64 protein-coding genes (2 of these 64 only partly in view) are annotated in these 54010 nt (G+C 56.4%); 31 read left to right on the plus strand and 33 right to left on the minus strand.

Annotated elements, in window-relative coordinates:
* On the minus strand, positions 1-460 hold the 5' end (the start) of the coding sequence (locus VHE34_RS05040) for a phosphocholine-specific phospholipase C (RefSeq protein WP_325585287.1). 1880 nt of this gene lie to the left of the window's left edge; only the first 460 of its 2340 coding nucleotides appear in the window; the start codon lies at positions 458-460; its stop codon lies off the left edge, out of view.
* A 297-nt stretch (positions 461-757) separates the two neighbouring features.
* Positions 758-1042 (minus strand): metalloregulator ArsR/SmtB family transcription factor, encoded by a 285-nt coding sequence (locus tag VHE34_RS05045; RefSeq protein ID WP_325585289.1) that lies wholly within the window; start codon positions 1040-1042, stop codon positions 758-760.
* Between the two features lie 51 nt (positions 1043-1093).
* On the opposite strand from VHE34_RS05045, the gene VHE34_RS05050 reads away from it, so the two are divergent.
* The 4 genes from VHE34_RS05050 to VHE34_RS05065 all read left to right on the plus strand — a co-directional run bounded on the left by VHE34_RS05050 (position 1094) and on the right by VHE34_RS05065 (position 4474).
* Entirely contained in the window at positions 1094-1858 is a 765-nt protein-coding gene (locus VHE34_RS05050) for a phosphosulfolactate synthase (RefSeq protein WP_325585291.1), read from the plus strand.
* A 78-nt stretch (positions 1859-1936) separates the two neighbouring features.
* The gene (locus tag VHE34_RS05055; protein WP_325585293.1) at positions 1937-3388 is read left to right on the plus strand and encodes a HAMP domain-containing sensor histidine kinase; all 1452 of its coding nucleotides are present in this window, start codon (positions 1937-1939) and stop codon (positions 3386-3388) included.
* Positions 3351-3803: a 23S rRNA (pseudouridine(1915)-N(3))-methyltransferase RlmH gene (locus tag VHE34_RS05060; protein WP_325585295.1), complete on the plus strand. Its 453-nt coding sequence runs from the start codon at positions 3351-3353 to the stop codon at positions 3801-3803. Before VHE34_RS05055 ends, VHE34_RS05060 begins: the two co-directional genes overlap by 38 nt.
* A gap of 53 nt (positions 3804-3856) precedes the next feature.
* Positions 3857-4474: a rhomboid family intramembrane serine protease gene (locus VHE34_RS05065; RefSeq protein WP_325585297.1), complete on the plus strand. Its 618-nt coding sequence runs from the start codon at positions 3857-3859 to the stop codon at positions 4472-4474.
* Here VHE34_RS05065 and tilS read toward each other — a convergent pair.
* Both tilS and VHE34_RS05075 read right to left on the minus strand, forming a co-directional pair.
* Positions 4446-5789 (minus strand): tRNA lysidine(34) synthetase TilS, encoded by a 1344-nt coding sequence (gene tilS / locus VHE34_RS05070; protein WP_325585299.1) that lies wholly within the window; start codon positions 5787-5789, stop codon positions 4446-4448. The two genes, VHE34_RS05065 and tilS, sit on opposite strands and share 29 nt — an antisense overlap.
* Before the next feature lie 10 nt (positions 5790-5799).
* The gene (locus tag VHE34_RS05075; protein WP_325585301.1) at positions 5800-6108 is read right to left on the minus strand and encodes a tetratricopeptide repeat protein; all 309 of its coding nucleotides are present in this window, start codon (positions 6106-6108) and stop codon (positions 5800-5802) included.
* 33 nt (positions 6109-6141) lie between these two features.
* On the opposite strand from VHE34_RS05075, the gene VHE34_RS05080 reads away from it, so the two are divergent.
* The 6 genes from VHE34_RS05080 to VHE34_RS05105 all read left to right on the plus strand — a co-directional run bounded on the left by VHE34_RS05080 (position 6142) and on the right by VHE34_RS05105 (position 11403).
* Complete coding sequence (locus VHE34_RS05080; protein WP_325585303.1) at positions 6142-6885, plus strand: electron transfer flavoprotein subunit beta/FixA family protein; 744 nt, start codon at positions 6142-6144, stop codon at positions 6883-6885.
* Between the two features lie 19 nt (positions 6886-6904).
* Complete coding sequence (locus VHE34_RS05085; RefSeq protein WP_325585305.1) at positions 6905-7867, plus strand: electron transfer flavoprotein subunit alpha/FixB family protein; 963 nt, start codon at positions 6905-6907, stop codon at positions 7865-7867.
* A 34-nt stretch (positions 7868-7901) separates the two neighbouring features.
* Positions 7902-8504 carry a bifunctional nuclease family protein gene (locus VHE34_RS05090; RefSeq protein WP_325585308.1) on the plus strand — a complete coding sequence of 201 codons (603 nt, stop codon included), beginning with the start codon at positions 7902-7904 and terminating at the stop codon, positions 8502-8504.
* The gene (gene ispE / locus VHE34_RS05095) at positions 8504-9304 is read left to right on the plus strand and encodes a 4-(cytidine 5'-diphospho)-2-C-methyl-D-erythritol kinase (RefSeq protein ID WP_325585310.1); all 801 of its coding nucleotides are present in this window, start codon (positions 8504-8506) and stop codon (positions 9302-9304) included. The genes VHE34_RS05090 and ispE overlap by 1 nt, the downstream gene beginning before the upstream one ends.
* Positions 9305-9403: 99 nt before the next feature.
* Positions 9404-10645, plus strand: a complete 1242-nt coding sequence (gene rocD / locus VHE34_RS05100) for an ornithine--oxo-acid transaminase (protein ID WP_325585312.1) — start codon at positions 9404-9406, stop codon at positions 10643-10645.
* 35 nt (positions 10646-10680) lie between these two features.
* Entirely contained in the window at positions 10681-11403 is a 723-nt protein-coding gene (locus VHE34_RS05105; protein ID WP_325585314.1) for a VIT1/CCC1 transporter family protein, read from the plus strand.
* Here the strand turns inward: VHE34_RS05105 and VHE34_RS05110 are convergent.
* Positions 11390-11791 carry a hypothetical protein gene (locus VHE34_RS05110; protein ID WP_325585316.1) on the minus strand — a complete coding sequence of 134 codons (402 nt, stop codon included), beginning with the start codon at positions 11789-11791 and terminating at the stop codon, positions 11390-11392. The genes VHE34_RS05105 and VHE34_RS05110 overlap by 14 nt on opposite strands.
* Positions 11792-11836: 45 nt before the next feature.
* On the opposite strand from VHE34_RS05110, the gene VHE34_RS05115 reads away from it, so the two are divergent.
* On the plus strand, positions 11837-13447 hold the full coding sequence (locus VHE34_RS05115; protein ID WP_325585318.1) for an amidohydrolase: 1611 nt from the start codon (positions 11837-11839) through the stop codon (positions 13445-13447).
* A gap of 50 nt (positions 13448-13497) precedes the next feature.
* Here VHE34_RS05115 and VHE34_RS05120 read toward each other — a convergent pair whose 3' ends face one another.
* Genes VHE34_RS05120 through VHE34_RS05140 form a run of 5 tightly spaced genes read right to left on the minus strand, consistent with a single transcriptional unit; the run spans position 13498 to position 17229 of the window.
* Entirely contained in the window at positions 13498-14076 is a 579-nt protein-coding gene (locus VHE34_RS05120) for a cob(I)yrinic acid a,c-diamide adenosyltransferase (RefSeq protein ID WP_325585320.1), read from the minus strand.
* Positions 14073-14711 carry a 5,6-dimethylbenzimidazole synthase gene (bluB, locus tag VHE34_RS05125; protein ID WP_325585322.1) on the minus strand — a complete coding sequence of 213 codons (639 nt, stop codon included), beginning with the start codon at positions 14709-14711 and terminating at the stop codon, positions 14073-14075. Before bluB ends, VHE34_RS05120 begins: the two co-directional genes overlap by 4 nt.
* 45 nt (positions 14712-14756) lie before the next feature.
* The gene (locus VHE34_RS05130) at positions 14757-15077 is read right to left on the minus strand and encodes a hypothetical protein (RefSeq protein ID WP_325585324.1); all 321 of its coding nucleotides are present in this window, start codon (positions 15075-15077) and stop codon (positions 14757-14759) included.
* A complete protein-coding gene (locus VHE34_RS05135; protein ID WP_325585326.1) occupies positions 15074-16612 on the minus strand; it encodes a cobyric acid synthase in 1539 nt (512 codons plus the stop codon). The genes VHE34_RS05130 and VHE34_RS05135 overlap by 4 nt, the downstream gene beginning before the upstream one ends.
* Positions 16613-16620: 8 nt before the next feature.
* Complete coding sequence (locus VHE34_RS05140) at positions 16621-17229, minus strand: hypothetical protein (protein ID WP_325585328.1); 609 nt, start codon at positions 17227-17229, stop codon at positions 16621-16623.
* Positions 17230-17261: 32 nt separating this feature from the next.
* On the opposite strand from VHE34_RS05140, the gene VHE34_RS05145 reads away from it, so the two are divergent.
* Positions 17262-18593, plus strand: a complete 1332-nt coding sequence (locus tag VHE34_RS05145) for a cobyrinate a,c-diamide synthase (RefSeq protein WP_325585330.1) — start codon at positions 17262-17264, stop codon at positions 18591-18593.
* A gap of 3 nt (positions 18594-18596) precedes the next feature.
* Here the strand turns inward: VHE34_RS05145 and VHE34_RS05150 are convergent, their stop codons facing one another.
* Entirely contained in the window at positions 18597-19202 is a 606-nt protein-coding gene (locus VHE34_RS05150; RefSeq protein WP_325585332.1) for an FMN-dependent NADH-azoreductase, read from the minus strand.
* Between the two features lie 134 nt (positions 19203-19336).
* Between VHE34_RS05150 and VHE34_RS05155 the strand changes: the two genes are divergently transcribed.
* Positions 19337-19735: a helix-turn-helix domain-containing protein gene (locus VHE34_RS05155; protein ID WP_325585334.1), complete on the plus strand. Its 399-nt coding sequence runs from the start codon at positions 19337-19339 to the stop codon at positions 19733-19735.
* 44 nt (positions 19736-19779) lie between these two features.
* On the opposite strand, the gene VHE34_RS05160 is transcribed toward VHE34_RS05155, so the two are convergent.
* Together VHE34_RS05160 and msrB are read right to left on the minus strand one after the other, a co-directional pair.
* Positions 19780-21138, minus strand: a complete 1359-nt coding sequence (locus VHE34_RS05160) for a D-arabinono-1,4-lactone oxidase (protein WP_325585338.1) — start codon at positions 21136-21138, stop codon at positions 19780-19782.
* Positions 21139-21169: 31 nt separating this feature from the next.
* Positions 21170-21634 carry a peptide-methionine (R)-S-oxide reductase MsrB gene (gene msrB / locus VHE34_RS05165; RefSeq protein WP_325585340.1) on the minus strand — a complete coding sequence of 155 codons (465 nt, stop codon included), beginning with the start codon at positions 21632-21634 and terminating at the stop codon, positions 21170-21172.
* Positions 21635-21731: 97 nt separating this feature from the next.
* Between msrB and VHE34_RS05170 the strand changes: the two genes are divergently transcribed.
* Together VHE34_RS05170 and VHE34_RS05175 are read left to right on the plus strand one after the other, a co-directional pair.
* Positions 21732-22415 carry an alpha-ketoglutarate-dependent dioxygenase AlkB family protein gene (locus VHE34_RS05170; protein ID WP_325585342.1) on the plus strand — a complete coding sequence of 228 codons (684 nt, stop codon included), beginning with the start codon at positions 21732-21734 and terminating at the stop codon, positions 22413-22415.
* Positions 22364-22855, plus strand: a complete 492-nt coding sequence (locus tag VHE34_RS05175) for a hypothetical protein (RefSeq protein WP_325585344.1) — start codon at positions 22364-22366, stop codon at positions 22853-22855. Before VHE34_RS05170 ends, VHE34_RS05175 begins: the two co-directional genes overlap by 52 nt.
* On the opposite strand, the gene VHE34_RS05180 is transcribed toward VHE34_RS05175, so the two are convergent.
* Genes VHE34_RS05180 through VHE34_RS05190 form a run of 3 tightly spaced genes read right to left on the minus strand, consistent with a single transcriptional unit; the run spans position 22779 to position 23872 of the window.
* Positions 22779-23135, minus strand: coding sequence for a hypothetical protein (locus VHE34_RS05180; protein ID WP_325585346.1), 357 nt, complete (start codon positions 23133-23135; stop codon positions 22779-22781). The two genes, VHE34_RS05175 and VHE34_RS05180, sit on opposite strands and share 77 nt — an antisense overlap.
* Entirely contained in the window at positions 23125-23478 is a 354-nt protein-coding gene (locus VHE34_RS05185; RefSeq protein ID WP_325585348.1) for a hypothetical protein, read from the minus strand. Before VHE34_RS05185 ends, VHE34_RS05180 begins: the two co-directional genes overlap by 11 nt.
* Positions 23479-23512: 34 nt before the next feature.
* The gene (locus VHE34_RS05190; RefSeq protein WP_325585350.1) at positions 23513-23872 is read right to left on the minus strand and encodes a hypothetical protein; all 360 of its coding nucleotides are present in this window, start codon (positions 23870-23872) and stop codon (positions 23513-23515) included.
* 155 nt (positions 23873-24027) lie between these two features.
* Between VHE34_RS05190 and VHE34_RS05195 the strand changes: the two genes are divergently transcribed.
* Entirely contained in the window at positions 24028-25011 is a 984-nt protein-coding gene (locus VHE34_RS05195) for a hypothetical protein (RefSeq protein ID WP_325585352.1), read from the plus strand.
* A 100-nt stretch (positions 25012-25111) separates the two neighbouring features.
* Here the strand turns inward: VHE34_RS05195 and VHE34_RS05200 are convergent, their stop codons facing one another.
* Complete coding sequence (locus VHE34_RS05200) at positions 25112-25714, minus strand: sugar O-acetyltransferase (RefSeq protein WP_325585354.1); 603 nt, start codon at positions 25712-25714, stop codon at positions 25112-25114.
* A gap of 134 nt (positions 25715-25848) precedes the next feature.
* Between VHE34_RS05200 and VHE34_RS05205 the strand changes: the two genes are divergently transcribed.
* The 3 genes from VHE34_RS05205 (at position 25849) to VHE34_RS05215 (ending at position 27594) form a co-directional block, all read left to right on the plus strand.
* Positions 25849-26745, plus strand: coding sequence for a helix-turn-helix transcriptional regulator (locus VHE34_RS05205; RefSeq protein ID WP_325585356.1), 897 nt, complete (start codon positions 25849-25851; stop codon positions 26743-26745).
* A 14-nt stretch (positions 26746-26759) separates the two neighbouring features.
* Positions 26760-27014 (plus strand): cupin domain-containing protein, encoded by a 255-nt coding sequence (locus VHE34_RS05210; RefSeq protein WP_325585358.1) that lies wholly within the window; start codon positions 26760-26762, stop codon positions 27012-27014.
* A gap of 154 nt (positions 27015-27168) precedes the next feature.
* A complete protein-coding gene (locus VHE34_RS05215) occupies positions 27169-27594 on the plus strand; it encodes an antibiotic biosynthesis monooxygenase family protein (RefSeq protein ID WP_325585360.1) in 426 nt (141 codons plus the stop codon).
* Here VHE34_RS05215 and VHE34_RS05220 read toward each other — a convergent pair.
* The 4 genes from VHE34_RS05220 to VHE34_RS05235 all read right to left on the minus strand — a co-directional run bounded on the left by VHE34_RS05220 (position 27579) and on the right by VHE34_RS05235 (position 31016).
* The gene (locus VHE34_RS05220) at positions 27579-28478 is read right to left on the minus strand and encodes a sugar phosphate isomerase/epimerase (protein WP_325585362.1); all 900 of its coding nucleotides are present in this window, start codon (positions 28476-28478) and stop codon (positions 27579-27581) included. The two genes, VHE34_RS05215 and VHE34_RS05220, sit on opposite strands and share 16 nt — an antisense overlap.
* A 27-nt stretch (positions 28479-28505) precedes the next feature.
* Positions 28506-28694: a hypothetical protein gene (locus tag VHE34_RS05225; protein ID WP_325585364.1), complete on the minus strand. Its 189-nt coding sequence runs from the start codon at positions 28692-28694 to the stop codon at positions 28506-28508.
* Positions 28695-29360: 666 nt separating this feature from the next.
* Positions 29361-30227 carry a ferritin-like domain-containing protein gene (locus tag VHE34_RS05230; protein ID WP_325585366.1) on the minus strand — a complete coding sequence of 289 codons (867 nt, stop codon included), beginning with the start codon at positions 30225-30227 and terminating at the stop codon, positions 29361-29363.
* A gap of 51 nt (positions 30228-30278) precedes the next feature.
* Complete coding sequence (locus VHE34_RS05235; RefSeq protein WP_325585368.1) at positions 30279-31016, minus strand: KGG domain-containing protein; 738 nt, start codon at positions 31014-31016, stop codon at positions 30279-30281.
* 121 nt (positions 31017-31137) lie between these two features.
* Here VHE34_RS05235 and VHE34_RS05240 point away from each other — a divergent pair, with 121 nt between their 5' ends.
* The gene (locus tag VHE34_RS05240) at positions 31138-32148 is read left to right on the plus strand and encodes an SDR family oxidoreductase (protein ID WP_325585370.1); all 1011 of its coding nucleotides are present in this window, start codon (positions 31138-31140) and stop codon (positions 32146-32148) included.
* A gap of 71 nt (positions 32149-32219) precedes the next feature.
* Here VHE34_RS05240 and VHE34_RS05245 read toward each other — a convergent pair whose 3' ends face one another.
* Both VHE34_RS05245 and VHE34_RS05250 read right to left on the minus strand, forming a co-directional pair.
* Positions 32220-33311, minus strand: coding sequence for an enolase C-terminal domain-like protein (locus tag VHE34_RS05245; protein WP_325585372.1), 1092 nt, complete (start codon positions 33309-33311; stop codon positions 32220-32222).
* On the minus strand, positions 33308-35095 hold the full coding sequence (locus tag VHE34_RS05250; RefSeq protein WP_325585374.1) for a thiamine pyrophosphate-requiring protein: 1788 nt from the start codon (positions 35093-35095) through the stop codon (positions 33308-33310). Before VHE34_RS05250 ends, VHE34_RS05245 begins: the two co-directional genes overlap by 4 nt.
* A gap of 74 nt (positions 35096-35169) precedes the next feature.
* Between VHE34_RS05250 and VHE34_RS05255 the strand changes: the two genes are divergently transcribed.
* Complete coding sequence (locus tag VHE34_RS05255) at positions 35170-36048, plus strand: alpha/beta hydrolase (RefSeq protein ID WP_325585377.1); 879 nt, start codon at positions 35170-35172, stop codon at positions 36046-36048.
* A gap of 48 nt (positions 36049-36096) precedes the next feature.
* Here VHE34_RS05255 and VHE34_RS05260 read toward each other — a convergent pair whose 3' ends face one another.
* Positions 36097-36633: a ferritin-like domain-containing protein gene (locus VHE34_RS05260; protein WP_325585379.1), complete on the minus strand. Its 537-nt coding sequence runs from the start codon at positions 36631-36633 to the stop codon at positions 36097-36099.
* 193 nt (positions 36634-36826) lie between these two features.
* Between VHE34_RS05260 and VHE34_RS05265 the strand changes: the two genes are divergently transcribed.
* Positions 36827-37858, plus strand: coding sequence for a manganese catalase family protein (locus tag VHE34_RS05265; RefSeq protein WP_325585381.1), 1032 nt, complete (start codon positions 36827-36829; stop codon positions 37856-37858).
* A gap of 18 nt (positions 37859-37876) precedes the next feature.
* On the opposite strand, the gene VHE34_RS05270 is transcribed toward VHE34_RS05265, so the two are convergent.
* The gene (locus VHE34_RS05270; protein WP_325585383.1) at positions 37877-38062 is read right to left on the minus strand and encodes a DUF72 domain-containing protein; all 186 of its coding nucleotides are present in this window, start codon (positions 38060-38062) and stop codon (positions 37877-37879) included.
* 49 nt (positions 38063-38111) lie between these two features.
* Between VHE34_RS05270 and VHE34_RS05275 the strand changes: the two genes are divergently transcribed.
* Complete coding sequence (locus tag VHE34_RS05275; RefSeq protein ID WP_325585384.1) at positions 38112-39455, plus strand: alpha-L-fucosidase; 1344 nt, start codon at positions 38112-38114, stop codon at positions 39453-39455.
* A gap of 16 nt (positions 39456-39471) precedes the next feature.
* Here VHE34_RS05275 and VHE34_RS05280 read toward each other — a convergent pair whose 3' ends face one another.
* From VHE34_RS05280 to VHE34_RS05300, 5 genes are read right to left on the minus strand one after another with little or no spacing between them, the layout of a single operon-like run.
* On the minus strand, positions 39472-40350 hold the full coding sequence (locus tag VHE34_RS05280) for a glycoside hydrolase family 16 protein (RefSeq protein ID WP_325585386.1): 879 nt from the start codon (positions 40348-40350) through the stop codon (positions 39472-39474).
* An 8-nt stretch (positions 40351-40358) separates the two neighbouring features.
* Positions 40359-41417, minus strand: coding sequence for an acyltransferase family protein (locus tag VHE34_RS05285; protein WP_325585388.1), 1059 nt, complete (start codon positions 41415-41417; stop codon positions 40359-40361).
* A gap of 6 nt (positions 41418-41423) precedes the next feature.
* Positions 41424-41939: an ankyrin repeat domain-containing protein gene (locus VHE34_RS05290; protein ID WP_325585390.1), complete on the minus strand. Its 516-nt coding sequence runs from the start codon at positions 41937-41939 to the stop codon at positions 41424-41426.
* Between the two features lie 22 nt (positions 41940-41961).
* Complete coding sequence (locus VHE34_RS05295; RefSeq protein WP_325585392.1) at positions 41962-42168, minus strand: helix-turn-helix transcriptional regulator; 207 nt, start codon at positions 42166-42168, stop codon at positions 41962-41964.
* Positions 42169-42171: 3 nt separating this feature from the next.
* Positions 42172-42720, minus strand: a complete 549-nt coding sequence (locus tag VHE34_RS05300) for a DUF2975 domain-containing protein (protein WP_325585394.1) — start codon at positions 42718-42720, stop codon at positions 42172-42174.
* Between the two features lie 149 nt (positions 42721-42869).
* On the opposite strand from VHE34_RS05300, the gene VHE34_RS05305 reads away from it, so the two are divergent.
* The 3 genes from VHE34_RS05305 to VHE34_RS05315 are packed head-to-tail and all read left to right on the plus strand — an operon-like array spanning position 42870 to position 44074.
* Positions 42870-43199, plus strand: a complete 330-nt coding sequence (locus VHE34_RS05305) for a metalloregulator ArsR/SmtB family transcription factor (protein ID WP_325585396.1) — start codon at positions 42870-42872, stop codon at positions 43197-43199.
* 1 nt (position 43200) lies between these two features.
* Positions 43201-43650 carry an SRPBCC family protein gene (locus VHE34_RS05310; protein WP_325585398.1) on the plus strand — a complete coding sequence of 150 codons (450 nt, stop codon included), beginning with the start codon at positions 43201-43203 and terminating at the stop codon, positions 43648-43650.
* Positions 43640-44074 carry an LIC_13387 family protein gene (locus tag VHE34_RS05315; RefSeq protein ID WP_325585400.1) on the plus strand — a complete coding sequence of 145 codons (435 nt, stop codon included), beginning with the start codon at positions 43640-43642 and terminating at the stop codon, positions 44072-44074. The genes VHE34_RS05310 and VHE34_RS05315 overlap by 11 nt, the downstream gene beginning before the upstream one ends.
* On the opposite strand, the gene VHE34_RS05320 is transcribed toward VHE34_RS05315, so the two are convergent.
* The gene (locus VHE34_RS05320) at positions 44043-44888 is read right to left on the minus strand and encodes a class I SAM-dependent methyltransferase (RefSeq protein WP_325585402.1); all 846 of its coding nucleotides are present in this window, start codon (positions 44886-44888) and stop codon (positions 44043-44045) included. The two genes, VHE34_RS05315 and VHE34_RS05320, sit on opposite strands and share 32 nt — an antisense overlap.
* An 85-nt stretch (positions 44889-44973) precedes the next feature.
* Between VHE34_RS05320 and VHE34_RS05325 the strand changes: the two genes are divergently transcribed.
* Positions 44974-45306, plus strand: a complete 333-nt coding sequence (locus VHE34_RS05325; RefSeq protein WP_325585404.1) for a PadR family transcriptional regulator — start codon at positions 44974-44976, stop codon at positions 45304-45306.
* The gene (locus VHE34_RS05330) at positions 45306-47975 is read left to right on the plus strand and encodes an ABC transporter permease (protein ID WP_325585406.1); all 2670 of its coding nucleotides are present in this window, start codon (positions 45306-45308) and stop codon (positions 47973-47975) included. Before VHE34_RS05325 ends, VHE34_RS05330 begins: the two co-directional genes overlap by 1 nt.
* Positions 47976-47981: 6 nt before the next feature.
* On the opposite strand, the gene VHE34_RS05335 is transcribed toward VHE34_RS05330, so the two are convergent.
* Complete coding sequence (locus VHE34_RS05335; RefSeq protein WP_325585408.1) at positions 47982-49097, minus strand: DUF2911 domain-containing protein; 1116 nt, start codon at positions 49095-49097, stop codon at positions 47982-47984.
* 324 nt (positions 49098-49421) lie between these two features.
* Here VHE34_RS05335 and VHE34_RS05340 point away from each other — a divergent pair, with 324 nt between their 5' ends.
* Together VHE34_RS05340 and VHE34_RS05345 are read left to right on the plus strand one after the other, a co-directional pair.
* Positions 49422-50687: a Gfo/Idh/MocA family oxidoreductase gene (locus tag VHE34_RS05340; RefSeq protein WP_325585410.1), complete on the plus strand. Its 1266-nt coding sequence runs from the start codon at positions 49422-49424 to the stop codon at positions 50685-50687.
* On the plus strand, positions 50687-52642 hold the full coding sequence (locus tag VHE34_RS05345; protein WP_325585412.1) for a DUF1080 domain-containing protein: 1956 nt from the start codon (positions 50687-50689) through the stop codon (positions 52640-52642). The genes VHE34_RS05340 and VHE34_RS05345 overlap by 1 nt, the downstream gene beginning before the upstream one ends.
* Position 52643: 1 nt before the next feature.
* On the opposite strand, the gene VHE34_RS05350 is transcribed toward VHE34_RS05345, so the two are convergent.
* Positions 52644-52901, minus strand: coding sequence for an RNA-binding protein (locus VHE34_RS05350; protein WP_325585414.1), 258 nt, complete (start codon positions 52899-52901; stop codon positions 52644-52646).
* Between the two features lie 240 nt (positions 52902-53141).
* Between VHE34_RS05350 and VHE34_RS05355 the strand changes: the two genes are divergently transcribed.
* A protein-coding gene (locus VHE34_RS05355) for a phospholipase D-like domain-containing protein (protein WP_325585416.1) crosses the window boundary here: on the plus strand, positions 53142-54010 show its 5' portion. It continues 1084 nt past the right edge of the window; only the first 869 of its 1953 coding nucleotides appear in the window; the start codon lies at positions 53142-53144; its stop codon lies beyond the right edge, outside the window.

Consider the following 54010-nt stretch of genomic DNA (forward strand, 5'->3'; position numbering starts at 1 on the left):
ACCCCATCGTCAGAGGCATGTTCGAATATTCGGGGGTGCTGTTCTTTTTCCAATCCAACCACTTGTCGTACTTGCCGTCATTCCGGGCTCCTACCTGGTTGGCCCAGCTATGCGGCAGCGAATGCATCCAGGTGGCTTTCGTATTACGGATATCGAGCCGGAAAGGGGCAAAGGTCTGCCCGCCGGCATTCGTCTGCAACCAGACCGGATTCCCATTGGGCAGATCGATCGCCCGGGGATCGTTATAACCACGCACCCCGCGAAGCGTGCCGAGTGCGTGGTCGAACGATCGGTTCTCCTGCATCAAAATAACGATATGCTCGGCATCGTGCCAGCTGCTGCCACTTTTAGGCGCAATAGCCAGCGCCCGCTGGATCGACTCGGGTAACAGCTGCGATGCCCCAAGGGCGCCCGTCAAAAGGGCTGTTCTTTTGAGGAAATCTCTTCTCGTTTCAGGCATGCCGCGAATCTAGCGATATTGCCCGACGCTCAGATTATCAAACCATTAAAAAAATAGATAGGAGGCCGCACACAAGGCCGTAAACGCCAGAACGGTATACAACAAATTACGACCTAGGCTCTTGCCCCTTTCTTCCAGCAGGGGAGAAGAAAAGGTCTCTTTACAATTAAGGCAAAACTGGTTCATCTTCAATAATTTAAATGCGTCAATTAATCAATTCCTAAGCCGCCGGAGGCGGCTGTCCAAAGGACCATCTTTACATTCAAAGATACAAAACATTTAAATATTTCAATGCATTTATTTTTTCAGACCCTCCAAAAAACCGATAAAATCGTCGATCACCGCATTATTCATGGTGTACTTGATATTCCGGCCTTCTTTCTCGGGCAGGATGATCGAGGTCTCCGTAAGCTGTTTGAGATGATGACAGATCGAGGGTTGTGCAAGATTGATATTATCGTACAGATCGACACAATACAGCCAGTCGTGTTTCTTCTGAATCTCACTGAGTATCTTCAGTCTCGTTGGATCGGAAAGGGCCTTGGAGATCTTTTCCGCCTGTTTCGCGTCCATCTGCGGCATAAGTCAATCGATTTACTCCTAAGATACGCATTTCTGCCCTAAATTGCAGGCATGAATTTCCATTTGACGAAGATACCCGAACGCACCTCCAAACCCCGTACCCACGGCATCACCATGGTCAATGACAAAGGATTGAGCGTCGCGGAAGCCCGCAATCTCGTTTCAGGGGCCGGTCCCCACGTGGACTGGGTAAAGCTGGCCTTCGGCACCCCCCTGGTCACCGCCGGCCTTCACGAAAAGATCCGCATCTTCCAGGACGCCGGCATCCCCGTCTACTTCGGCGGCCTCCTCTTCGAAGCCTTCGTTATCCGCAACCAGTTCAATGACTTCATCTCCCTCCTGAAGGAATACAACATTACCACCATCGAAGTCTCCGACGGCTCCATCGAGATCCCCCATCCCGAAAAATGCGGCTATATCGAAAAACTGGCCAAATATGGCACCGTCCTCAGCGAAGTGGGCTCCAAGGACAAGGACCGGGAACATATCACCCCACCCTATCAGTGGATAAAGCTCATGAAGGCCGAGCTCGAGGCCGGCGCCTCCTATATCGTCGCCGAAGCCCGCGAAACGGGTAATGTCGGCCTCTACCGCGACTCCGGCGAGGTCCGCGAAGGCCTGGTGCAGGAGATCCTGACAAAGGTCCCCGCCGAACAGATCCTTTGGGAAGCCCCCCGTAAGGACCAGCAACTGTACTTCCTCACTCTCGTCGGCGCCAACGCCAACCTGGGCAATATCCACCCTGCCGAGGTCATCGCGCTGGAAGCCATGCGCATCGGCCTCCGCGGCGACACCTTCGATCTTTACTTAAAGTAATCGGGGTACCCCCTTGCCATTCTCAGGATAATGTTCTATTTTAGAAGGCGCGCACCGACTCTACTAGATTCAACCTGAATGAAAATCCTACGGCAAAAACCACTGTTCTTCCACGGCCGGGTCAAACCCTCCAGCCTAACCGCTGAATGGCAACCCAAACGGCCGGTCACCACGGATATAGCCGTACCCTCTCTCGAACGTATAAAGGCGCTGGGTTCCACCGGGAATATGGACGACTACGAAAAGCGAAAGCTCGGCATCTTCAACCAGCTCAATTTCTTCCAGCTCATCACCGGTATCATCATCCCCATCGCCGGCGCCATCAGCAACCGCCGCTTCCCCCTCATCGCCTGGATCGTCGCCTCGCTGCCCGCCCTGATCAGCATCACCGTCCTCGTGCTCAACGCAAGACGCCGCTATGACCTGGCGCAGATCGCCTACTTTGTCTGCTACCCCATCGCCACCAGCATCGTCTACATCTGGGGGATCAATATGGGCGTGGAGCTCTCCTTCATCCTCTATGGCATCCTCGGCGTGTTCTTTATCCACGACATCAGCCAGATGCTCTTCGCGCTCTGCCTCTCCATGGTCAGTTATTTTGTGCTGGCCGTGGTGTGTAAGAATTATACTTACCAATTGGCTACCGCCAATATCTTCTTCTATGTGTTCAACCAGCTGCTCGCCATCGGCTTCATCTTCTACGGTCTCTTCCTCATCAAAAAAGAGAATGCCGGTTATCAACACAGCATCCTCCAGCAAAAGGAAGAGCTCGCCGCCAATGGCCGCCTGCTCCAGCAACAGACCGACGAGCTGACCCTCATCAACGCATTCAAGAACCGTCTCTTCTCCATCATCGCCCACGACCTCAAATCCCCCGTCTACGCCCTGCGGAATCTCTTCCGCAACATGCAGCAGTACGATCTGCCCGCCGAAGAGATAAAGGGGATGGTGCCCGAGGTCGTCAACGAGCTGACCTATACGACAAGCCTGATGGAAAATCTGCTCCACTGGGCCCGAAGCCAGATGCAGGCCGACACCGTCAAGCCGCAGCGGATCGCCGTCTCCGAACTCATCTCGGAAGTAGTGCGGCTCCTGCGCCTCCAGGCGGACGCCAAACAAATCAGCGTTACCTATAAAGAAGACGCCTCCATCGCGGCCTTCGCCGACAGGGACATGATCAACCTCATCCTGCGCAACCTGCTCTCCAACGCCATCAAATACACGCCTGAAAAAGGTTGTATCGAGGTCGGCGCCCGCCGCGACGCCGCCGGTACCGCCATCTTCGTAAAGGACACCGGCATGGGCATCCCGCCCGACGCGCTGGAAAAGATACAGCAAAGCAATTTCTATACGACAAAAGGCACCGCAGGCGAAGCCGGCACCGGTCTGGGCCTCATGCTTTGCAAAGAGTTCGTCGCCCGCAACGGCGGCGCCCTCTCCATCGACAGCTTTCCCGGCAAAGGCAGTACCTTTACGTTCACACTACCATCTGATGAAAATTCTACTCTGGTCGGTCGGAAAGAACAATGACCCCTATGTAAAGCCAGGCATCGACGACTTCACCCGGCGAATTACCCGCTATTTCCCCTGCGAGTGGGAGCTCATCGCGCCCCCCAAAAACGCCACGAAAAAGAACGAAGGCGAAGGTATTCTTCAAAAGCTTACCAAAGACGACTACCTCGTCGCCCTCGATGAACGGGGGAAGCAGATGACTTCCGAAGGACTCGCGCAATTCCTCCAGGCCCGCGCCAACACCGGCGGAAAGAATCTCGTCTTCCTCATCGGCGGCGTATATGGCCTCGACGAATCGGTTCTCGCCCGCGCGGACTACCGGTGGTCCCTCTCGCAGCTCACCCTTCCCCATCAACTGGTGCGGCTCGTTCTCACCGAACAGCTATATCGCGCCTGCACCATCCTGCGAAATGAAAAATATCACCATGCGTGAGGGAATTTCACTATCTTTAAGCCGCTAAAAATCGCACCCCAAAAAGCAACCAGATGACAAGCTACACGGTGATCATCGTCGTCATTACCTCTCTCATCTCCTTTATAGCATTTAACAATATCAAATTAATGGATACGCTGATCTTCTGGCCCCCGGCCGTAAGCATGCGTCATCAGTATTGGCGGTTCATCACCTGCGGCCTCATCCACGCAGATTTCATGCACCTCCTGTTCAACATGTTCACCCTCTACTTCTTCGGTCGCGGACTGGAGAACCTGTACATGGGTGAACTGGGGCTACAGCATTATTACTTCCTGATCCTATATTTTCTTGCCCTCATTTTCTCCAACATCCCCACCTACCTCAAAAGAAAAGATGATTACAACTACCGTTCCCTGGGCGCATCCGGCGCAGTATCCGCTGTCATGTTCGCGGTGATCCTGATCAGGCCATGGGAAAAACTCTATCTCTACGCCAGCATCCCCATGCCTTCTCTGCTTTTCGCCGTGCTGTTCATTGGATATTCGGTATACATGTCAAAACGGGGCGGGGACAATGTCAACCACGATGCACATCTCTGGGGAGCCGTCTTCGGCATCGTCTTTACGGTGGCCGTCGACCATGACTCCCTTGGTAATTTCATCAACGCGCTGCGTCATCCACAGTTCTGATCCACTCGATCTTCAACACGGCCCTGGTGCCCGGTCCGACCTTCCAGCGATCGTCGATCCGGCGGCCCACCACCCAGATCAGCTTCTTGTCCATCTCGAGTACCCATACCCGCTCCTTTTCGGCCATCGACACCTTCGTGTCGATCAGGAACCGCGCCACCTTCTTCTTCTTTCGCAACCCCAACGGATAGAAATAATCCCCCGCCTTCCACCGTCGCAGCAGTAAAGGGTAACCGATCTTTCCCGCATCCAGCAACGCCACGTTCGGCCCCTGGTCGAGAGTCTGTAGCGCTTCCACGCTCAGTCGCAGCTCGCCTTCGGCAAAAACCACAGCCGCCTGCCCTTCCTCGATCAAAATATGGGCGGGTTCTTCCTGAGCCAACGGCGCAACGATCAACCAGTTTCGATTCTTCAAAACCCGGTGCGTCTTGGACCCCACATATCGCCCCGTGGAACTATCCATCAACGCAACGATCTCTCCCGCCTGCTTCGGTGAGAACCCGAAGGGTTCGAACAGCTCATACACCAACGTCAGCAAGGGCGTCTCCTTACGCAGTTTCTCAACCGGTATATGCACCTCGTTCCCCCGGTATTCCAACAACCTCTTCAGCCGCTCATCGATCGCCCGCCGGTACACCTGTTCGATATCCCTGAACCGCTCCAGGTTATCCGCCAGGTTATCCGCGGCCGCCGGGTAAACCTGCTCCACCAGCGGGATCAGCCGGCGCCGGAAAAAATTCCGCGTATATTTATCAGATTCATTCGAACTGTCCTCCACCCACTGCAAGCCGGCCGCGACAGCAAACGTCCGCAATTCCTCCTTATGAGCAAACAACAACGGTCGAACGATATTCCCCTGCTTCGGCAGCATCCCCCGCATCCCCGCGATCCCCGTCCCCTTGAAAAAATGCATCAGCATCGTTTCGATATTGTCATCGAGATGATGCGCCGTTACGATCCAGCGCGCCGCCCCCTCACGGATCATCGACTCAAACCACCCATACCGCAGTTCCCTCGCCGCCGCCTGGATCGAAACCTTGTGCGCCTCCGCATACACCGTCGTATCGAATCTTTCCACGCACACCTCCCCGTATCGCTCCCCAAGGCCTTGAACAAACTCCTCATCCCGCTCACTCTCGCTGCCCCGCAGCTGAAAATTGCAATGAACGATGACCAGACCGAACCCCGAGCGGTGACACAACTCCGCAAGCACCACCGAGTCCAGCCCGCCACTGACGGCCAACAATAACCTCTCCCCGGAAGCAAACAACTTCTCCCGTGCAATAAATTGGTTGAATTTCTCCAGCAATTCCATTCCGGCAAATCTAGCTCAATTCATCATAAGCCCCTTGCAATTCATTATAAGCCCGCTTCTCGCCCGCCGCCTTCGCCGCCTCCATGCCCTTCCGGTACCATTCCAGCGCCAGCTCCTCTTCTCCCAAACTCTCCAACAGCTTCCCCAGATGGTAATAGCTGCCCACTGCCGCAGGGTCCTGCGCCAGCAGCTCCTCCCAGATCCGCCTCGCCATCGTGACATCCCCGAGCTTTACATACTCCAGCGCCAACGCATGCCGGACGAACGAGTCGGTCGGGTCTTTTTCAAGGAATTCCTTCAATTTTTCGATCCGGTTCATTATCTTTGTTTTAGTTGCATAAACAACTTACCAATGAAGATATTAGTCTGCATCAGTAAAACGCCGGACACCACGGCAAAGATTGCTTTCTCGAACAATAATACGACCTTTTCCGGGGACGGGGTCCAATGGATCATCAACCCCTACGACGAATGGTACTCGCTTGTACGGGCGATCGAGCTGAAAGAGAAAGACCCCTCCACTGGCATTCATCTGATAACGGTCGGTACAGCCGACGTCGAGCCCATCATCCGAAAGGCCCTCGCCATCGGCGGGGACGAAGCCATCCGGGTCAATCTCGACAGCGCCGATCCCTACACCGTCGCGGCGCAGATAGCCGAAGTCGCCAAACAGGGCGGTTATGATCTCGTCCTCACCGGCAAAGAGACCATCGACTACAATGGCTCGGCCATCGGCGGCATGGTTGCCGAACTCCTGGACCTTCCCTATATTTCCCTCGCGACGAAATTCGAGTTGAACGGAACCACGGCCACCGTCGCCCGCGAGATCGAAGGCGGCGAAGAGGTCGACGAAGCGGCCTTGCCCCTCGTCGTTAGCTGCCAGAAAGGCGTAGCCGAACAACGCATCCCCAATATGAAAGGCATCATGGGCGCCCGCACAAAACCCCTCAAGGTGGTCGAGCCCATCGCGACGCAGCCGCTGACGAGCATCGTCTCCTTCGAGCTGCCCCCCGCAAAAGCCGGCGTCAAGCTGGTCTCACCCGATCAACCCGAAGAACTCATCCGCCTCCTCCACGAAGAAGCCCGTGTATTTTAAACACACTAACAAAATTGCCATGTCTGTATACATCTTTATAGATCACTCCGAAGGTCACGTAAAAAAAGCGGCTCTCGAAGCCCTATGCTACGGCGCAGCCATAGCGTCCCAGCTCAATACTACAGCAGAAGGAATTCTCCTGGGAACCATTTCCACCGACCCGGCCGATCTGGGCAAGTATGGAATAAAGAAAGTCCACCATGCCGCACAGGAAAGCCTAAACGCCCTCGACGCCCAGGTAGACGCAAAGATCATCGCCGACTTTATGAGCGCCGCCGGCAACAGCGTCCTCATCTTCTCGCATAACACCACCGGGAAGGCCATCGCCCCCCGCATAGCCGCCCGCTGCAAAGCCGGGCTGGTCACCGGCGCAATCGCCCTGCCCGATACCAGCAACGGCTTCGTCGTTAAGAAGACCGTCTTCTCGGGGAAAGCCTTCGCCAACGTATCATTGAACACCCCCATAAAACTTATCGCGCTCAACCCGAATGCCTTCGCCGTAAAGGAAGGGGAGGGCAAGGCCGAAATAGTGCCCCTCACCGTTTCAGCCCCTGCGCCAAAAGTCAAAGTGGTCTCCGCCACCGCAGCTACCGGGCATGTTCCCCTCACCGAGGCCGAACTGGTCGTCAGCGGCGGCCGGGGCCTCAAAGGCCCCGAAAACTGGGGCATGGTCGAAGAACTGGCCTCACTGCTGGGCGCCGCCACCGCCTGCAGCCGTCCTGTCGCAGACGCCCACTGGCGCCCGCACAATGAACACGTCGGCCAAACCGGCATAGCTATTGCACCCAATCTCTATATTGCCATCGGTATCTCCGGCGCCATCCAGCACCTGGCCGGAGTGAACCGGAGCAAGGTCATCGTTGTTATCAACAAAGACCCCGAAGCCCCCTTCTTCAAGGCCGCCGACTACGGCATCGTAGGCGACGCATTCGAAGTGGTGCCAAAAATGATTTCTGCTGTGAAGAAACTGAAGGGAAAATAACGCAAAAAAATCCCTACTTTCGCGTATTATTCTTATGAAGAAGATCGAATTGGAAATAGTGGCGCTTTCGCATAGCATCACTCAAACACACTCCTATGCAGTCGTGCTCGGGGAGGTCAATGGTCTACGCCGTCTTCCCATCGTTATTGGGGGGTTTGAGGCCCAGGCGATTGCCGTAGCGCTGGAAAAAATGCATCCCAGCCGCCCCCTTACCCACGACCTCATGAAGAATTTCATGAGCGCCTTCACGATCGATCTGCAGGAGATCATCATCTGCGACCTGCAAGAAGGCATCTTCTACTCCAAGCTGGTCTGCGTCAGCGAACACGATACCGTCGAGATCGACTCCCGCACCAGCGACGCCCTCGCCCTCGCCGTCCGCTTCGGCTGCCCCATCTTCACTTATGAACATATCCTCGACAGCGCCGGCATCCTCATGGAGGACAGCAGCAACAAAAAGAAGAAGTCGAGCCCCACGGCAACGGTCTCCACAACGGATAGCGGCACACGCGAAGACCTGAAGGTGCTGTCCATGGACGATCTAACCTCCCTGTTGAACGAAGTGCTGGAACAGGAAGATTATATTCGCGCCATCGCCATCCGCGATGAGATCAACAGCCGGCGAAAAACCCGCTGATGGTTTCTTTCCCCAACTGCAAGATCAACCTCGGCCTACGCATCCTTCGTAAGCGATCCGATGGCTACCATCATCTATCCACCGTATTCTACCCTCTCCCGCTAAAGGATGTCCTGGAAACCCTGCATGCACCCTACCCCGGTTTTACGGCTTACGGTATCCCCATCCCAGGCAAGGACAATATTTGCGAAAAGGCCGTTGACTTGTTAAAAGCCGACTTCCCTGCCCTGCCCGACATCCAGATCCATCTTTATAAGAATATCCCGATCGGCGCCGGCCTCGGCGGCGGCTCCGCCGACGGCGCCTTCACCCTCCTGGCCCTCAACCGCCAATTCCACCTCGGCCTCGATAACCCACGCCTCCTGGACTACGCCGCAAAGCTCGGGAGCGATTGCCCCTTCTTTATCCTCAATACGCCTTGTCTCGGCACTGGACGCGGGGAGAAGTTGGAGCCCATTACCCTCGATCTGTCCGCTTACCGTTTCGTCCTCGTCAACCCCGGCATCCATATCAGCACCGCCCAGGCCTTCTCGCTCTGTACGCCCCGCGAAGAGGGATCATCCCTCCGGGACATCGTCCAGGCCCCGGTCTCCACCTGGGCCGGGCATCTTCACAACGACTTCGAAGAACCCGTCTTCCAGCTCCATCCCCAACTGCGCAGTATAAAGGACACCCTATACGCCCAGGGCGCCGTCTACGCCTCCCTCACGGGCAGCGGCTCCTCCATCTACGGCATCTTCGAAAAGACCCATACCCCCAATAGCTTGCCCCTTTCCTGGAATTATCGTATCTTGCCCTAATGTCGTTCCTTAGCAAAAATCTAGACTTTCTCGACCACCCTCAGTTAGCAACGGCAACTAACTGATTATCATCTATTCACTTTCTTTATCTCAACTTTTATGCAAGCGACGACCACCCTCTCGGCCCGGTCCCTCCATTACCTGGAACTGGAAGAAAAATATGGCGCCCACAATTACCACCCCATCCCCGTCGTCCTCGACCGCGGCGCAGGAGTCCATGTATGGGATATAGATGGCCGCCGCTATTATGACTGTCTCAGCGGCTATTCCGCCGTCAACCAGGGCCACTGTCATCCCCGGATCGTCGCCGCCCTGCAGGAGCAGGCGGCCCGCCTGACACTCACCTCCCGCGCTTTCCACAGCGACCTCCTCGGGGAGTATGCCCGGTATATCACGGAGTATTTTGGTTATGACAAGGTCCTGCCCATGAACACGGGCGTGGAAGCGGTGGAGACCGCACTGAAGCTCTGCCGCCGCTGGGCCTACCAGGTAAAAGGAGTTTCCGCGGATAAGGCTCTGATCGTCGTCTGTTCGGGCAATTTCCATGGTCGCACCACCACGGCCATTTCCTTCAGTACCGACCCCGATTCCAACCGCGACTTCGGTCCTTATACACCCGGCTTCCTCGTGATCCCGTATAACGACTCGGCCGCCCTCGCCAGGGCCCTGGCCGATCCAAACGTAGCCGGCTTCCTCGTCGAACCCATCCAGGGCGAGGCAGGGGTCATCGTTCCCGATGAAGGATATCTCCACATTGCCAAACGCCTCTGCGAAGCCGCAAACGTCCTGTTCATCGGCGACGAGATCCAAACCGGCCTCGGTCGCACCGGCCGGCTGCTCGCCTGCGACCATGAGTCGGTCCGGCCCGATATCCTCATCCTCGGCAAAGCGCTGAGCGGCGGCATGCTCCCCGTGTCCGCTGTGCTGGCGGACGATCCGATCATGCTTACCATCCGTCCCGGCGAGCACGGCTCCACCTACGGCGGCAACCCGCTGGCCTGCAAGGTGGCCATGGCGGCGCTCGACGTGCTGAAGCAAGAGCGGCTGGCGGAGAACGCAGCCGTCCTCGGCGAGCTGTTCCGCAAGGAGGTCCGCAACCTCCATTCGCCCTACATCGCCCTCGTCCGGGGCAAAGGCCTGCTCAATGCGATCGTCATCGCCCATCCGCGCCCCGACGCCGCCTGGGAACTCTGTCTCGCTCTCAAGGAGAATGGACTGCTCGCCAAGCCGACGCATGGCGACAAGATCCGTCTCGCCCCGCCGCTCGTCATCACCCGGGAGCAGCTGCTGGAATGCGTGGAGATCGTAAGGACCAGCCTCGCCGTGCTGGAAAAACATTGATCCGGCGCTCCGCGCGAAATCCCTAATTTTACCGCATGCACCAGATCGACACGTCCATCCCCCACGGCCATACCGAGCAGCATATGCGCAGCAGCGAAATACTCACGGACATCGTCATCGGCATGTCCGATGGCCTCACCGTTCCCTTCGCACTGGCTGCCGGTCTCAGCGGCGCCGTCAGCGAGGCCCATATCAATCTCATATGGATCGCCGGCCTCGCCGAGATCGCAGCCGGCTCCATCGCCATGGGCCTGGGCGGATATCTCGCCGGTAAGACGGAGATCGATCACTATAATTCCGAGCTGAAAAGAGAATACGACGAGGTGGAAAGGGTCCCCGATAGAGAAAAAGAAGAAGTCCGCGAATTCTTCTCCGGCCTGGGCCTCAGCCGCGAAGTACAGGATCAGGCGGTCGATGAAATGACGAGGGACAAGGAGAAATGGGTGGACTTCATGATGAAATACGAGCTGGGTCTCGACAAGCCCGATCCCCGGCGCGCCCGAAAAAGCGCCTTCAACATCGGCTTCTCCTATGTCGTCGGCGGCCTCATCCCGCTAAGCCCCTATTTCTTCGTCTCCGACGGCATCGCCGGCCTGCGCATCTCGGCGGCCATCACCCTTTGTTGTCTGTTCGTCTTTGGATATTTCAAGAGCAAGCTCACGGGCGTCAACCCCATCGCCGGCGCCATCCGCGTCATGGTTATCGGCGCCCTCGCCGCCGGTTGCGCCTTCGCGGTAGCCCGGCTTATTCAGAGCTGACATCCTGCCTTATTTTAATATCCGGCAGCAATGTTGCCACCAGCGCAAGGATCGTCCCGCCAAACATCAGGAACAGACCCAGTCGTTTCTCGGGGCATTCCCCCCGGTAACAGGCCGTGTATAAATAATAGCACTTGAATCCCCACGCAACCCCCACCGCCGCCACGAATAGATTGGCGCGCTTTGCCCACACCTTCGGGATGAGGAAGAACACGATCTCCACCACGCTAAAGAACAACAGCACCTTCCCCGGCCGCCCATAACGGTTCTGCTCCGAGAAAAAACCCGTGAACTCCTTCTGCAGCACTGGGAAATAGGCCCAGGGCATAAAGCTGGCGACGATCACCAGCACGGCCGCCGCTATCCCGATCCATTGAGAATTTTTCATGCCGCGAAGATACCGTATCTTATTGTACCAAAACTAACACTACACATGCAGAAGCTCCTCCCCACCCTCGCCGGGCTCGTCCTCGCCATAAGCCTCCAAGCCCAAAAAATTAATGACGCGTCCACCATCGACAAGCTCAAAGAACAGGCTCGCGCCGCCGTCGCCGCCAATCCAAAAGGCGTACAGGAAATGGTCGACCAGATCTTCAGCTATGGCGAACTGGGTTTCCAGGAGATCGAGACCTCCCGCTACCTCACCGACTTCCTCACCAAGCATGGCTTCACCGTCGAGAAGGGTGTTGCCGGCATTCCCACCGCCTGGATGGCCCGCTGGGGCAGCGGCAGCCCCGTCATCGCCCTCGGCAGTGACATCGACTGCATCCCCAAAGCCTCGCAAAAACCCGGCGAAGCCTTCAAAGACCCGATCGTCGAAGGCGCCCCCGGCCATGGAGAAGGCCATAATTCCGGTCAGTCGGTGATCATCTTCGCCGCCATCGCCGTGAAAGAGTTGATGGAAAAGAACCATATCCCCGGCACCCTCGTCATCTGGCCCGGCGTAGCCGAAGAGCTGGTCGGCAGCAAAGCCTGGTATATCCGCGATGGCTATTTCAAGAATGTCGACGCCTGCATCTTCACCCACGTAGGGCACGACTGGAACTGCAACTATGGTGATCCCGGTATGAACGGGCTCGTCTCCGTCAAATTCTCCTTCGATGGCGATGCCGCCCACGCCGCCGGCGCGCCCTGGCGTGGGAAAAGCGCACTCGACGCGGTGGAGCTGATGGATGTGGGCTGGAATTTCAAACGCGAGCATCTGAAACCGACACAACGCTCGCACTACGTCATCACCGACGGCGGCGACCAACCCAATGTCGTGCCTTCAAAGGCCTCGGTCTGGTACTATTTCCGGGAACGGAACTATGACGACATCAGCAGCATGTACGCCGCCGGGATCAACATCGCCAAAGGAGCGGCCCTGATGACCGATACAAAAGTCAGCTGGCAGATCCAGGGCACGGCCTGGCCGGGGCATTTTAATAAGGCGATGGCCCTGGCGATGTACGCCAATATAAAGAAGGTTGGTTATCCCCAATGGACAGACGCCGATCAGCAGCTCGCCCTCGCCGTCCAAAAGCTTGTCGAGGCCCCCAAGACCGACCAGGAAGGCAAACCCATCCACGGCCTGCCCACTCATCTTGATACCCTCAAAGGATCGGTGCCCTTCTCCTGGGGCGGCGGCTCCGATGACATCGCCGACATCTCCTGGAACGTGCCCACCATCGATCTCTATTACCCTGCCAATATTCCCGGTACCAAGGGCCACCACTGGGCCGACGCGATTGCCATGGCCACGCCGATCGCTCACAAAGGCAGTCTCTACGGCGCCGAAGTCACCGCCATGACCCTGATCGATCTTTTCACCAATCCCCGCGTCCTCGCCGATGCAAAGGACTACTTCAATAATGTGCAGACAAAAGAGGTCAAATACAAACCCTTTATCACAAAGGACGATCCCCCCGCCATCAACCTGAACAAGGAGATCATGGAACGCTACCGCGAGCAGATGCGGAAATATTATTACGATCCCTCGAAATACAAAACCTATCTCGAACAGTTGGGGATCACGTATCCGACGCTAACCCCGCCGGCCAAATAACCCGTCGGGGCAGCCTCGCAACAAGGCCGCCCCGCCCCCCTGCGGCCGGCTCAGTCCGGTCGCTTTATCTTCTTATATAGAAAAAGCTGCCACTTCTCTTCAGCCACCCCCGCCTGGTCCATCTCGGACCGCGACAAAGCGAAGAAAAGATCGGACAGGCGGTTGATGTAGGCCAGGATATAGTCCTCCACGGCATCCTCTTTCATCAGGCTTACCAGCGTCCGCTCGCCGCGCCGCATCTGCGTGCGCACCACATGGCAAAGCGCCGAGATCTCATTGCCGCCCGGCAGCAGGAAATAGTCCGAAGGGGAGGTCATCGCCGCCTCCAGCTCATCGATCCACCGCTCACAGAAGTCCGCTCCATCCGTCGGCCGCGGATTGCTGTTCTCCTTCTTGCAGTCCGATGGCCGCGCGAGGTGCGACATCATGTCCATCATATCCTTCTGGATGCGATGCAGGTTCCCTTGCCAGGGATGCTCCGCGCCCAGCTTCGCCCGCAGCAACCCGATCGTGGAGTTCACCTCGTCCAGCGTCCCCACACATTCCACCCGGGTATCGTCCTTGTCGACGCGTTTTCCGCCAAACAGGGCCGTCTGCCCCTTGTCGCCTTTTTTTGTATAGATCTTCATATTTTCCTGATTACTTTTTCCCGCTCCTTCCGCCGTTCCCATTCCAGCAGTTCCAGTTCCAGCCGATCATAAAACCCGTCGGTATAGCCGACGCAGAGATAGGCGACCAGCCGATGACCCGCGGGCGCACCCAGCAGTTGCCGCACGCGCTCCGCATCGAGGATGCTCAACCAGCCGATGCCCACATTCAATGATCGCGCCATCAGCCACATGTTCTGAACCGCACAGACAACGCTGTACAACCCCACTTCTTCCATCTGCGTTTGTCCAAGGACCGGCCCGCTCGGCGGAACATAGAACACCGCAATATTCAACGGCGCCTCCAGGATGCCCTCCAACTTCAACCGCGCATATTCCGCTCCCCGTCCCGCAAACATCGCCATAGCAGCCTCATTGGCCCCATCAAAACTATCCCGCACCTTTTCCCGCGTCGCCCGGTCCTCGACCAGTACAAACTCCCAGGGTTGCGAAAATCCTACCGACGGCGCATGCAATGCCGCATCCAGCAACCGGTCCACCACCTCCGCCTCCACTGGCTTGTCCACAAACCGGTTCCCCCGAACATCCCGCCGATGCCGGATGATCTCCCATAACGCCTCGGCCTCCGCCGCAGTAAAAGTCCGTCCTTCCATCATAACGAAATTTGCCGCAGCGAATATACCGCCTCCGCCCCACTTATTTCACGGCACCGGCCATTTCTTATCTACCGCCCGCGGTATAAAGAATCCCTTGATGCAATTGGGATTACAGACGCAAATTTGAATATGACTCTTATCGTAAAATCCAGCCGTTGGATAAAGCGGCTTCCCTTCTATAAAAACACCGCTTACCGAGTCGAACGGCGTTCTTTTACGGCGCGACCGAAAGTGAACATATTCGATCATCCCGCGCAGATGCTCGCGCAACCCCGTATCGAGCCCGCCATAATACACATTTGAACTGAAATCGGCCCGCAACGCAGTCGCATATTGCCAGCCGTCATCGCCATGTCCTTCGATCATAAACGTAAATTGGAATAAATATACTCCAGGTCGATATTCGCCCGGATATGCTCCGACAGCCGGTCATACTGCCGTTCCCGGAAAGCCCGGTAGTCCGGAATGTCCACCCCCAATACCTGCTTCACCACGGCCTGGTTGTCCAGGATCCCATGCATATAGGTACCCCAGCACCGCTCCGAAAGCCAGTACCCATCCCCCTCATCTCCCAATACCACCGGAAAGTTCACCGGCCGCCCGGCCCGCCGATCCGAGGCCGCCGAAGCACCAGCACCCCGTCGATCCAAAGCCTCAGACCCGCCAGCAAGCCCACCCCCAACCCCATCCACCATCGTCTGGCCCATATGGATCTCATACCCCTCACACACCGGCCCCTCCTCCCCAAACCGAAACCGCCTCCTCACCGTCGTCTTCTCCTTCGACAACACCGTATGCACCGGCAAAAGCCCCAGCCCGCTCACCGTCTGCGCCTCCCCCTCCACCCCATGCGGATCGGCAATCGTCAATCCCATCATCTGGTACCCCCCGCAGATACCAATCACCGACACTCCCGCTTCCGCCGCAGCAATGACGGCCTTGTCAACACCCAGCTCGCGCATCGTCAGCAGATCGCCGATAGTATTCTTCGTCCCCGGCAACACGATCACCGACGCCTCAGCCAGCTCGACCGGGTCATCGGTATAGTAAACATGCAGTCCACCGGCTCTTTCCAACGCCGCAAAGTCGGTGAAATTCGAAAGATGGGGCAGTCGGACGATCGCGACGTTGACAGCGCCGGGCCTATGCACCGCATGCTTCTGCCGCAGCACCACCGAATCCTCCTCTTCGATATGGATGTCTCGGTAATAAGGCAGCACCCCTGCGACAGGAACGCCAGTCAGTTCCTCCAGCTGTCGCCGCCCATCGACGAACAACCGGGCGTCACCCCGAAATTTGTTGATGATCACTCCACGGATCAGGGCCTTCTCTTCCGGCGGCAGCAGGGCCAGCGTTCCATAAACGGAGGCGAATACCCCACCCCGGTCGATATCGGCAATGAGATAGACGTCCGCGCCGGTGTGCAGGGCCATCCGCATATTGGTAATGTCACGTTGCCGCAAATTCAGTTCGGAAATACTGCCTGCCCCCTCCAGTACAACCGGATTGAATCGCCGGGCAAGCCGGTCATAGGCCTGCCTCACCTCTTCCCACAACGCCGCCCGGTCCCGCCCCATAAAATAGTCATAGGCAGATTGACTCCCCGCCGGTCGCCCATGCAGCACGAGTTGCGCATGGCTGTCGCCGGTAGGTTTGAGCAACACCGGGTTCATATCGCTATGACAGGGGATACCCGCAGCTTCGGCCTGCACGGCCTGTGCCCGGCCGATCTCCAGGCCTTCGGGAGTAACATAGCTGTTCAGAGACATATTCTGCGCCTTAAACGGCGCAGGACGCCAGCCGTCCTGCGCGAGGATGCGGCAAAAACCCGCGGTGATGACGCTCTTGCCGACATCGGAAGCAGTACCAACAAACATCAGGGGCCGGAGAAGAGGTCGCATAGTCAAAATTAAGGTTGTTCGACGAACACCGGCGCCCCGGTCAGCACTTCCAGTCTCGCCCTCACCCCGGCCACCCGCTCCGGCGGGACCAGCATCCCGGCAAATGTTCCGGAATGCGCGACCATCAGCCCACACCGGTGCTCCGCCGCCCGCAGGAACCTGCGAAGCAACCAGTCATAATATCGCCCCAGCCCCGGTGTCCAGGGCCGGCAAACACTCCCGGTATCGACGGCCCGTTCCGGCGCGGCATCAAAATACAGGAGGGTCATTGGGGGAACCCCGATCCGCCGGCCAACGACGCCGGCCTGTTGATAAAAAAGGAGAATATCGTCCGAAAGACAGGGATCGGAAGGTTCCACCCGCGCGGCAAGGCAATAAAGCTCCGCGGCTGACAAACCCATTTCCAGGTAGCCATTGACAAGCGAAAGCACAATCAGAACGTCGGTGCTGCTGGAGGACAGCCCCTTCCCCCGCGGGATATTGCTCCGCAGGCAGATCCGTTTGCTTTCTAAGCGCCGATCCGTCCCGCCCAAAAGAAGCGACAAGGCCCGGCCATCCGACAAAGTCCCCTGCATCAGCTCCCCGATCCGGGCGTATATTTTACAAGAGTAATCCATTGACAGGCCGTAAAAATAGTAGTTTTACAGCTATGCCCGGATTTTCTCATTTCATCATCGCCGCCCCGCACAGCGGCGCGGGAAAAACAACGGTCACCCTCGGCCTCCTGCGCGCCTTAAACAACCGCGGCCTTAACATCCAGCCCTTCAAATGTGGACCCGATTTCATCGATCCGCTCCATCACAGCGCCGCCGCCAACACACCCGGCATCAATCTCGACCTATATATGATGAGCCCGGCGCATATCCGTGAGCTCTATCAAAGAAACACCCGGAAAGCAGACGTCGCCATAACGGAAGGGGTCATGGGCCTTTTTGACGGGGCCCAAAAAAGAGAAGGCAGCAGCGCCGATCTGGCCGCTCTGCTGCAACTTCCTGTGATACTCATCCTGAACGCAAAAGCCATGGCCTATTCCGCCGCTGCCCTTCTCTATGGACTGAAGAATTTCGACCCGGCCCTTCGCATCGCCGGCGTCATCTTTAATTTCGTGGATACCGCAACGCACTATCAGCTGCTAAAAGAAGCCTGCGATGACGTGGGCATCCCTGCCCTGGGCCACCTGCCCGCCAACAAACACCTGCACATCCCCTCCCGGCATCTCGGCCTCGACACCGCCAACGCCGAGGACGCGATCCAGGCCGCCGCGCGGCACATCGAAGAACATCTCGACCTCGACGCCATCCTGGCCGCAACGCGTACCAGTCGTCCGGCCCCTGCCGGCAATTCAGCGTCAAGCGAACCCAAAGCACAGCCCACCGCACCGGCCAACCCCGGCAAAAAAACCATCCTCGTCGCCCGCGACGCCGCCTTTCTTTTCCTCTATCCCGAAAACCTCCGCCGCCTCGAAACATACGGCCGGATCATCTTCTTCAGCCCGTTAAAAGACACTCATCTCCCACCAGCCGACATCCTCTACCTCCCCGGCGGTTACCCCGAGCTGTACCTCGACCAACTCTCCAACAACCAATCCCTCTGGCACGACATCCGAACCTTTGCCGCGAACGGCGGCCGCATCCTCGCCGAATGCGGCGGCATGATGGTCCTCGGTCATAGCATCATCGACGAATCCGGCAAGACCTGGCCAACAGCCGGCCTGGTCGACATCGCCACGACAATAAAAGATAAAAAGCTCACCCTTGGTTATCGAACGCTCACACTCAACAACCAAATCCTCAAAGGCCACGAATTCCACTATTCACAGTTCACCAACAACCCAACCGGGACAAAGAACATCGCCATCCACAACGCCCGCGGACAAGAAATACCCGCGCCGGTCTTCTACCGGCAAAATCTCTTCGCAAGCTATATGCACTTTTATTGGGGGGAATCGCCCGGCCCGCTCGAAGCCTGGCTGGAGGGTTAAATGCTAATTCAATTGCAGCTGGCCCATGGCCTTCTCCACCGCGTGATCCTTCAAATCCGGCAACGCCAGCCCTTCGGCCCTTACAACCGTAATATCACTCAGTCCGATAAAGGAAAGAATGAACCGCAGATAAGGCTCGATAAAATCCATCTGCTTCATCGGCCCTTCGGAATAAACGCCGCCCGTAGAGACCGCCAGATACACCTTCTTGCCCTTTTTGATAAGTCCCTCCGGTCCCTTTTCCGAATAGCTGAACGTTACACCCGACCGCACGATATGATCGATCCACGCCTTCAACGCCGAGTGGATGGAGAAATTATACATCGGTGCGCCGATCACAAGAACATCGGCCTCCTGGATATCTCCAATAGCCTCCTCGGAATGCCGGATCGCTTCCCGGTTCTTGTCCGTATGCAGCTCGGCAGGCGTATAAAACGAGGTTAGATGCGCTTCTTCCAGGTGCGGCCAATGCTGCTCCACCAGGTTCACCGTCTTCACGGTACTGCCCGGCTCGGCAGCCAGCAATTTCGCAATAATGGCTTCTCCCAACTGGATGCTGTATGAAGCCCCACCCCGGGGACTCGATACAATGTGTAAGATTTTTTTCATATGGCAAAGCTACCTACCTTTGCTATCCAGAAGATAGCAGTATCCCAAAGGATACTAGTATCCTGCAGGATACCGACCTAAACCAGGCTACTTTTCGGGCATAGCCCCAATCGCGTAAACCAAAAATCAATTGTATGCAAATCCACACCGAAGGCGTCCATTCGAAAGAGACCTGCTCCCAGGCCGCCAGCGCAATCCGCGACGCCCTTTACGTCATTGGCGGCAAATGGAAACTCCCCATCCTCATGACGCTGGCCAGTGGCCCGCAACGCTTCCGCGAATTACAAAAAATGCTGGAGACGATTACTCCAAAAGTCTTGTCGAAAGAACTAAAGGAACTCGAGTTGAACGAATTCATCAAACGCACCGTGCATCCCACCACCCCCGTTACAGTCGAATACAGCCTTACCCACTACAGCACTTCCCTCCAGAAAGTATTGATCGAACTCCGCGACTGGGGTTTCGCCCACCGCCAGCGTCTGAGGGCTTCCTTAAGAGCATCGAAAAGCGAGCAGGTACTGGAAGAAAAATAAATTGACCGCCGACTGTCCTGGTTATTCCGGCCCGTTAGCGTGCCTCAGCCCCGTTCACCGATCCCAAATATATTCCGGTTTAAGAAGGCATTCCGAAACTTCCCCCCCGGATCGTAGTGCCGTAACAAGGACTGAAAGTCTTTCATCCGCGGATACAACTCCGCCAGCCGCCCATGCGGCATCGTAAACAATTTCCCCCAGTGCGGCTTCGCATGAAAAGGCGCCAGCGCCTGCTCGATCTGCGGCAGCAGCCGGTGCACCGCCTCCCACTCCGGCTTCCAGGTAAAGTGTATCGCCGTACTATGCTGGTGCCCGCAAGGACTCATCCAGAAGTCATCGGCCGCGATAGAACGCACCTCGGTGATAAACAAATGCCGTGAGATGGATTCATGCAGCTTCTCCACTGCCATGATCGCCGCATAACTTTGTTCCCGCGGAACAAAGAATTCGGATTGCAGCTCCTTGCCGTTACTCGGGGTAAATCCCATTTTGAAATGCGGCAACCGCTCATGCCAGGGTCCCGGCACCCCCATCTGAGGCGTACAGTTCTCCGCGGAATTGGCCCGTATAGGATGCAGATCCTTCGTCGCCGAATGTGCGCTAAAGAATTCCGGCCTCGTCGCAAAATGCCCGTCCTCGCCCGCCCGGCTCTTGATCCAGACCTCGTTGATATTGCGGTTGCGCCAGTCCGTGAACAGGCTCACGCTATAGCCTGCGGCCATGATCTCATCGAAATGATGTTCCAGCTGCGCCATCGGCAGGTTCTCATAGACATACTGCCGTACCTGGTAGCTCGGCTGGATCGACAGCGTTATCTTCGTTACCACCCCGATCCCGCCAAGATGCACCACCGCGGCTAAGAACCGGTCCCCATCCCGATGCCGCGACAGATTGACCGTCTCCCCGGCCGCCGTGATAAATTCCATCCCCATTACCGCGCTCGATAAATTACCGTTGTGCACGCCCGATCCATGCGTGGCCGTTGCCACTCCACCCGCCACCGAGATATGCGGCAGCGACGCCAGGTTGTGCAGCGCATAACCGTTATCGTTGAGAAAAACGGCCAGCTCCCCATAGCGCATCCCCGCCTCCACCGTCACCGTATGATTGGCCTTGTCCAGCGCCACCACCTTGTTCAGCGCGCCCAGGGAAAGGAATTCATCCTTCGAATCGGCGATATCGTTAAAGCAATGCCGCGTGCCCAGCACTTTGAAATGAGGTTGGTTACGCACCCAACCCCGGATCTCCTCGATCGAGGCGGCCTTATGAAGCAAAGAACTGCTGTAGGTAAGATTCCCGGCCCAGTTGGTGATCTTTTCACCCTGGGCCCAGTCGACCAACGGAGACAAGGCGGAGCCGGCCATCATAACGGAAGATAGTTTTAGAAAGGTTCTTTTTTTCATATGGGGGCAATTAGAATGGGAACAAAAGATTTCACTCCCCCGCAACCTTCTCCGCCATCACAAGCCGGAGCGATTCCGAGTTGATGCAAAACCGCAGTCCGCTCGGCGGCGGTCCATCCGGGAACACATGTCCCAGGTGCGCATCGCAGGTACTGCAATCCACCTCGATCCGGATCATCCCATAGGAGGTGTCCTTATGATAGTTGATCACGTTGTTCTTTATCGGTTCCGTAAAACTCGGCCACCCCGTCTTCGAATCGAACTTGATCGTCGAGTCGAACAGCTCCGTTCCACAGCAGACGCAAACATACTTCCCCGGGTCATACCGGCTGCACAGCTCGCCCGAGAACCGCGCTTCGGTCCCTTTTCTCCGCGTGATCCGGTATTGCTCCGGCGTCAGCAACGCCTTCCATTCTTCGTCCGTCTTCTCCACCCGGCGATCCGGCGCCAGGTTCCCCTTGCTCGCAAGACTAACAACATCATTCCAGTTTAACATGGCCTTAATTTTTAGTGTGCTGCAAAGATACGAAGTCCGAACGCCACCGGTAATACTAACAATATTAGCATTTGGAAAAAATTCCGTATCTTGTGCCATGATGCTTTTCGATGAGACAGCGCTGTTCGATGAAGGAAAAAAGCGGTTCACAAACTTCGATCTCCCCGGTACCCATCTTCGACTTTGGGAGCAATTCTTCGACAAATCCGAGTCCGACAACTACTTCCGGGTGTTGAAAGAGACCACCCCCTGGCAACAACGGACCCGTAAAATGTACGACAAATGGGTGCTCGATCCCCGACTCACCGCCTGGTATGGCGGTCCGAACGGACTCGAATGGACGCCCGCGTTATTGGCCATAAAAGCCCGAGTAGAGCAGGAGTCCGGCATCGCCTTCAACCGCGTGTTGTTGAACTTCTACCGGGATGGCAACGATTCCGTGGCCTGGCACAGCGACACCCTCCCCGCCGATGGCAAACATCACCCCATCGCTTCCGTTACCTTCGGCGAGACCCGGGTTTTCAAGGTCCGGCCCAAAGCCAACAAAAAGTCGCCCTCTCTCGACATCCCCCTCACGCACGGCAGCTTCCTGCTAATGGCCGCCACCATGCAAGATGGCTACGAACACCACATCCCAAAAACATCCAAACCCATCGGCCCGCGCATCAACCTGACTTTCCGCATCTCGGATTCCACAAAACCCGTATATTACGTCAACGATACTGACCCATGCCCCCAAAACTCTGGAAATACTACCTCCAAGCCGCCCTCTACCCCCTGATCTTCAGCCTGCTGGCCACCACCGGTTGGTTGTTGTATGACCACCGCTGGGGCTCCCTTAGCAACTTCACCCACGAACAATTGGGCGGCGACCAGCTCGATCTCACCCTCATCCTCCTGTCCCTTGGCAACGGCCTCGTCCTGGCCGCGCTGACCACCCCGCTCTACTTCAATGCCTCGGCAAAGATCAGGAACAATCCCCTGGTCTCTCTGCTGTCCTGGAGCCTCCTCCCGATGCTCTGGCTCTTATACATCGGAACATATGTCGATGCCGACGACCTCGAGACCATCGCACTCCTTCTCACCGTAACCCTTCCTTATCTCATCGCCCATCCCTGGACCTTCAGCCGCTACCGCCGCGAGCTCAGCGATTCAAGGGCGGCTGCCCCAACACATCCGTCACCGTCACTCCCGGCAACACCCGGCGCACCGGAACATTGATCGCATATTTCTCACAAAACAGCAAGATCGCCGCATCGATCTCCTCCGCCGGATACCGCGAGGAAAAATGCCCCAGCACCAGCTGCCCGCTCCTCAGGCCGCTCACCATCTCCATCACCTCCTCCAGCGTGCTGTGCTTGTTTCCATAGGTCCGCGGTTTGATCTCCTCGCCGTTACCCAGGAAAGTCGCCTCATGGATCAGGATAGCCGTATCATTCCATTTCGACGAGCCCTCCTCCACCGGCGTATCCCCCGAATAGGCCAGGACCTTATCCCGCAATTCGATCGACAGGTTCTCCCGGCCTATCCGCTCCCCAGTTGTCGCAGCTCCTCGCCAGTAAGTCGAATTGCCGCGAAAAAGCCTCCAGCACAGGGAAAAACTTCGCATCCTTCGGATAGTACATCACCGGAAACCCCGGCCGCGCATTCAGCTGGTTGAATTGTATCAGCCCGGTAAGATGATCCCGGTCTGCGTGCGAAATAAAGGCATGATCTGTCTTCCGGCTCTTCTGCAGCAAGGCCGGGATCAGTCCGTCCCCCGCATCGAAGAGCACCCCCCACTCCTCCACAAAATACCAGGTCGAAAATAACGCCGTCGAATAGCCCGTAATAGTCAGTTGCATAGATACAAAGGCAGGATTCTTCACTCCCCGGGCGTCATCGGATCCGCCTCAGCCGCCCACCATTAACCTCCCCACTCCGATCCTTACACGGATCGCTCACCACCGTGAACGAGACCGAATCTTCCCCATAAAACTTCAAAAGATATCGACCCGCGACGGACATCCCGCAATTCTTATCATACAGCGAGATCGTATCCGCATTCAAAACATACCGGCCCTCATTCTCAGTAGAAGTAGCCGTATACACCTTGAACGCGCCGTCGGCACCGAAGTCGACCCATACCTTCCCGTTATCCGGTCCACCGGCAAACCAATGGCCGACAAGGGAAGGCGAAAAAAGCGGCATCGGCAATGCCATGATGAAGACAAAGGCGTAGAGAAGTTGTTTGACCATAAGCGGGAGTTTTAGTCAAAATAGCCGATTTCGAAAAGGCCCGAAGAAAATTTCGCTCAACGGCAACGTTTCCTCGCTGAATAACCCCATTCCCACGCCGGCCTGCAAGACGTTCCGGTACAGTATTTGCAACAGAGAGAAGAATCCAATTCAATATGAAAAACATCCTGTTCCTCAGCCTGTTACTGCTCGCCGCCTGCTCGAAGAAATCCTCCAACAGCCCGACAACCGGCGGCAATGATCCAAAAACACCCGATGGCAGCACTTCCGCCTGCGTGACCCAGCCTTCGGACGTAAATTCCCTAAGTATCTTTCCTTCCGACAACGCCTGGAACGCGGATATCTCCAATGTGGCCGTTGATGACAACAGCGCGCAAATTCTATCGGCTTATGCCGGCACCGGTCTGCACCCCGATTTCGGCAGCGGCCTATGGGATGGCGCGCCGATCGGCATCCCCTTTACAGTCGTGTGTGCAAGCCAGCCGAAGGTAAGCATCGTGTATCGCAAGAACAGCTATGACGGCAACTATGGCGACGAGAGCGACCCGGGTCCCTACCCGATTCCGCTCAACGCGCCCATCGAAGGCAACGCTACCGGTGACGCACACGTCATCGCCGTAGACAAAGACAACGGTATCCTGTATGAGTTATACAACGCCTCCATCAACAATGGCCATTGGGAAGCCTCCAGCGGCGCCGTCTTTCATTTCAATTCAGATGCCTTGCGGCCCGATGGATGGACATCCGCCGATGCCGCCGGTCTTCCCATCTTCCCCGGCCTCGTGCGTTACGACGAAGTCGCAAAAGGCGCCATCACCCACGCCCTACGCTTCACCCTCGCCAAAAACCATGTAAAGCCCGGCCACATCGCCCCGGCGCGTCACGACGTCGCCAGTACCGGCGGCCAATATTCGATTCCCTTCGGCGCGAAGATCCGGCTGAAAGCTTCTGTCGATATTACCGGCTATCCCGCAACCGTGCAGGTGATCCTCAAGGCAATGAAAAAATACGGACTGATCCTCGCCGATATCGGCAGCGACATGTACGTCTCCGGCGCCCCGGACAATCGATGGAATAACGATGATTTATCAACTCTAAACAAGATCAAGGCATCGGATTTCGAAGTAGTAAAATCCTAAAGGTGCTCCGACTATCGTCAACGCATTCTTTATATCTACCATGCTTTCATGAATACGCTCGAGGGACTCCACCCCGGCTTTCTTGAACTGGGGCCAGCCCTTATCCCACAACATCTGACCCAACTTGGGCACCGAAGGACCTCATGACCCTCGCCGGAACGCCCGCCACTACCGTATTCGCAGGAACATCCCGGGAAACCACCGATCCCGCCGCCACGACCGCATTTTCGCCAACGGTTACCCCCGATAGTATCGTCGCCCCCGCGCCGATCCATGCCCCGCGTCGTATCACAACCGGCTTGGCGATCAACGCCCTCCGATCCCCGGGATCCAACGGGTGACTCTCCGTCACAATATTCACCCTGGGTCCGATCTGGACATCGTCCTCGATGGTAATGCCGCCAAGATCCAGGAAAGAGCATGCATGATTGATGAATACGTTCTTGCCGATAATGATAAAGGCGCCCAGGTTGGTATAGAAAGGGGAAAACAAGGTGGTACTGGGGTCGATAGTGGCACCGATGATCTCGCCCAAAAAGAACCGAACCCGGTCCAGGTCGGTTGCCGTATTGAGTAGTTGAGATAGTCCCCTGGTCCTCTTCACTCCTTCAGTTATTTTATGATATTCGGGATCATCCATTCGGATCGGCTGACCTGACTGAAGCCGCTGAAAGATGTCCGGGGATGCAACATTGCGTTTCATGATACAAATTTCGCCGGAAACGCCGCGACCCCATTTATACACGATCTGGATTATTTTACCATTTTTGCTGTTTTTGACAAAAGGCGGCGAAACCGCGGAAGTTTGGGATAATTTTGCAGGACAAACAGCCCACTATGGAGCCAGTCATCCGAATCGATACGGTGCGGAACTACAATGATTGCATTGGCGTAGACACGCTTCACCCGCTCGTTAGCGTAATCGACTTCAATGAAGTGCCAAAAGTCATCAATTTCCGGATGTTTATGGGCATTTATGCTTTGTTTCTGAAGAACATCAAGTGCGGAGATATGATATACGGCTGCCAACCCTATGACTATGAAGATGGCACGCTGGTATTTGTTTCCCCCGGCCAGGTCTATGGCATCGACAGCAAAGGCGTAGCCAGGGTGCCCTCCGGATATGCACTCGTTTTTCATCCCGATCTGATCAAGGGTACGAGCCTTGGCCGGAATATAAAGTACTACACCTTCTTTTCATACGCCGTCAGGGAGGCGCTGCATTTATCGAAAAAGGAAAGAAGTATAATCGTGGACTCCCTGGAAAAAATTGCCTCGGAACTGAAGTCTAATCTCGACAAGCACAGCAAAACATTGATCTCGACCAATATCCAACTGATGTTGGACTATTGTATGCGATTTTATGACCGCCAGTTTATAACCAGGAATAACACCAACAAGGATATCCTCGTACGGTTTGAGCAGCTGCTGAATGAATATTTTGAATCCGAAAAGGCCCGGGACCTGGGTACGCCGAATGTGACGTATTGCGCGGAACAATTGCATCTTTCGCCCAGCTATTTTGGCGACCTCATAAAAAAAGAAACCGGCAGCACAGCCCTCGACTACATTCAAAACCGAACGATCGATGAAGCCAGGACAAGGCTTTTCGATACGACCAGGTCCATCAACGACATAGCCTTCGACCTGGGATTTAAATACCAGCAGCATTTTACGCGCCTGTTCAAGCAAAAGACGGGTATGACGCCGTTGGAATATAGAAACGATAATTAAAAAAGAGTAATAAAATGCAGATAAATAGAGCAGGTTCACAGCCTTCCGGTAAAGGCCCGGAAGATTGGTTCACAGGAACAGTACGCATAGACCCGTTGTTTCAGCCAATCGCCCCTGCCCGCGCCGCCGGCAATACCGTAACTTTCGAGCCGGGCGCCAGAACGGCCTGGCATACCCACCCGCTCGGGCAAACGCTGATCGTGACGGCAGGACTGGGTTGGGTCCAGCGGGACGGTGGCCCGGTAGAAGAGATCCGGCCGGCGACGTAGTCTGGTTTCAGCCGGGTGAAAAGCACTGGCATGGGGCCTCCCCGGCGACGGCAATGACACATATCGCCATCCAGGAAGGCCTCGACGGCAAAATGGTAGACTGGATGGAAAAGGTTTCAGAAACCCAGTATAAAAGGTCTTAAACTCCATAGCGATGAAAAGCAACAAATCATTCTTGCAGACGGCATCAGTCCTGGTCGGTTTCTTATTGTTGGGAACAAACGCCCGTGCGCAGGAGGGCAGGGTAATTCAATTGGCTAAACTGGAAATCGATTCCGCAAAGTTGGAAACCTACAAAGCGAATCTAAAGGAAGGAATCGAGACAGCATTGAAATTGGAACCCGGCGTTATAATGCTCTATGCTGTCTCGGAAAAAGACCATCCTACCTCTATAACTATCCTGGAAATATACGCCGATTCAGCAGCCTACCGGGCGCATTTACGAACGGCGCATTTTCTGAAATACAAATCGGCGACAGCGGCGATGGTGAAACGCCTGGAATTGGTGCCGGCGATACCCGTGATGCAGGATGCGAATATCACCAGGTTACAAAAAGCCACAGGTCAGCCGGCAAAATGATTCTTCAAAAGATACTCCCTACTCTCCCCGATCGCCCGCCATACATCCGTCGCCACAACATCCATCTCGATCACCATCCACTCGATATGCCCCCGCGCCGCCCTCGCGATAGCCGGCACATCCTGCGTTCCCCGCCCCAATGGCACCATCGGGTCCGGCTTGTCCCTGACCAACGCATCATTATACACCGCCGGACCATCCTTCATGTGCAACAATTTCGCCCGGTCCCCAAACCGGGAAATAATAGCCGCCGGATCATGCCCCGCCACCTTGATCCAATACGCATCCAATTCGAAGAACACATCCGGGCTCACCCCCTCCAATAACCACTCAAAGACAAACCGCCCCCCGACTTTATTCCGATATTCCCACCAGTGATTATGCAACCCGAATTGCAAACCCCTCGATTTCGCAAAGGCGCCGGCCTCATTGTAAATATGGATCAGTTCCTTCGTTCCCCCAAGACTGCTGTACCGTTTGTCCTCCGGCCACCCATGCCAGATCATCCGCCGGCACCCAAACGCTTCCGCCGTCTCCAGCATCGCCGCCTTCTTATCCCCCAAGGGAATCTCGACATGACTCGAACACACGCTCAGCCCCGCATTCCGCAACGCTTTCGCCGCCTGCGCCACCGAAACGCCCTTCGGCCAAAAAGCCGTCTCGACCGTCTTTACCCCAAGCGAGGCCAGCCGGCGAAAAGCCCCCGGCATATCCCGCGCGATCTCATCGCGGATCGTATAAAGCTGAACAGCAATTTTGGGCGCGCCGGCAACAAAGGCCGGCCCAAAAGTGGCGGCCGGGACGACAAACGACGGCAACGCCGCCGCAATCGTAGCAGAGCCGCTCAAAAAAAGGAATTCGCGGCGGTTAAAGGTCTTTTGCATAAGAGAAAGATACAAAAAAACAAGCTGCTATCCATTCACGACCTCTCCCCCATTGCAAGAATATTCAGTAGGCCGAACTCCTTCACCGGCAATCACCTCGACGGCGGTGAGGAATTGATCCTGCTGCGCCGGGCCGTGGACGTGATCAGCGCAGCCTGTCTTGATACCCTCTCCGCTCATGGCGGAGAGGGACATCTCTTGGATAGGCAGGCTCACGCCCGCATGTCTTTAGCAACGGCCCGTCGGCCAACGATACATACGGTAGCAGATATATCTTGCAACAAGTAACGTGTTGACGATACGGATCTCGGGCGCCGGCGTGGGAACCGCAGCAAAAGGCCGACCCAGGCGGCGCGTGTCTGGAAATCCAGGTCGGGCATATAGGTAAAAAAGGATGTTTCAAAAAGAGAAGAGCGGGTCGGAAACGGCTACCAGTAGGGGTGACTTGAATGACGTTAGTCGCGCAAAACCCGGACCAAGGCTCATTTTACCCAAAATACGCCCCGCAAACCATCCGATCGGTGCGTTTCGGGGATTCCTTTCCATAAGTAGGGCAATTATTACGCAGGCCGTAGGGAATCATCCGCGTCGGACGGTCCCATGGCACCACTGTTTCATCGGTATGCCGGGAACAAAAACAGGCCGGCGCGCGCCCGGGCAGCCGCATCCCCGGAGCCAATCCGGCAAACAACACAAGCGAAAGGATTACCACATAAGAAAAGGCCGCGAAACCTACATCATCGTTGTATTGATCGTTACAGCGCTGATCGCATTTTTCACGGCCTTTAATGGCCGCCTTCCTCCTTCCCTTCTTCGCGAATCATCCCAGGCTCTTCCTGACCGAAAAGGATATCAGGGGTGAGGAATAACGCCTAATCCCCCTCATTCCCCGTCTCCCGCGCCGGAGCTCGCGCCGCTCTCTTCACCCATCTCCTCCTCTTCCTCCTCACCAATTTTCCCTTCCTCTTCTTCTCCCATTGCCTCCATGCTTTCCAGCTCAGCCTCGATGTTGATGTACTCCTCCGCAATATCGGTCAACAGGTTGTCCGTGATCTCCTCCTCCACCAGCGTCCGGTCCAGCAGATCGGCCTCTTCATATAAACCCATCGTGATGGCAAAGGTGACCAGACCGCCATAGGTGGCGATCTCATAGTGCTCGGCCTTCTGCGCACCCATGATCAGCGCGGCGTCGCGCGTCAGGCTGCCCTCCTCCGTTTCTTCGATGATCTCCTTTACCTCCCGGATGATCCCCTCTATCGCCTCGCATCGCTTTCCCTCCGGCCGCATGTCCAGCCTCTCGAACACCTTTTCCAGTCTCCGCGCATGCCGCTCGGTCTGATGAAGATGGTCCTCGAATGCATCCCGTAATTCCTCCGTCGTCGCCGCATCCCGCATCGTAGCCAACGCCTGGACCAGTTTCCGCTCCGCATAATAGATATCCTTTAACTGATCGGTAAAGAATTTATGCAGATACTGCTGTCCATCCATCCGTGCGGACCCGGACGACCCGCTCACCCGCTGCGGCCGGTTAGCCTGGCCGCCCTGCAGGCCCGATTCTCTTTCCTGTCGGCTGGACTCGCCCCCCCGCCGGCTGCTCCGCCCCTCCGTCCGGCTTGATCCTTGGGCCCGGCTGGAACTCCTGCCGTTACCCTGTGTCTTGCTCGACGAACGCTTGCTGTTGCTGCGGCTGCTACCCTGGTTACGGCTCGCTGTCTTGCCGCCCCGCGATTTTGTTGATGTCTGTGCCATAAGATATTTTTATTTGATCAATTAGAATTTGGATCGACGCTCTCGACCCGCTCAACGCCCGCGGGAGCTGCGGCCGCCCGAACTGCTACGCGCCCCGTGACCCGATCTCCCACTGCGGCTCGTAAACTGCCCGCTCGCATTCCTGGCCTGGCCACCCGAACGGCTGCTTCCCGATGACGAACGGGAATTGCCCCGGCCGGAAGAAGAACGTCCCCTATCCGATGAAGAATGCCGCCTGTCAGAAGACGACCGTCCACGGTCGGAAGAAGACCTGCCCCGCCCGCCTTCATCATGCCCATGCGCGCCTCTCTTCTCATGATACGCCCTTCCCCCTTCACTGGCGATCTCCCGCACCTGGTTACGGTCCATCGACGCAAATCCCCGCCGATTACCGGAAGAAGACCACCCTTGATCACCGGAAGAAGACCACCCTTGATCACTGGAAGAAGACCATCCCCGTTCACCCGAGGAAGACCGGCCACCGGACGACCGCTCGCGATCGCCATAGTCGTCCTCATCATCCTCATAGCGTGAATAAGGCCGCTGGTAACGCCCCTCATCTTCGTCATAATCCTCTTCATAGTCCTCGCCCTCTTCTTCATACCGCGAATAAGGCTGATCATACTCGCGCTCTTCGTCCTCGTTTTGATAACGATCGTCGTAGTCTTCCTCGCCCTGGCGATATCCGCGGCCGCCATAGGAAGACTCTCCACCGCGCCGGCTCACCGATCCGCGCTCGTCCTGGTCCCGTGACCCATAACCGCGTCTGCCTGAATTTCTCGTACTCATACCTGTAGATTTTAATGGTGAAAAAATGGTTTGCAACCGTCGATTGCTTCGGGAAGTCCCGCCGAAAATATTATGCCATCCACTATGCCCCCCATGGCATAGCCCTTGAGGATTTTCGATCATGAATGCTCAACAATACAACAATAAAGTGGTCGTCATCACCGGCGCCACTGGCGGGGTCGGCCGAGCCACCGCTCACGCCTTTGCAAAGCAGGGCGCAGCCATCGCCCTGCTCGCTCGCGGACAACAACAATTGGAAGCAACCCGCAAAGAAGTCGAAGCGCTTGGCGGATCGGCCCTTTGCATCCCTGTCGACGTCGCCGACCCTGACGCTGTGGAAGCGGCGGCCGACAAAGTGGAAAATAGCCTCGGCCCCATCGACGTCTGGGTCAACAACGCGATGGCCAGCGTATTCGCACCGGTCGTAAAGATCAGCCCCGCGGAATACCGCCGCGTCACCGAAGTGACGTATCTCGGCCAGGTATACGGAACGATGGCGGCCCTCAAACGTATGCGACCCCGGGACCGCGGTTCGATCGTGCTGGTAGGCTCGGCACTCGCCTATCGCGGCATTCCCCTGCAATCTGCTTATTGTGGCGCCAAACACGGGATAGAAGGCTTCTATGACTCGCTGCGCTGCGAACTGCTGCACGAGGACAGTAAGATAAACACCTGCATGGTCCAGCTACCGGCCATGGATACCACTCAGTTCGGCTGGGTTCTCAGCCGCCTGCCCAACAAACCAAGACCGATGGGGAAAATATACGAACCCGAAGTGGCGGCCCGCGCGATCCTCTTCGCGGCGGCGCATAACCGAAGAAGCGTCTGGGTCGGCCGCACAACTTATCAGGCGATCATCGGCAACAAGCTCTCTCCGGCCTACGCGGATCATGTCCTCGCCCGCACCGCCTTCAAAGGACAACAGACCAACCAACCCGACGATCCCAACCGCCCCAACAATGTCTGGCAACCGATAGCAGAGGACCGCGGCACGCATGGAGGTTTTTCACAAAAGGCAGCGCACAATAGCATCACCCTGTGGCTGCAAATGCATCGCAACGCCCTGCTGCTGGCCGCCGCAGGCATCGCCGCCGCAACCGGCCTCTGGGCAGCCATGAAAAAAAGACATTGAAGATACCCTTTCTCAGGCATATCAATCTCATCGTGCGCTCGCTTACCCGTCCCCCCACTCCGTAACACGCCTCAGGCTACGCGAAACGCCTCGGCCTCCACCTCGCGAAACACAAGTCCCAGCCCATTCCGGTCAACATCCGGATAGAGACATCCCTGTCGCGGCCGCGCAAATCCATCAAAGAAGCGTTCCTCGATCCGCACATGATCATGGAAATATTCGGCAAGGGAAAAAGAAGACAACGCCATCGCGGCATGAAGGTGCACCGAAGGCGCACAATGACTGGAAAGCGGAATATGAAAGGCCTCCGCCAAATGCCCCGCCTTGACAAAACCGGTTATGCCGCCGCAACGGGTGGCGTCGGCCTGCAGGATATCCACCGCATGCCCCTCCAACAGTCCGCGAAAATCATCCAGCCCATAACTATACTCTCCCGCCACCAGCCTCATCCCTGCCGGCAACTGCTCCCGGATAAAGGCCAGTTGTGGCAGATTGGTCGCAACCACCGGCTCCTCTAGCCAGTTGACGCCATACACGGAAAATCGCTCTGCCTGCCGCAGGGCGTCATTCACGCTGTATGCTCCATTCGCGTCCACGAACAACGCGGCATCCTTTCCGATCGCCTCCCGGGCCGCATCGACCCGCCCGATATCCGCCGCATAGTCCCGGCCGACCTTGATCTTGACGGCGTTGATCCCCTCGCCGATCCATCCATGAAGCTCATCATACAGCTGCTCTTCGGTATAAGAGGTAAAGCCGCCGCTGCCATAGATCGGTACACCGCTCCGCACCTCTCCCAACAACCGGTACAACGGCAGCTCCAACAGCTTTGCCTTCAGGTCCCAAAGCGCAATATCAACCGCCGAGACGGCCATCATCGCCAGCCCGCACTGTCCATCGTTGCGGATCCGAGCGATCATGGCCGATTGCAACGCCGTCGCCTCCATCGGGCTCTTACCCGTTACCATTGGCCCCAGCACCGACAGGATATAGGGCCCTATCGCCGCGCTCCCATACGTATACCCAAGTCCCTCCAGGTCCCCTGCCCTCACCCGGACCAGCACCATCGTGGTTTCTTTCCACTCCAGTGTGCCGTCCGACTCTGCGGCGTCGGTAGGGATCGTATACACGGCAACTCTCAGCTCACTGATTCGGTTGTTCATGACTTATACGGCAGAAAGTTTGCGACGACCTCCTTATAGGTCTCCTTGATCATATCCCAGGCATTCACATCCCCCTTCAGGATAGACGACGTAAAATCTTTGGCCTGCTTGAGCGTGATATGCGGCGGCAACGGCGGCACGCTGGGATCGCTCAGCACATCCAGCACCACCGGCCGGCCTGCGGCAAAAGCCTGTCTCAACGCGGGCCCGATCTCATCCTCCTTCTCCACCCGGATGCCCTCCAGCCCCAGCATCTGCGCATAGGCGGCATAGTTGAACGCCGGAATATCCTGGCTGCCTTCAAACTTGGGGTCCCCGGCCATCACCCGCTGCTCCCAGGTGACCATGTTCAGGTCCTGGTTATTGAGCACGACGATCATCAACCGCGGATCGGTCCACCGCTTATAATACTTGGCGATCGTGATCAGCTCGTTGATGCCCATCATCTGCATCGCGCCGTCCCCGACAAGCGCTATCGGCATCCGGTCCGGGTAAGCGAACTTCGCAGCAATCGCATACGGCACACCCGGACACATGGTCGCGAGGTTGCCCGACAACGACGCCATCATCCCCTCCCGGATCTTCAGGTCCATGGCAAACCAAGTGGCGATCGAACCGCTGTCCGCGGTCAGGATACACCGGTCCGGCAACAGCGGGCTGAGTTCCCAAAAGAATCGCTGGGGGTTGATGGGATGCGCGCTCTTCATCGCCCGCGCCTCCAGCACCTTCCACCACCGGTCGATCTCCTTCTCGATCTTGTCCCGCCAGTCACGGCCGGTCTTTTGCCGCAACAACGGGATCAACGCCCGCAGCGTGCTGCGGCTGTCCCCCTGTAAGTTGACATCCGTAGGATACCGGAGCCCCAGCATCCGCCCGTCGATATCTATCTGTACGGCCTTTACCTTCCCGTCCTTCGGCAAGAATTCCGAGTAGGGAAAAGAAGTCCCCACCATCAGGAGCGTATCGCATTCCTGCATCAGGTCATAGGACGGCTTCGTTCCCAGCAACCCGATACTGCCCGTCACAAAAGGCAATGTGTCCGGCAATACCGCCTTACCCAGCAGCGCCTTGGCCACACCCGCCCCCAGCAGCCCGGCGACTTCGATAAGCTCATCCGCAGCGCCGGCCGCGCCGGCGCCGACCAGCATGGCCACCTTATCGCCCGCATTGAGCAAGTCGGCCGCCTCCTGCAGATCGGCCATCGAAGGCACTATCTCCGGCCGCGCATACCCCATCCCGGTATGCACACTCCCATGCAAATGCGGCGGCTCGGCATAATCCAGCTCCTGTACGTCATTCGGCAGGATCACACCGGTCACCGTCCGGTTGACCTGGGCGATCCGCATCGCCCGGTCGATCAGGTGCCTGGCCTGCGAAGGCTCGTTACACGTGTGCACGTATTCGTGCGCCACGTCCTTGAACAACGCGGCAAGATCCACCTCCTGCTGGTAATCTCCCCCCATCGACATCCGCGCTTGCTGCCCCACGATCGCCACGACAGGCTGATGATCCATCTTGGCGTCATAAAGCCCGTTCAAAAGATGAATGGCCCCCGGCCCCGACGTGGACATACAGACTCCCACCTCATTGGTGAATTTCGCATGACTGCAGGCCATAAAGGCGGCCATCTCCTCATGCCGCGTCTGGATGAAATCGATCCGGTCCTTCGCACGGTTCAACGCTCCCATCACCCCATTGATCCCATCCCCGGGATACCCATAGATCCGTTTGACGCCCCAGGCGATCAACCGCCCGACTATAAAATCACTGACTAGCTGTGCCATAAAAATGATAATTTCGGTTTGCAGCAAGACCGAAATTTTTATGCCATCGGCACGAATCTTGAATAATCTCCGCCATGCCTGCCATAAGAACAGCTCTACTGGAAATATCATTCCTTGACGTTGGACCCCGGCAGGGACCCGTTATCTTCCTCATACACGGCTGGCCCGACGATATCCGCGCATGGTTCAAAGTGGCGCCGTACCTAAACGCAGCGGGCTTCCGCACCATCATCCCCTATCTCCGCGGCTTCGGCCTCACCCGGTTCCTGGCGACAGATACCACCCGCGACGGCCGCGGCATCGCCCTCGCCCAGGACGTCATCGACTTGGCCGACGCCCTCGGGATCAGCGATTTCTTCGTAGCCGGCCACGACTGGGGCGCCCGCGCCGCCTACCTTTTGGCCGCTTTATTCCCCTCCAGGGTGCATAAAATTGCCGCCATGGCGCTGGCCTTCCAACCCCGCGGCGAATTCCCCATCCCCTCCTTTCCACAGGCCCGCCTGTTCTGGTACCAGTGGTTCATGTGCACAGAAGGAGGCGCCGCCGCAGTAAAAAGGGACCCCGTCGGTTTCTCAAAACTCCAATGGGACACCTGGAGTCCCGCCGGCTGGTATGACGAGGAGGAGTTCTTCAAGACGGCGGAAAGCTTCCGCAACCCCGACTGGGCGGCCGTCACCCTCCACGGCTATCGCAGCCGCTTCCTACCCGAACCCATCGACCACCGCTACGACGATCTCCAGCGCCGGATGAGCGGCATCGCCCTGCTGAGTACACCCACCCTGGTCATCAACGGCGCTTCGGACAGCTGCGATCCCCCTTCGTCCTTCGAAGAGGGCGACCATAATTTCGTCGCCGGCTACGAATTACTGACGCTCGACGGCATGGGTCATTTTCCATCCCGCGAAGCACCGGAAACCGTGGCAAAAGCCCTGATCCGGCACTTCAGGAAATAAACCGGGGATACCCTGCAAAGAGTATCCCCGGTCCCGGTCAGATTCAGATTACGCCATTTCCGTGGCAGCCTCGCGGTTGATCCCGGCAGTCGCCAGGCTGGTCAGCTTCTCATCCGCCGCCTTCTCCTCGCTCAACGTCTGACTCAGCAGGTCCGCTATGTCTTCCTTACCCATGTCCTTGGCAAGCTGAACAAGCGCACCATACGTGGCGATCTCATAATGCTCCGCCTTCTGCCCCGCAAAGATCAGCCCGACATCCCGTTGTGCGGTGCCGGTATCCGTTTCATCGATGATCTCCTCCCCTTCCTCGGCAATGCCCTTCAACGCGGGACACTCCTTGGCTTCCGCCTTTTCGCCAAGCAGGTCGAATACCTGCTCGACCCGGGTCACATGATTTTCCGTTTCGGTCAGGTGACTTTGGAACGCAGCGCGCAACTCCTCCGAATGGGCCGCATCCGCCAGCTTCGGCAGCGTCTTGACCAATTTTTTTTCAGCCCAGTAGATGTCCTGCAGCTGCTCGATAAAAAATTCTTTCAGTTTGGAATTCAGCGCAGCTTTTGCTGGATTTTGTTGATTTGTTGCCATATTTGAATTTTTACCAGAATATGTAAAAATTGTGCCACGCCCCCGGACTACGTCAGCCGTTTCCCCACGAGCGACGCCGTTTTCCCACGGATACACCAGCTGAGTGATCCTCACCCCAATGCCCCCCGCACCGGCCATCGGCACGATTATTTGGTCCGCACACTGAATTATTCACTCACTAATAACTCCAACGATGTTCCATCACGTAAAAGACCTTCAGTTCAACGTTCGGGTCTCGAAGCCGGACCCGGCCTTCGCTACCCTGCTGCTCGAACAGTTCGGCGGCGCCAACGGCGAGCTCGCCGCCGCCCTTCGTTATTTTGGCCAGGCATTCGGTGCAAAAAAACCCTATCCGGACAAATACGATCTCCTCATGGATATCGCCACGGAAGAATTCAGTCACCTCGAGATCGTGGGGGCCACCATCCAGCTCCTGCTCACCGGCGTCAACGGCGACCTCAAGAACGCCGCCGACACTTCGGAGATCATGAAGCTGCTCGACGGGAAGGGCGCAAAAGAAGAAATGATCCATCAGGGCATGACGGCCCCGCAATTCCTGGTGGGCAGCGCGGGAACGCCGGCCTTCACGAACAGCCAGGGCGTCCCCTGGACCGCCGCCTACATCAACGGCGACTGCCAGGGCGACCTCAGCAGCGACCTCCGGTCGGACATCGCCGCCGAAACCCGCGCAAAAATGGTGTATGAATACCTCCTGCAATTTACCGAAGACCCCTACGTGAAGGAGACGCTCCGCTTCCTGATGACCCGTGAGGTAGCACACTTCCAGATGTTCGAAGCGGCGCTTTCGACCATCCAGCCCAATTTCCCCCCCGGCGTCCTCCAAAGCGACCCTCGCTTCAGCAACGTCTATTTCAATATGTCGGTCGGCAACGACTACACCGGCCCCTGGAACCAGGGACCCAGCAGCAGGCTGAAAGAAGAAATGCAGGTCGTCGAAGACCCGATCGAATATGTTCTCCAAACCGATGGTCTCCTTTCACACGAAGCAAAAGGCACCACGCGGACCGAAGAGGCCGTGCAGGAGGCCAACCGGCAAACAAGCAAGCTGAAAAGCGCCGAAGTCAACGGCGCATCGTTGCCCGACGGGATTATGCAATGGAACGACCCCCGCGCCGAAGAAAAGGCCGGCCGGCAAGAGACAACGCATAAAAAACAGGGAACTCGTCGTACAAGCCATAGCAGCCCGGGAAGAGACCGCAAATGATTCCCCATTGCCGCCTTTTCACCCCAACAGCTTCTTCAGCGTCAAAGCATCCCGGATCGCGTGAACACCTCCATTGTTATTGAATAATACCCAAGGGGTGTGACCCGCCCTGCTCCATTCGGCACAACGCCGGGCCAGGGCGCGAAGGAACTTCCGCGAATGTCCCGTCGCATAGCTCCCGTCTGGCCCATGGATTCTAGCCATCTTAAGTTTTTTTCTATTTGCTAAAAAGCAAATCCCTTAGCTTTAAATCATGAACAAAACACTCCTGCTCATCGCATCCATCGCCGGGCTAACCCTCTCCTCCTCCGCCCAGCAAACCGCCTACACCCCCTCCCCCCAAAACGAGGCCGCCCGCCAATGGTTCACCGACGCCAAATTCGGCCTCTTCATCCACTGGGGCCCCTTCAGCATCCCCGGCGACGGCGAATGGGTAATGAACAACCGCAACATCACGGTAAAGAATTACACCCGCCTGGAAAAATTCTTCAACCCCATTGACTTCGACGCCCAGGCCTGGGTCGCCCTCGCCAAATCCGCCGGGATGAAATACATTACCCTCATCACCCGCCACCATGACGGCTTCAGCATGTGGGACACGAAATATTCGGATTTCAATATCATGCATACGCCCTACAAAAAAGACATCGTCCGCCTCCTCGCCGACGAATGTCACAAACAGGGCATAAAACTCTTTCTCTATTATTCGCTCCTCGACTGGCGCCGCGATGATTACTCCTGGTGGACCGGCCGCACCGGCAAAGGCACCGGCCGCACCGTCCACGGCGACTGGAACGACTATATCCGGTTCATGAAGAACCAGCTCACCGAACTCCTCACCAACTACGGCTCCATCGGCGGCATCTGGTTTGACGGCTACTGGGATCAGATGGCCGAAGAAAGCAAGGACCGGAAAGACAATGATGTCCGGATAGACTGGCATACCCGCGAGCTTTACGATCTCATCCATAAGCTCCAACCCCAGTGCCTCATCGGCAACAACCACCACATGACGCCCCTCCCCGGCGAAGACTTCCAGATGTTCGAACAGGACGTCCCCGGCGAGAATACCAGCGGCTTAAGTTTCCAAAAGATCTCGGCCCTGCCCCTCGAAACCTGCGCCACTATCAATAATTCCTGGGGATTCAACATCACCGATACGACCTACAAGACCCCGGCACAGATCGTCGCCCTCCTGGTCAAGTCTGCCGGCAACGGGGGCAATCTCCTCCTCAACATCGGCCCCATGCCCAACGGCGAGATCCAACCCGAATTCATCCAGCGCCTCCATTGGATGGGCAGCTGGCTCCAAACCTATGGCCCCTCGATCTATGACACAAAAGGCGGCTATCTCCGGCCCCAAAAATGGGGCTGCCTCACGCAGAACGGCGACAAGCTCTATGTGCATGTCCTCCGGCAGAACGCCGGTAACATCCACCTCGAACAGTTCCCATTCAAATCCATTAAAAAAGCCTATCGTCTGAAAGACAAGACTCCGGTCAATGTAACCGTAAAAGAAGGCGCGGCGGAGATCCCTGCCCAATCCCCCACCGCCGATGATCCGGACGCAGTCGTCGTATTGGAAATCGCCAAATAGCCCGTCGAAGCAAAGACTAATTCCCCGCGGGCACATACTTCATCCAATCCACCTCGAGCGGATAGCCACTCAGCGGCCGCTCCAGCGCATGCGGATTCGTCTCGACGGCCCAGTTATTGGTATGCCAGAAGTTCATTCGATAAAGGGACGCAAACCGCGGGATCCCGAGCGCCGACCCGTGATAATCCCAAAGCACCATCTTCCGCCCGGTCACAGGATGCAGCATCCACCAGCGGATGCGGTCGGCCTGCCAATCGAACCCATAAGTGTAAAATCGCGCCGATGCATCATAGTCCGGGATGGCGGCAAGAGTTTGCGGCTCATTCTGCTCGCCGGTCAAAGGCGTGGCAACCCCTGTGTAGTTCACTTTGGATATCGTCGAAAGGATACTACCCTTCGATACATCGATAGTCCTGCCGATCCGCTGCAGCTTCCCCTCCGCCCCGGTCCAGGTCCCGATATATACTATGTGCGGATCGGCGACCAACCATTCGATATCGATCTCGCTCAGCCCTTTCACAGGGTCCATATAGTACGTAAAATACCCCACCACCGCGCCCGTATTCGGCTGGACCTTCCGAACATCGGGGATCTTGATGCGGGCGGAATACCCGCCATAGAACGTAAATTCCTTCGAGACTATCTCCGGCCCCCGACCCGCGCCTGCACTATCCCTTGGATCGATCCGGAACAACAACACCTTCGTTCCCGGCTCGACCGATGACGGCGCCCCCACTTCCCATTTGAGCGAGTCCTCAACCCCTCGCGAAGCATAGTTGAAGCGTTGAAGCGTCGGCGCGTTGAAATTCTCGACGAACGCAGGCGAGCGCTGGGCCTCCGCATTCAAAGCAAAGACCAGGCAAAACGCGGTGACGGAAACGATTGAATGGACCATAACACAATCTACGCCTTAATAAGTAAATGCCCGCGGGTAAGAGGCTTCAGCCCAAACAACACCCGTAAAAAAGGTACCCGCCGGATCAACCCTTCATACAAGACGAAACACCCGGTAAGCTCCACCACCAACACCAACACAAACTTCAAGGGCGCCACGAGCTTCATAGGGAACACCAGCGCCGACGCCCCATTCAAAAAGATCATATGGACGATATAGATCGGGTAGGCTGCCTCGGACAAATACCGCAAGGTCCTCCCCGGTCGGTTCAGGTGTTTATGTCCAAAGGCCAGCACTGTGAGGACCCAGGCATTCGACTCGATCGACATTGACACCGCCGGGACTCGCATAAAAGGTTGCAGCAGCCGCCAGGTATATAGCGCGATCGCCACCCCCAAAAAAACCCATCTTCCTTTCCCCAACAGCCGCCAAAAAGGTTCCCCGGCTAAAACAAAACAAAACCCGAAAACAAACGCCAGGAATCCTAAAAAGAAGCCATGCCCCGTCATCGCATACAGCTCGTACGTCAGCGGCTTCACCAACAACACCTCCCCGGCAAAGGCCGCCACCACGATCGGCAATCCCCAAACCCCGCCAAACACCCGCTGAACGATCAAAGCAAACCGCCTCTTGATCAACAGCAACAAAGGCAGCCCCGCCAACACGTAGATAAAAATATTCCCAAGAAACCACAAATGCGCCGGGTTGACAACATAGCCCAGCCGTTGATGATAATACCCCTGGATCATCCATATCTGCACCGGCACAACCACAAGACAGCCGAACACAAAGGGAACCAATATCCTCCTCGCCCGCTCTGCCAGCAGTTGCCGCCAGTCCCTCCGCTCGCTGGCAAAGAAAAGACCCATCCCCGAAACAAAGAAGAGTAAGGGTATCCGCCAGACATTCAACAGGCTCATCGGTATCCACAAGACCTCGATCGGCCGGTCATTGGTCAGGAACCCGATCATAAACCCCCAGGATTGAAAACCGATCGCCGTATGATACGCCAACAGCAACCCGATGGCGATCACCCGCAGCCAATCGATATCAGTACGTCGTGTCATAGTAAATTATTTAAGCATTCCAGCGATCAAAGGCCTCGTCTTCTCGATATAGGCATAGTCCAGTTTCAGCCCCATCGGCTCCAGCATTTTGCCGATGCCGTCATACACCGGCCGCATATTCGCAAAAGGTGCGGCAACCGTCTCGGCCGGCGTCTGTCCATACTTGTTGGTGATCCGCCGGTCTGCCGACCGCGCCAAAAGCAGCCGAACGATCTCGGGCCGGCAAAAGAACGCCGCCGTGTGCAAGGGCGTCGATCCGTCGTTATTGCGGAAATTGATATCCGCCCCCGCATCCATCAGCGCCCTGGCCATCTCGGTTCGGCCGAACACACAGGCCGTGATCAACGGGCTGGACCCGCCAAGCGGATCGCGCACATTCAAATCGCCCCTCGAAACGATATACTGTTTCACCGCCGCCATATTCCCGGAAACTATAGCCGAATGAATATCCACCGGCGCAGACCGCTGCGCGCTCGCCCCCACTGCCGCGAGCAGGGACAAGAGCAAAAAGACTCCTTTCATATGAATAAATGATTGATTGAAATTACTCTTCCCGGTATTCAAGGATATCGGCAGGCTGGCAATCCAACGCCTTGCAGATGGCTTCCAGGGTACTGAACCGGATCGCCTTCGCCTTACCGGTCTTGAGAATGGACAGATTGGACAGCGTCAGTCCCACCTTCTCCGACAACTCGTTCAAGGACATCTTCCGCTTGGCCATCATGACATCCAGGTTGACAACGATCGGCATAAACTATACGGTTAATTCATTTTCAGATTGGATTTCGATTCCCCGCTTAAATATCTGCGCAATGACATAGAGGATAACCCCCATGAACAGCCACACATCGGCCCCGCCGATCCGCAGATACTGCAACTCCGGCATCTTCACCCCCCGCTGCACAAACCACTCCGCGTACTTGGCTCCCCACCACGAGAAAAGACCCGTCAGCAGCGCCAACCACGAGAGACGGGTGATGAATCGGCCCATCTCTTTATTGAACGGCTGGTACAGATCCAGTTTCTTATCATGCAGGATCTTCACGATCAGCCAGAAGATCCAACAGCGCAGGACGGCGACGATACACATCAGCACCGTCTCGATAATAAAGTATCCACGGTCCCACCCATAGAGACCCGATAGATCCACCCCCGGCCAAAAATGCCCGGCGTCGATCGGGTTGATCGCTAACGTAAAAAAGGTATTGACGATAAATCCCCCCGCCTCAATACAAACCCCCACAAAAATGATCCAGGCGAGAACCTGCAATATTTTCAGCATCTGCTGAGTCGTGATTTTCATAATGCTCCTAATTTGATAAATCAAAAGTAATAAATATTTATTGAGAAACAATAAAAATTTACTTTTTAACAAATTTTCTTGCAAATATCAAAGTCGGTTGGTAAGTTTGTACTAACAGTAAGTATATACTTACTAAGAAACAAAAGCAAATGACAGCCGCCAAAACCTATCAGCTCGCTCTCCACGCCCTCGGCGATGCCACCAGGCGCGAGATATTCGAGCGCCTCGAATCAGGCCCCCTCTCCGTCGCCCATCTCGCAGCAGGCCTGCCTGTCAGCCGCCCTGCCGTATCCCAACATCTGAAGGTCCTCTGCGAAGCAAAACTCGTAACCATGGAAAAAAGCGGCACGCGGAGCATATACAGGGTCCAACACGAAGGGATAGCCGCCATCCGGGAGTTCCTCGACAAGTTCTGGGACGAGGCGCTGGCCAATTTTAAAGCCCTGGCCGAAAAAACCGAACGAGAAAACAAAAAATAATATGCAATCCATCAAAAAACAGCTGCTGATCAACGCATCGCAGGAAACGGCCTTCCGTGTATTCACCGAACGGATGGGCGATTGGTGGCCCAAATCCCACCATATCGGCAAAACGCCGCCGACGGACAGCATCATCGAACAAAAGGAAGAGGGCCGGTGGTATTCCATCCACGAGGACGGTTCGGAGTGCGAACTGGGAAAGGTCCTCGTCTGGGATCCCTTCGGCCGCCTCCTCCTTGCCTGGCAGGTCGACGGCAATTTCAAATATGACCCCAACCTCATCTCCGAGCTGGAATTTCGCTTCCACGCCGAAGAACCCGGCCGCACCCGCGTCACAATGGAACACCGCGATCTCGAAAAGCTGATGGGCGGCGCAAAGATCATCGCCGACATGAACAAAGGATGGGAAATGATTTTAAACCTTTATAAAAATTTCGCCGATGAAGCGTAGTCTCCTTATTCGCATCGCCGCCGTCCTCATGTTTCTCCACACGGCCGGCCACACCTTCGGGGTCTTTGGTGGAAAACCCGCCACCCCAACCGTCGCCCGCATCCTGCAGGACATGGATCAACACCATTTTTCCTTCATGGGCCGCTCCGCCTCACTGGGCATGTTCTTCGAAGGCTACGGCGTAGTCCTCATCCTCGTCCTTCTCTTCTCCAGCATCGTCCTTTGGTGGCTGGCGCCGCAGACGGAATCGGAACTGGGGGCAAAACTCCTGCTCCTGTCCTTTCTCTATCTCACCGCACTCGCCCTGCTCGAGATCCTCTACCGCTTTCCGGCCTTCCTGACCATCCCGGCCGCCGCATGTCTTCTCATGGCCCTGCTGGTCCGCCGCCCGGTCACCGCCGTCGCGCCAAATAAAGGCTGGTAACCATATTACGCGTGATCCTCCCACCGAATTCCTCCCGGACGATCCGCCTCAACTCAACAAGCACCGCGTCCCGATCGGGTCGTACCTGGATATTGGAATAGGTGGAATAAAGCGCCACCGCAGCCTCGGTATCCAGGTGCAACGCCCAGGGCCGGTGCTCACACTCGATGATATCAAAGGCGCCGGCCTGTTCCAGCGCCCTCGACCGGGCCGCCGTGTCCAACGCATATGGCACCCCTCCCAACATCGAAACATTCGTATAGCCGTCCAATAGCTCTTTCGTTGCTTCGTGAAACGGATCCACCCTGTCCAAATCTCCGAACACATTCCACATCACAGCCCACCAGCCGCCGGGACTTAAAAGTCGTGCGACCCTTTCCAGCCCGGGTCCCTCCTCCACCCAGTGAAACGCCGTAGCGCTGACCCCAAACCGAAATCCCCCCTCCGGCAGGACAGCATCCTCGAACGTAGAGCACAGGACATGCAACGCACCGGTCTCTGCACCCGTCGCCACAGCCGGTTCTCCCGCTACACCCGGCGCCCCAAATCCAAAAGATTCCCGCAGAAATCCCGCCATCCTTTCATCCGGCTCGATCGCCAGCAACGGATCGATTCCCATCTCGAGCAACCGCCGCGTAGCGATCCCCGTGCCTGCACCCACTTCGAAGCCCGCTATCCCCGGCCCCACCCCACAACGCTCCCGCAACCGCTCGAACACCCAATCCGGGTACGCCGGCCGCGCCGCATGATAACGCGCCGGATCGTCCCCAAAAGCCTGCCGGCCAAATTCCCGATGGATAAAAACGTTGCCCATAAATTGCCATTAAATAAACAACGCAAAATAAAAAATTTCGCGGAGCATGGTATATTACATACATTTAATGAATTAATCGAACGCAATGAAAGGAACCCACCTCGGGGAATTCGAAGAGCTCGTCCTCCTCACCATCGCCACCCTGGTAAGCAACGCCTACAGCGTCGCCATCTGTGACGAACTGTCAATACACGCGGACCGCACCGTCAAACTCGGCGTCGTCCACGCCGTCCTCAACCGCCTCGAAGAAAAAGGGCTCGTAAAAAGCGAGCTCGGCGAAGCCACCGCCACCCGCGGCGGCAAACGCAAACGCTTTTATACGCTCACCGGCGCCGGCAAAGCATCACTGCTTCGCGCAAAAGAGATCCGTGACCAACTCTGGCAGAAAATTCCCAATCTGACCTTAAACCGCATCTGATGAAAAGGATAAAGACGCCAATCGCAAATAGCAAGACGCGAATCGAAAAGAAAAAAACACCCACCCCACCCCAATGGGCCACCCGGTTCCTCTCCTTCTATTGCCGCCCCGAGCTGCTCGAAGACCTCGAAGGCGATCTCAACGAATTCTTCCATCGCAACCTTCAAACGAAAGGCGCCTTCCTCGCCCGCCTGATCTATATCCTGGACGTCCTTAAATTCCTAAGACCTTACACCCTCCGCAAACCCCGCCTGAGCACCGGCAATTTCATGTTCGCAAGCTATGTAAAAACCTCCACCCGCGTCATTACCCGCAACAAACTCTTCTCCGGCATCAATATCATCGGAATGTCGGTCAGCCTCTCCGTAGGTCTGCTCGTGATGGCCTATGTATCCGACCTTTACTCCTTCGACACTACCCTGGACAACAAGGATCGCATCTATCGGGTCATCTCCTCCTTCCATCCCGGCGGCGGCCCGGCCAAAGCGAGGCTGGCCTCCACCTCCTGGAAAGCCGGAACCCTCATCCAACAGCAGGTCCCCGGCATCGAATCGATGACCATCCTCCGCAACTGGTTTCGCGGCGACGCACAGATCGGCGAGGGAAAGATCCCGGTCACCGGCATATACGCCGACAAAAGCTTCTTCGACGTCTTCAGCTTTCCCCTGGTAAAAGGCGCTGCCCCCACCGCACTCAAAGAACCTCGCTCGCTCGTGCTCACCCAAACCACGGCGACAAAACTGTTTGGCAACATCGACCCGATGGGTAAAGTGGTGAAATTCGATACCGTCACCTATACCGTCACCGGCATTCTGCAAGACCTTCCAACCCTCTCCCATATCCATTTCGAAATGCTGGTTTCCCTGTCCTCCATCAACGTTGCCGGCCCCCAACTACCCGGCGGCGACGGGAACTATCTCGACTGGACCAATTTCTTCTCCAACTATGTCTATGTCCTGCTGAAAAAAAATACGGACCCCGCTGCCTTCACCGCAGCCCTCGAACGGATATCCGTCCGGGAGAACGCATCGCAAAAGCCGGATCGGAAGATCACCCTCCTGGCCCAACCCCTGAAAAAGATCCCCTTCGGGACCGGAATGGGCAACGAGATCGGTCCGGTCTTCAGCATCATCATGCTATACGTCCTCTGTGGTCTCGCGGGGATCATCCTCCTCTCGGCTTGTTTTAACTACACCAACCTGTCCATCGCCCGCTCCTTGCGTCGGTCCCGCGAAGTAGGCATCCGCAAGGTCATCGGCGCCCAGCGCATCCAGGTCATCGGGCAGTTCATCGCCGAGTCGGTCATCATCTCCCTCGCGTCCCTCGGGGTGGCCTTCCTGATCTTCCTGCTGCTTCGCGGACAGTTTTTGGCTATCAACCCCGACCTGGCCAAAACCTTTTCCTTGTCGCTCACGCCTCGCCTGGGGTTCGGATTTCTCGTCCTGGCGATCGTCGTCGGCCTCATCGCGGGCCTCCTGCCCGCCCTTTTCTACTCGAAGATCAACGCGGTCCAGGTGCTCAAAGACGCCTCCGCGCTGAAAGTGTTCCGCCATCTGACCCTGAGAAAGGCGCTGGTCGTGGTCCAATACACTTTCTCGCTGATATTCATAACGGCAACAGTTATGGGCTACCACCAATACAAGAGCTTCGTACGCTTCGATCTGGGATTTCGGACCGATAATATCCTCAATGTAAGAATGCAGGGCAATAGGGATGAGGTGTTCGTAAAGGAGCTCGCCGCTCTCCCCGCTGTAAAGAAAGTCTCCCGATCCCTGCTCATCAACAGCCTGGGATCGATAACGGGCTCGCAAATGAGCTATAGGTCGGATTCCGCCGAGATCGACCTGAATTATGTCGACGCAAATTATCTGCCCTTGCATCAATATACCTTTTTAGCCGGGCACAACTTCCTGCCCAAACAAAAAGACGCCCCCCAAACGGAGATCATCGTCAACGAGCAGTTGCTGCGGCGTTTCAACATCGGCCATGGCGAGCCCGCCAAAGCCATCGGGGAAGTCCTGACAAGGTCGGGTAAGAACCTTACCATCGTCGGCGTATTGAAGGATTTTCACTACGGCACCCTGGATCGCCCCATAAACCCGACAGGACTTGTATACACGGCCGAGCCTGGCGGTTACGTGAACATAAAGGTCAGCCCGATCAATGTGCCGGCAACGATGACAGCCGTCGAGACCTTGTGGAAACGGTTGGACCCGGTCCACCCGCTCGACGCTCACTTCTATGACGACCAGATCGAAGAGGCCTATAGCCAGTTCTCGGTGACACTAAAGGTCATCGGCTTTTTTGCCGCGCTTGCCGTCTGCATCTCCTCCCTCGGCCTGTTCGGCATGGTCATCTATACCCTGGAAAAACGCGTGAAAGAGGTCAGCATCCGCCGGGTACTGGGCGCCGAAAAAGGCGGATTGGTCTACCTGCTAAGCAAGGGCTTCCTCCTCCTGCTCGGGGTCGCCGCAGCCATCGCCCTCCCCCTCACCTGGCTCTTTTTCCAGAATGTGGTCCTGGCCAACTTCGCCTACCATCAGCCGATAACGTTTACCGATCTGTTCACCGGCCTCTTCATCGTCGGCGGCATCGCTGCGGCCATGATCGGCATCCAGACGCTAAAGATCGTCCGCGCCAACCCCGTCAAAAGCCTCCGGGCAGAGTAGCCACCCCTAAAACGCCGTCACATCCTTCCCCTCCGTGATCGCCTGCTTTAGGCGCTCCACATAGCTCTTCGACCCCGGATCACCTACCGACTGCAGGCTCACCTCCGTATATTTGAGCGCCGACGCCTTATCCCCAAGCGCGGCATATCCCTTCGCCATCCCCAGGTTGCTCAACCAGTTCTTCGGAGCCTTATCGTAATTCACCTTGAACGCCTCCAACGCCTCCTTATACTTCTTCATCCTCTGCAGCTTATAGCCATAGTAAAAAATATCATCCATCGTGCCCTTCGGCCAGGCCAGTTTCATCAACGAATCCGCCTCATGCTTCCGGCCCGCCCGCTCCAACAGTCCCGCATACGTACTCAGCGTCCGGAAATTCGCGTCGCCGAAATAGGTGTTGATCGATCGGTCGGCCCAGCTAAGCCCCTCCTCCAGGTTCACATCGTTCACCAGGCAGAAATCCGCGGCCTGCTGCATGTTTTGCCAGTATTCATAGAATTCGCCGCTGTTGAAAGCATACCGGTAGGCATCCACCTGCGTCTTGCGAAGGTCCACACCGATGGTAAAGGAGATCTTCCGCTTCTCCCATTCCAGCACGGCCACCGCGCTGCTGTCGGTCTCGCCGGTGAACTCGTATTTCAACCACTCGACGCTCTCCGTCGCCGCCGTCACGGGCGCCTCCACCCGCAAAGCGTCATGCGCAGGGTTGTAATAGAACGATCCCCAGGCATTGTTGTCCCTCGAGAACACCAGCGTCGCCTTGTCGGCGCCCATGGCGACAAAGAACCCATACTTCCCCGCCGCCAACGGCTTTCCCTCGATGAGCACATCCGTCGAGAATTCTATCGTCGTATTCTCATTGGCGCCTGCCCGCCACGGCGCCGCCTTGCTCGTTCCGTAATGATAGTCGACAAACCCATAAGGTACCAGGTCGCCCCAGATCTTTCCCTCCCGGCCACCGACCGCCGGCCGGCTATAGTGCACCGTCACATCCGTAATGCCGATCTGCTCCGAGACAACGGCCATCTTGCTCATCCTCGGCGTCTTCACCGGCTGCCCATGTACGGCCAGACATAAAAGAACCAAGACGCAATAGCTTGTCGTTGAAAAAAGGATATTCATGGTAGTGTTTTATAGTTGCAGTGAAAATCCCGCTTTCGACCAATCCCTGCAAAAGATTTCGACCAATCCGGTGTTTTCTTCAACCAATCCCCGGTTGTGGCAACAGCGCCTCGCCGGCACCCTGACCCCGTACCACAAATTCAACCGGAAAGACACCGGGTCGAACCCGGCTACGACCCCGATATCCCCGAGTCTCCCGCCCCACCCTTATCCGACCCCGAAAGCCCGCACGGCTCATAACTCACAAACATGCAAACCACCAGGGCTAAAACCCAACGACCGGCGGTTTTTTGCCTGATTCGCCTTTTCTCATTATATTGACTCATGCAGTCATCCCAAAACAAAGGCCGGCGCCGCTTTCTGAAACAGGCCGCCGCCATCGGCACAGGCTTCTTCATCGTTCCCAGGCATGTATTAGGCAGGGGTTATCTCGCTCCCAGCGACCAGCTGACCAAGGGGATCATCGGCGTAGGCGGCATGGGCCGGGGTCACATCCCCTATGCCGGCACGCGGGTCGTGGCCATCTGCGACGTCGACAGGAACCATCTCACCGAAGTGGCCAATTCCATCGGCGGCGGCATAAAGACCTTTCATGATCACCGGGAGCTCATCGCCCTGCCGGAGGTGGATATCGTACACATCGCCACACCCCCGCACTGGCACGGGCTGATCGCCATCGACGCCGCAAACGCCGGTAAGGACATCTGGTGCGAGAAACCCATGACAAGGACCATCGGCGAAGGCAAACGGGTGATAGAGGCCGTCAGGCAGAACCAACGCATGTTCCGGTTGAACACCTGGTTCCGCTTCGAAGACAATTTCTACGGCATGAATACCACCGTAAAGCCCATCAAAAAATTGGTGGACTCGGGGATGTTGGGTTGGCCGCTCACCGTTACCGTGAGTAAGACCACCGGCTTCGACTGGAAATTTTATTGGGTGGGGAAGACAAAGCTGGAAACGATGCCCGTTCCGCCGGAGCTGGACTACGACCGATGGCTGGGACCCGCCCCGTTCAAGCCCTATAACCCCCACCGGGTCCACCAGACCTTCCGCGGCTATTGGGATTACGATGGCGGCGGCCTTGGCGACATGGGCCAGCATTATATCGATCCGATCCAGTATTTTCTCGGGAAAGATCATACCAGCCCGATCCTCGTCGAACCCGATGCCGAACAGCAAAACTGGGATGCGGTGGGAACGTTCCGAAAGATCACCTTCACCTACGAGGACGGCTGTAAGATCATTCTGGACGGCGAAGATAAAGACCCGGATGCCGCCTATATCGTCGGGCCAAAGGGAAAATTGTTCGCTGGATTCCGATCCGATATTCCCAACCTCAGGGAACGACTTGCGCTGCTGCCCGACCCTGAACCCCAGGTCACCAATTTCCTGGACTCGGTGAAACACCGGACCCCCTTCGCACTCAATGAACAGAACGGGTTCCGGTCCTGTACCATCATCAACATGGGAAAGATCGCCCTGCAATTGGGTCGCCCCCTGAGATTCGATCCGGTGAACCAGGTTTTCATCGAGGACACCGAAGCCAACTATCTGATCAACCCGCCCATGCGCACCAAACAACTGTAATGAAACTTGCTCTCATCCTCCTCGCATCGGTTTTCCTGGCAGGCAATGCAAACGCCCAGAAAGCCCCAAACAAAGTAATAGAAGCGATCCGCGTATTCCCGTATCAACACCGGTCGGACGCCGACGCCGCGCTGACAACCATGAACACCTGGGACAAGTCCGAATGGAAGGCTGCCTTCCGGCTTTTGGACAACGACTCTTTAAAAGCCAGCGCCGCAGACGCGTTAAGCGCGTATATAAATGCCGCAAAAAATGCTCAGACTGTAGATTGGATAAAAAAATACAGTGGCGCCGCCAGATCGCAATACGCGCAGCTGTTCATCCAGTCGCAACTGAACCTGCTCACCGACAAAGCAACCGTCGATCGGCAAAATGCAACCCTGCCCGCACTACCGGCGTACACCCCCCCATCAGCCGCCACCCTCACCGGCGAACGGCAGTTGCTGCTGTTGGAAGACGAAATGGCGCTCGCCAAAAACCCGATCGAAAAAAAGCGCATCCTTGCAAAAGCCGCTACGATCCCCGGCTTCAGCAGCTTCATCCTTGTAAGCAAGTCCATAAACGACCCGGAACTGAACAAAGACGCCGCATTGATCCTCGCCCGACTCGCGCTGACCGACGAAACCATCCAGGGCCCCGTCGTTCGCCAGGCGCTCGAAACAGCCCTGCCGCTGATCGGTGGTGAAGACAGCGCCTTCCTAACGACACGGCTAACCTCCCGGTTAAGGAAAATGCCCTATGACCATGGCTTCGTTAGCCTGTTCAATGGCGTCGATCTCACCGGCTGGAAGGCCCTCGTCGGCAACCCCGTCACCCGGTCGAAGATGACCGACGCTGAGCTCGCCGCCGCCCAAAAAGCAGCCAACGAAAAAACGAAGGGCGACTGGGTCGTAAAAGACGGCCTACTGATCTTCACCGGGCACGGCGAAAATCTCGCGACCGAACAAAAATACCGCGATGTCGAAATGTACGTCGATTGGAAGATCACCGAAAAAGGCGACGCCGGGATCTATCTCAGAGGCTCGCCCCAGGTACAGATCTGGGACACCAGCAGAAGAGAGGTCGGCGCCCAGGTGGGATCGGGCGGCTTGTACAACAACCAAAAGAACGAAAGCAAACCCCTGACCGTCGCAGACAATAAGATCGGCGAGTGGAACCGGTTTCACATAATCATGAAGGGAGAAAAGGTAACCGTCTGGCTGAATGGAATACTCGTCACCGATAATATCACGCTGGAAAATTACTGGGATCGCAGCATCCCGATCTTCCCCACTGAACAGATCGAACTGCAGGCCCACGGCACCTACGTCGCCTATCGGAACATCTATCTGCGCGAACTTCCAACAAACGACGTTGTCGAACTCCCCGCCGAAGAAAAAAGACGAGGCTTTGTTTCCCTTTTCAACGGGCAGGACCTTGATCAGTGGACCGGCAACACAACTGGCTATCTCGTCAAAGACGGTGTCGTCGAAGTAGCCCCCGAAAAAGGCGGCGGCAATCTATACACCAAAGAAGAATTTGCCAACTTCATCTATCGCTTCGAATTCCAACTCACGCCCGGCGCCAACAATGGTATCGGTATCCGTGCTCCGCTGGAAGGCGACGCAGCATACGTGGGAATGGAGATACAGGTGCTCGACAACGAAGCGCCCATGTACAAGGATTTGCATCCCTATCAATTCCACGGTTCCGTCTACGGCGTCATTCCCGCAAAACGCGGTTATCTCTTGCCGGCCGGTCAGTGGAACAAAGAGGAGATCATCGCAAAAGGCAACAAGATAAAGGTGACGCTAAACGGAACGGTGATCCTCGACGGCGATATAAAAGAGGCGTCCAAAAATGGAACAATGGACCACAAGGATCACCCCGGCCTCCTGAATCAAACGGGCCATCTCGGCTTCCTCGGCCATGGGGATGTGGTAAGGTTCCGGGCTATGCGGGTAAAAAGATTGTAGGTTACTGCGGTCTTGGCGGCCGCTCCTTGGCTTCCTTAATGGTAAGAGGATTGGCCCCAAGCACCTTTCCCTGCAAGGCGGCCATGGCTTTTTGGGCGTCTTCATCCTTCTTCATCTCAACGATGCCTTTACCGCGGCTCAGCCCCGTGATCGGATCGATGAGTATCTTGGTATAGTCCACCCAACCAAAGGGGTTAAACAGTCGCTGGAGATCAAATTTGTCGAAATGCTTCGGTAGCCCGGATATCGTCATTCGCATGGGACAAATATAGAATAAAAAAAACGGCCTTTACTAACGGACGCCAAACACTCTACAAATAATTGAATATCATTTATTTAAAAAAATATCAACAATGCTCCTTCTAAATGCATTCACATTCGGATACATCCGGGCGTCAGGAAATGGCGGCAACCTATTATCAAAAATGGGTGTTTATACGGGGATAGAACATTGCATAATGGAGTAATTTGCTGGTAACGCACACTCAAACTACACCCCATGGCCCCGACAAAGAAAGCCGCGAAAAAAGCGGCTGTCAAAAAAACTCCCGCCAAAAAGAAAGCAACTCCACAAAAGAAAGCAGCCAAAAAGAAGGCCGCTCCAAAAAAGACAGCCGCCAAAAAAAAGCCCGCCAAAAAACCGGCCAAACCTCAGGCCCCCACGCCACCCAGCTCCCGCCCCGTCAGCCAACCGGGCGATCCCCTCACCCCGGCGACAAACACCACCGCCCCGGCCTTTATCGTCCGTGGCACAAACGCCGCAGCACCCTTCACCCTAACCATCTACAGAGGCGAAGGCATGTGCCTGCTGGCCATGAACTGGAAGAACGGCACACCGCCCGTCAATTTCGTCGGTTTCGGAATTGAATATTCGGAACCGGGCAGCACCCAATTCTTTCCCGTTTCCAACCGCCTCGCATTCCCCGGCGCCAGCGGCGCCGTCAACCCGGCCATTCTCTCGTCCTTACTATCGCCCATTCAAAAATTCCGTTGGATCCATTTTCCCTTCCACGCCGGAATTCCCGGCGCGTTTACATACCGCGTTACCCCGGTCTTTATGGATAGCAGCGGCAAGCTCAGCTACCAGGATGCTCAGACCGCTGCCATCGAATTGGAAGCGGAAACCTATCCCGGCAAGCTGAACATCTGCTTCACCCGCGGTTTCATCTCCTCCCAGGCGTTTATCAAAAATTTCGGGACGGACAATAGTGTCGCCGCGATCCTGCCGCCCAGCGCCAATGCGGGCCTGGACTTCAAACCCACCTATGCCAACGAAGAAAAGGCGCTGGCCTGGATGGGCTTCGAAGCCCGCTCCGCCATCCTCAATGTCCTCGACCAGGCCGCAGGCGACACCACCGCACAGGTAAA

The organism is Puia sp., from assembly GCF_035546395.1.
Taxonomy (GTDB): domain Bacteria; phylum Bacteroidota; class Bacteroidia; order Chitinophagales; family Chitinophagaceae; genus Puia.

Excerpts from the sequence above, each read along its gene's own strand:
- VHE34_RS05045 (WP_325585289.1), bottom strand. The coding sequence starts at position 1,042 with ATGCCGCAGATGGACGCGAAACAGGCGGAAAAGATCTCCAAGGCCCTT.
- VHE34_RS05050 (WP_325585291.1), top strand. The coding sequence starts at position 1,094 with ATGAATTTCCATTTGACGAAGATACCCGAACGCACCTCCAAACCCCGT.
- VHE34_RS05055 (WP_325585293.1), top strand. The coding sequence starts at position 1,937 with ATGAAAATCCTACGGCAAAAACCACTGTTCTTCCACGGCCGGGTCAAA.
- VHE34_RS05060 (WP_325585295.1), top strand. The coding sequence starts at position 3,351 with ATGAAAATTCTACTCTGGTCGGTCGGAAAGAACAATGACCCCTATGTA.
- VHE34_RS05065 (WP_325585297.1), top strand. The coding sequence starts at position 3,857 with ATGACAAGCTACACGGTGATCATCGTCGTCATTACCTCTCTCATCTCC.
- tilS (WP_325585299.1), bottom strand. The coding sequence starts at position 5,789 with ATGGAATTGCTGGAGAAATTCAACCAATTTATTGCACGGGAGAAGTTG.
- VHE34_RS05075 (WP_325585301.1), bottom strand. The coding sequence starts at position 6,108 with ATGAACCGGATCGAAAAATTGAAGGAATTCCTTGAAAAAGACCCGACC.
- VHE34_RS05080 (WP_325585303.1), top strand. The coding sequence starts at position 6,142 with ATGAAGATATTAGTCTGCATCAGTAAAACGCCGGACACCACGGCAAAG.
- VHE34_RS05085 (WP_325585305.1), top strand. The coding sequence starts at position 6,905 with ATGTCTGTATACATCTTTATAGATCACTCCGAAGGTCACGTAAAAAAA.
- VHE34_RS05090 (WP_325585308.1), top strand. The coding sequence starts at position 7,902 with ATGAAGAAGATCGAATTGGAAATAGTGGCGCTTTCGCATAGCATCACT.
- ispE (WP_325585310.1), top strand. The coding sequence starts at position 8,504 with ATGGTTTCTTTCCCCAACTGCAAGATCAACCTCGGCCTACGCATCCTT.
- rocD (WP_325585312.1), top strand. The coding sequence starts at position 9,404 with ATGCAAGCGACGACCACCCTCTCGGCCCGGTCCCTCCATTACCTGGAA.
- VHE34_RS05105 (WP_325585314.1), top strand. The coding sequence starts at position 10,681 with ATGCACCAGATCGACACGTCCATCCCCCACGGCCATACCGAGCAGCAT.
- VHE34_RS05110 (WP_325585316.1), bottom strand. The coding sequence starts at position 11,791 with ATGAAAAATTCTCAATGGATCGGGATAGCGGCGGCCGTGCTGGTGATC.
- VHE34_RS05115 (WP_325585318.1), top strand. The coding sequence starts at position 11,837 with ATGCAGAAGCTCCTCCCCACCCTCGCCGGGCTCGTCCTCGCCATAAGC.
- VHE34_RS05120 (WP_325585320.1), bottom strand. The coding sequence starts at position 14,076 with ATGAAGATCTATACAAAAAAAGGCGACAAGGGGCAGACGGCCCTGTTT.
- bluB (WP_325585322.1), bottom strand. The coding sequence starts at position 14,711 with ATGATGGAAGGACGGACTTTTACTGCGGCGGAGGCCGAGGCGTTATGG.
- VHE34_RS05130 (WP_325585324.1), bottom strand. The coding sequence starts at position 15,077 with ATGATCGAAGGACATGGCGATGACGGCTGGCAATATGCGACTGCGTTG.
- VHE34_RS05135 (WP_325585326.1), bottom strand. The coding sequence starts at position 16,612 with ATGCGACCTCTTCTCCGGCCCCTGATGTTTGTTGGTACTGCTTCCGAT.
- VHE34_RS05140 (WP_325585328.1), bottom strand. The coding sequence starts at position 17,229 with ATGGATTACTCTTGTAAAATATACGCCCGGATCGGGGAGCTGATGCAG.
- VHE34_RS05145 (WP_325585330.1), top strand. The coding sequence starts at position 17,262 with ATGCCCGGATTTTCTCATTTCATCATCGCCGCCCCGCACAGCGGCGCG.
- VHE34_RS05150 (WP_325585332.1), bottom strand. The coding sequence starts at position 19,202 with ATGAAAAAAATCTTACACATTGTATCGAGTCCCCGGGGTGGGGCTTCA.
- VHE34_RS05155 (WP_325585334.1), top strand. The coding sequence starts at position 19,337 with ATGCAAATCCACACCGAAGGCGTCCATTCGAAAGAGACCTGCTCCCAG.
- VHE34_RS05160 (WP_325585338.1), bottom strand. The coding sequence starts at position 21,138 with ATGAAAAAAAGAACCTTTCTAAAACTATCTTCCGTTATGATGGCCGGC.
- msrB (WP_325585340.1), bottom strand. The coding sequence starts at position 21,634 with ATGTTAAACTGGAATGATGTTGTTAGTCTTGCGAGCAAGGGGAACCTG.
- VHE34_RS05170 (WP_325585342.1), top strand. The coding sequence starts at position 21,732 with ATGATGCTTTTCGATGAGACAGCGCTGTTCGATGAAGGAAAAAAGCGG.
- VHE34_RS05175 (WP_325585344.1), top strand. The coding sequence starts at position 22,364 with ATGCCCCCAAAACTCTGGAAATACTACCTCCAAGCCGCCCTCTACCCC.
- VHE34_RS05185 (WP_325585348.1), bottom strand. The coding sequence starts at position 23,478 with ATGCAACTGACTATTACGGGCTATTCGACGGCGTTATTTTCGACCTGG.
- VHE34_RS05190 (WP_325585350.1), bottom strand. The coding sequence starts at position 23,872 with ATGGTCAAACAACTTCTCTACGCCTTTGTCTTCATCATGGCATTGCCG.
- VHE34_RS05195 (WP_325585352.1), top strand. The coding sequence starts at position 24,028 with ATGAAAAACATCCTGTTCCTCAGCCTGTTACTGCTCGCCGCCTGCTCG.
- VHE34_RS05200 (WP_325585354.1), bottom strand. The coding sequence starts at position 25,714 with ATGAAACGCAATGTTGCATCCCCGGACATCTTTCAGCGGCTTCAGTCA.
- VHE34_RS05205 (WP_325585356.1), top strand. The coding sequence starts at position 25,849 with ATGGAGCCAGTCATCCGAATCGATACGGTGCGGAACTACAATGATTGC.
- VHE34_RS05210 (WP_325585358.1), top strand. The coding sequence starts at position 26,760 with ATGCAGATAAATAGAGCAGGTTCACAGCCTTCCGGTAAAGGCCCGGAA.
- VHE34_RS05215 (WP_325585360.1), top strand. The coding sequence starts at position 27,169 with ATGAAAAGCAACAAATCATTCTTGCAGACGGCATCAGTCCTGGTCGGT.
- VHE34_RS05220 (WP_325585362.1), bottom strand. The coding sequence starts at position 28,478 with ATGCAAAAGACCTTTAACCGCCGCGAATTCCTTTTTTTGAGCGGCTCT.
- VHE34_RS05230 (WP_325585366.1), bottom strand. The coding sequence starts at position 30,227 with ATGGCACAGACATCAACAAAATCGCGGGGCGGCAAGACAGCGAGCCGT.
- VHE34_RS05235 (WP_325585368.1), bottom strand. The coding sequence starts at position 31,016 with ATGAGTACGAGAAATTCAGGCAGACGCGGTTATGGGTCACGGGACCAG.
- VHE34_RS05240 (WP_325585370.1), top strand. The coding sequence starts at position 31,138 with ATGAATGCTCAACAATACAACAATAAAGTGGTCGTCATCACCGGCGCC.
- VHE34_RS05245 (WP_325585372.1), bottom strand. The coding sequence starts at position 33,311 with ATGAACAACCGAATCAGTGAGCTGAGAGTTGCCGTGTATACGATCCCT.
- VHE34_RS05250 (WP_325585374.1), bottom strand. The coding sequence starts at position 35,095 with ATGGCACAGCTAGTCAGTGATTTTATAGTCGGGCGGTTGATCGCCTGG.
- VHE34_RS05255 (WP_325585377.1), top strand. The coding sequence starts at position 35,170 with ATGCCTGCCATAAGAACAGCTCTACTGGAAATATCATTCCTTGACGTT.
- VHE34_RS05260 (WP_325585379.1), bottom strand. The coding sequence starts at position 36,633 with ATGGCAACAAATCAACAAAATCCAGCAAAAGCTGCGCTGAATTCCAAA.
- VHE34_RS05265 (WP_325585381.1), top strand. The coding sequence starts at position 36,827 with ATGTTCCATCACGTAAAAGACCTTCAGTTCAACGTTCGGGTCTCGAAG.
- VHE34_RS05270 (WP_325585383.1), bottom strand. The coding sequence starts at position 38,062 with ATGGCTAGAATCCATGGGCCAGACGGGAGCTATGCGACGGGACATTCG.
- VHE34_RS05275 (WP_325585384.1), top strand. The coding sequence starts at position 38,112 with ATGAACAAAACACTCCTGCTCATCGCATCCATCGCCGGGCTAACCCTC.
- VHE34_RS05280 (WP_325585386.1), bottom strand. The coding sequence starts at position 40,350 with ATGGTCCATTCAATCGTTTCCGTCACCGCGTTTTGCCTGGTCTTTGCT.
- VHE34_RS05285 (WP_325585388.1), bottom strand. The coding sequence starts at position 41,417 with ATGACACGACGTACTGATATCGATTGGCTGCGGGTGATCGCCATCGGG.
- VHE34_RS05290 (WP_325585390.1), bottom strand. The coding sequence starts at position 41,939 with ATGAAAGGAGTCTTTTTGCTCTTGTCCCTGCTCGCGGCAGTGGGGGCG.
- VHE34_RS05295 (WP_325585392.1), bottom strand. The coding sequence starts at position 42,168 with ATGCCGATCGTTGTCAACCTGGATGTCATGATGGCCAAGCGGAAGATG.
- VHE34_RS05300 (WP_325585394.1), bottom strand. The coding sequence starts at position 42,720 with ATGAAAATCACGACTCAGCAGATGCTGAAAATATTGCAGGTTCTCGCC.
- VHE34_RS05305 (WP_325585396.1), top strand. The coding sequence starts at position 42,870 with ATGACAGCCGCCAAAACCTATCAGCTCGCTCTCCACGCCCTCGGCGAT.
- VHE34_RS05310 (WP_325585398.1), top strand. The coding sequence starts at position 43,201 with ATGCAATCCATCAAAAAACAGCTGCTGATCAACGCATCGCAGGAAACG.
- VHE34_RS05315 (WP_325585400.1), top strand. The coding sequence starts at position 43,640 with ATGAAGCGTAGTCTCCTTATTCGCATCGCCGCCGTCCTCATGTTTCTC.
- VHE34_RS05320 (WP_325585402.1), bottom strand. The coding sequence starts at position 44,888 with ATGGGCAACGTTTTTATCCATCGGGAATTTGGCCGGCAGGCTTTTGGG.
- VHE34_RS05325 (WP_325585404.1), top strand. The coding sequence starts at position 44,974 with ATGAAAGGAACCCACCTCGGGGAATTCGAAGAGCTCGTCCTCCTCACC.
- VHE34_RS05330 (WP_325585406.1), top strand. The coding sequence starts at position 45,306 with ATGAAAAGGATAAAGACGCCAATCGCAAATAGCAAGACGCGAATCGAA.
- VHE34_RS05335 (WP_325585408.1), bottom strand. The coding sequence starts at position 49,097 with ATGAATATCCTTTTTTCAACGACAAGCTATTGCGTCTTGGTTCTTTTA.
- VHE34_RS05340 (WP_325585410.1), top strand. The coding sequence starts at position 49,422 with ATGCAGTCATCCCAAAACAAAGGCCGGCGCCGCTTTCTGAAACAGGCC.
- VHE34_RS05345 (WP_325585412.1), top strand. The coding sequence starts at position 50,687 with ATGAAACTTGCTCTCATCCTCCTCGCATCGGTTTTCCTGGCAGGCAAT.
- VHE34_RS05350 (WP_325585414.1), bottom strand. The coding sequence starts at position 52,901 with ATGCGAATGACGATATCCGGGCTACCGAAGCATTTCGACAAATTTGAT.